This window comes from Novosphingobium sp. NBM11 (assembly GCF_015390225.1).
In the GTDB taxonomy this organism is placed as follows: Bacteria; Pseudomonadota; Alphaproteobacteria; order Sphingomonadales; family Sphingomonadaceae; genus Novosphingobium.
In genome coordinates this window covers 283,115-340,785 of sequence record NZ_VUOG01000003.1, presented here as the reverse complement: position 1 = coordinate 340,785, position 57,671 = coordinate 283,115, and the positions used below count along the sequence as shown (strand labels likewise).

General features: G+C 65.9%; 44 protein-coding genes (2 of these 44 running past the window's edge). 27 read left to right on the top strand and 17 right to left on the bottom strand.

All coding sequences use genetic code 11. The annotated features are described in order from the left end of the window. A protein-coding gene (locus F1640_RS21930; protein ID WP_124808890.1) for a cupin domain-containing protein crosses the window boundary here: on the top strand, positions 1-642 show its 3' portion. It extends 378 nt beyond the left edge of the window; only the last 642 of its 1,020 coding nucleotides appear in the window; its start codon lies off the left edge, out of view; its stop codon occupies positions 640-642. A 136-nt stretch (positions 643-778) separates the two neighbouring features. Here the strand turns inward: F1640_RS21930 and hisD (F1640_RS21925) are convergent, their stop codons facing one another. Next, positions 779-2,077: a histidinol dehydrogenase gene (gene hisD, locus F1640_RS21925; RefSeq protein WP_124808891.1), complete on the bottom strand. Its 1,299-nt coding sequence runs from the start codon at positions 2,075-2,077 to the stop codon at positions 779-781. 162 nt (positions 2,078-2,239) lie between these two features. Here hisD (F1640_RS21925) and F1640_RS21920 point away from each other — a divergent pair, with 162 nt between their 5' ends. Genes F1640_RS21920 through F1640_RS21910 form a run of 3 tightly spaced genes read left to right on the top strand, consistent with a single transcriptional unit; the run spans position 2,240 to position 5,850 of the window. Further along, on the top strand, positions 2,240-3,286 hold the full coding sequence (locus tag F1640_RS21920) for a LacI family DNA-binding transcriptional regulator (RefSeq protein ID WP_136957859.1): 1,047 nt from the start codon (positions 2,240-2,242) through the stop codon (positions 3,284-3,286). Next, positions 3,279-3,635 (top strand): hypothetical protein, encoded by a 357-nt coding sequence (locus tag F1640_RS21915; RefSeq protein WP_148092141.1) that lies wholly within the window; start codon positions 3,279-3,281, stop codon positions 3,633-3,635. Before F1640_RS21920 ends, F1640_RS21915 begins: the two co-directional genes overlap by 8 nt. Beyond that, positions 3,592-5,850, top strand: coding sequence for a TonB-dependent receptor (locus tag F1640_RS21910; protein WP_194921874.1), 2,259 nt, complete (start codon positions 3,592-3,594; stop codon positions 5,848-5,850). The genes F1640_RS21915 and F1640_RS21910 overlap by 44 nt, the downstream gene beginning before the upstream one ends. Before the next feature lie 172 nt (positions 5,851-6,022). Here the strand turns inward: F1640_RS21910 and F1640_RS21905 are convergent, their stop codons facing one another. From F1640_RS21905 to F1640_RS21880, 6 genes are all read right to left on the bottom strand, one after another. Next, a complete protein-coding gene (locus F1640_RS21905; protein WP_124808894.1) occupies positions 6,023-7,351 on the bottom strand; it encodes an amidase in 1,329 nt (442 codons plus the stop codon). Beyond that, complete coding sequence (locus F1640_RS21900) at positions 7,348-8,097, bottom strand: HpcH/HpaI aldolase/citrate lyase family protein (RefSeq protein WP_206694922.1); 750 nt, start codon at positions 8,095-8,097, stop codon at positions 7,348-7,350. Before F1640_RS21900 ends, F1640_RS21905 begins: the two co-directional genes overlap by 4 nt. Further along, complete coding sequence (locus F1640_RS21895; RefSeq protein WP_124808896.1) at positions 8,094-8,858, bottom strand: SDR family NAD(P)-dependent oxidoreductase; 765 nt, start codon at positions 8,856-8,858, stop codon at positions 8,094-8,096. The genes F1640_RS21900 and F1640_RS21895 overlap by 4 nt, the downstream gene beginning before the upstream one ends. Then, positions 8,855-10,186, bottom strand: a complete 1,332-nt coding sequence (gene hisD, locus F1640_RS21890) for a histidinol dehydrogenase (RefSeq protein ID WP_124808897.1) — start codon at positions 10,184-10,186, stop codon at positions 8,855-8,857. The genes F1640_RS21895 and hisD (F1640_RS21890) overlap by 4 nt, the downstream gene beginning before the upstream one ends. A gap of 132 nt (positions 10,187-10,318) precedes the next feature. After that, positions 10,319-11,080: a phosphatase PAP2 family protein gene (locus F1640_RS25910; protein WP_194921871.1), complete on the bottom strand. Its 762-nt coding sequence runs from the start codon at positions 11,078-11,080 to the stop codon at positions 10,319-10,321. Positions 11,081-11,084: 4 nt separating this feature from the next. Then, positions 11,085-13,274 (bottom strand): phosphocholine-specific phospholipase C, encoded by a 2,190-nt coding sequence (locus F1640_RS21880; RefSeq protein ID WP_124808899.1) that lies wholly within the window; start codon positions 13,272-13,274, stop codon positions 11,085-11,087. On the opposite strand from F1640_RS21880, the gene F1640_RS21875 reads away from it, so the two are divergent. From F1640_RS21875 to F1640_RS21855, 5 genes are all read left to right on the top strand, one after another. Then, positions 13,255-13,998, top strand: a complete 744-nt coding sequence (locus tag F1640_RS21875; RefSeq protein WP_223806558.1) for an HD domain-containing protein — start codon at positions 13,255-13,257, stop codon at positions 13,996-13,998. The two genes, F1640_RS21880 and F1640_RS21875, sit on opposite strands and share 20 nt — an antisense overlap. Positions 13,999-14,236: 238 nt before the next feature. After that, on the top strand, positions 14,237-17,044 hold the full coding sequence (locus F1640_RS21870; protein ID WP_124808900.1) for a TonB-dependent receptor: 2,808 nt from the start codon (positions 14,237-14,239) through the stop codon (positions 17,042-17,044). Between the two features lie 234 nt (positions 17,045-17,278). Then, the gene (locus tag F1640_RS21865; RefSeq protein WP_124808901.1) at positions 17,279-18,400 is read left to right on the top strand and encodes a CapA family protein; all 1,122 of its coding nucleotides are present in this window, start codon (positions 17,279-17,281) and stop codon (positions 18,398-18,400) included. Continuing rightward, entirely contained in the window at positions 18,397-19,416 is a 1,020-nt protein-coding gene (locus F1640_RS21860) for a hypothetical protein (RefSeq protein WP_124808902.1), read from the top strand. Before F1640_RS21865 ends, F1640_RS21860 begins: the two co-directional genes overlap by 4 nt. Beyond that, on the top strand, positions 19,413-20,798 hold the full coding sequence (locus tag F1640_RS21855) for an MmgE/PrpD family protein (protein ID WP_255530679.1): 1,386 nt from the start codon (positions 19,413-19,415) through the stop codon (positions 20,796-20,798). Before F1640_RS21860 ends, F1640_RS21855 begins: the two co-directional genes overlap by 4 nt. Positions 20,799-20,857: 59 nt before the next feature. Here F1640_RS21855 and F1640_RS21850 read toward each other — a convergent pair whose 3' ends face one another. The 5 genes from F1640_RS21850 to F1640_RS21830 form a co-directional block, all read right to left on the bottom strand. Then, positions 20,858-21,640 carry a hypothetical protein gene (locus F1640_RS21850; RefSeq protein WP_194921869.1) on the bottom strand — a complete coding sequence of 261 codons (783 nt, stop codon included), beginning with the start codon at positions 21,638-21,640 and terminating at the stop codon, positions 20,858-20,860. Continuing rightward, positions 21,640-23,154 (bottom strand): hypothetical protein, encoded by a 1,515-nt coding sequence (locus tag F1640_RS21845; protein ID WP_124808904.1) that lies wholly within the window; start codon positions 23,152-23,154, stop codon positions 21,640-21,642. Before F1640_RS21845 ends, F1640_RS21850 begins: the two co-directional genes overlap by 1 nt. An 18-nt stretch (positions 23,155-23,172) precedes the next feature. After that, positions 23,173-25,368: a TonB-dependent receptor gene (locus tag F1640_RS21840; RefSeq protein WP_194921866.1), complete on the bottom strand. Its 2,196-nt coding sequence runs from the start codon at positions 25,366-25,368 to the stop codon at positions 23,173-23,175. Positions 25,369-25,470: 102 nt separating this feature from the next. After that, complete coding sequence (locus F1640_RS21835) at positions 25,471-26,706, bottom strand: MFS transporter (protein WP_223806560.1); 1,236 nt, start codon at positions 26,704-26,706, stop codon at positions 25,471-25,473. Further along, positions 26,703-28,025 (bottom strand): MFS transporter, encoded by a 1,323-nt coding sequence (locus F1640_RS21830; protein ID WP_223806561.1) that lies wholly within the window; start codon positions 28,023-28,025, stop codon positions 26,703-26,705. The genes F1640_RS21835 and F1640_RS21830 overlap by 4 nt, the downstream gene beginning before the upstream one ends. Positions 28,026-28,116: 91 nt before the next feature. Here F1640_RS21830 and F1640_RS21825 point away from each other — a divergent pair, with 91 nt between their 5' ends. After that, complete coding sequence (locus tag F1640_RS21825) at positions 28,117-29,298, top strand: cytochrome P450 (protein WP_190287192.1); 1,182 nt, start codon at positions 28,117-28,119, stop codon at positions 29,296-29,298. Between the two features lie 41 nt (positions 29,299-29,339). Then, positions 29,340-30,341, top strand: a complete 1,002-nt coding sequence (locus F1640_RS21820) for a LacI family DNA-binding transcriptional regulator (protein WP_124808907.1) — start codon at positions 29,340-29,342, stop codon at positions 30,339-30,341. A 32-nt stretch (positions 30,342-30,373) separates the two neighbouring features. Here F1640_RS21820 and F1640_RS21815 read toward each other — a convergent pair whose 3' ends face one another. Then, positions 30,374-31,210, bottom strand: coding sequence for a GntR family transcriptional regulator (locus F1640_RS21815; protein ID WP_233497275.1), 837 nt, complete (start codon positions 31,208-31,210; stop codon positions 30,374-30,376). Here F1640_RS21815 and F1640_RS21810 point away from each other — a divergent pair. From F1640_RS21810 to F1640_RS21760, 11 genes are read left to right on the top strand one after another with little or no spacing between them, the layout of a single operon-like run. After that, positions 31,152-32,876 carry a CocE/NonD family hydrolase gene (locus F1640_RS21810; protein WP_194921864.1) on the top strand — a complete coding sequence of 575 codons (1,725 nt, stop codon included), beginning with the start codon at positions 31,152-31,154 and terminating at the stop codon, positions 32,874-32,876. The two genes, F1640_RS21815 and F1640_RS21810, sit on opposite strands and share 59 nt — an antisense overlap. 54 nt (positions 32,877-32,930) lie before the next feature. Further along, complete coding sequence (locus F1640_RS21805; protein WP_124808909.1) at positions 32,931-35,615, top strand: TonB-dependent receptor domain-containing protein; 2,685 nt, start codon at positions 32,931-32,933, stop codon at positions 35,613-35,615. Positions 35,616-35,641: 26 nt separating this feature from the next. Continuing rightward, a complete protein-coding gene (locus F1640_RS21800; RefSeq protein WP_223806563.1) occupies positions 35,642-36,757 on the top strand; it encodes a CapA family protein in 1,116 nt (371 codons plus the stop codon). Next, positions 36,754-37,203, top strand: a complete 450-nt coding sequence (locus F1640_RS21795) for a TRAP transporter small permease (protein WP_124808911.1) — start codon at positions 36,754-36,756, stop codon at positions 37,201-37,203. The genes F1640_RS21800 and F1640_RS21795 overlap by 4 nt, the downstream gene beginning before the upstream one ends. Continuing rightward, complete coding sequence (locus tag F1640_RS21790) at positions 37,203-38,510, top strand: TRAP transporter large permease (RefSeq protein WP_124808912.1); 1,308 nt, start codon at positions 37,203-37,205, stop codon at positions 38,508-38,510. The genes F1640_RS21795 and F1640_RS21790 overlap by 1 nt, the downstream gene beginning before the upstream one ends. A gap of 2 nt (positions 38,511-38,512) precedes the next feature. Next, complete coding sequence (locus F1640_RS21785) at positions 38,513-39,400, top strand: hypothetical protein (RefSeq protein ID WP_223806564.1); 888 nt, start codon at positions 38,513-38,515, stop codon at positions 39,398-39,400. Next, positions 39,397-41,481, top strand: a complete 2,085-nt coding sequence (locus F1640_RS21780; protein WP_124808914.1) for a CoA transferase — start codon at positions 39,397-39,399, stop codon at positions 41,479-41,481. Before F1640_RS21785 ends, F1640_RS21780 begins: the two co-directional genes overlap by 4 nt. Then, positions 41,478-42,764 carry a 2-hydroxyacyl-CoA dehydratase subunit D gene (locus F1640_RS21775; RefSeq protein WP_124808915.1) on the top strand — a complete coding sequence of 429 codons (1,287 nt, stop codon included), beginning with the start codon at positions 41,478-41,480 and terminating at the stop codon, positions 42,762-42,764. The genes F1640_RS21780 and F1640_RS21775 overlap by 4 nt, the downstream gene beginning before the upstream one ends. Next, a complete protein-coding gene (gene dctP, locus F1640_RS21770) occupies positions 42,761-43,792 on the top strand; it encodes a TRAP transporter substrate-binding protein DctP (protein ID WP_223806565.1) in 1,032 nt (343 codons plus the stop codon). The genes F1640_RS21775 and dctP overlap by 4 nt, the downstream gene beginning before the upstream one ends. Next, positions 43,789-44,718, top strand: coding sequence for a hypothetical protein (locus tag F1640_RS21765; RefSeq protein WP_223806566.1), 930 nt, complete (start codon positions 43,789-43,791; stop codon positions 44,716-44,718). The genes dctP and F1640_RS21765 overlap by 4 nt, the downstream gene beginning before the upstream one ends. Continuing rightward, positions 44,715-45,875: a CaiB/BaiF CoA-transferase family protein gene (locus tag F1640_RS21760; RefSeq protein WP_124808916.1), complete on the top strand. Its 1,161-nt coding sequence runs from the start codon at positions 44,715-44,717 to the stop codon at positions 45,873-45,875. Before F1640_RS21765 ends, F1640_RS21760 begins: the two co-directional genes overlap by 4 nt. Positions 45,876-46,047: 172 nt before the next feature. Here the strand turns inward: F1640_RS21760 and F1640_RS21755 are convergent, their stop codons facing one another. Continuing rightward, positions 46,048-46,983, bottom strand: a complete 936-nt coding sequence (locus F1640_RS21755) for a helix-turn-helix domain-containing protein (RefSeq protein ID WP_194921856.1) — start codon at positions 46,981-46,983, stop codon at positions 46,048-46,050. 193 nt (positions 46,984-47,176) lie between these two features. Between F1640_RS21755 and F1640_RS21750 the strand changes: the two genes are divergently transcribed. The 3 genes from F1640_RS21750 to F1640_RS21740 all read left to right on the top strand — a co-directional run bounded on the left by F1640_RS21750 (position 47,177) and on the right by F1640_RS21740 (position 51,721). Further along, on the top strand, positions 47,177-49,735 hold the full coding sequence (locus F1640_RS21750) for a TonB-dependent receptor (protein ID WP_194921853.1): 2,559 nt from the start codon (positions 47,177-47,179) through the stop codon (positions 49,733-49,735). Positions 49,736-49,856: 121 nt separating this feature from the next. Beyond that, positions 49,857-50,882 carry an aromatic ring-hydroxylating dioxygenase subunit alpha gene (locus F1640_RS21745; protein WP_124808919.1) on the top strand — a complete coding sequence of 342 codons (1,026 nt, stop codon included), beginning with the start codon at positions 49,857-49,859 and terminating at the stop codon, positions 50,880-50,882. Between the two features lie 77 nt (positions 50,883-50,959). Beyond that, positions 50,960-51,721 (top strand): UTRA domain-containing protein, encoded by a 762-nt coding sequence (locus F1640_RS21740; RefSeq protein WP_199558037.1) that lies wholly within the window; start codon positions 50,960-50,962, stop codon positions 51,719-51,721. 9 nt (positions 51,722-51,730) lie between these two features. On the opposite strand, the gene phnX is transcribed toward F1640_RS21740, so the two are convergent. From phnX to F1640_RS21725, 3 genes are read right to left on the bottom strand one after another with little or no spacing between them, the layout of a single operon-like run. Next, positions 51,731-52,519, bottom strand: a complete 789-nt coding sequence (gene phnX, locus F1640_RS21735; protein ID WP_223806567.1) for a phosphonoacetaldehyde hydrolase — start codon at positions 52,517-52,519, stop codon at positions 51,731-51,733. Continuing rightward, positions 52,516-53,634 (bottom strand): TIGR03364 family FAD-dependent oxidoreductase, encoded by a 1,119-nt coding sequence (locus F1640_RS21730; RefSeq protein WP_255530677.1) that lies wholly within the window; start codon positions 53,632-53,634, stop codon positions 52,516-52,518. The genes phnX and F1640_RS21730 overlap by 4 nt, the downstream gene beginning before the upstream one ends. Beyond that, positions 53,627-54,871 (bottom strand): DUF5690 family protein, encoded by a 1,245-nt coding sequence (locus tag F1640_RS21725; RefSeq protein WP_124808921.1) that lies wholly within the window; start codon positions 54,869-54,871, stop codon positions 53,627-53,629. Before F1640_RS21725 ends, F1640_RS21730 begins: the two co-directional genes overlap by 8 nt. 247 nt (positions 54,872-55,118) lie before the next feature. Between F1640_RS21725 and F1640_RS21720 the strand changes: the two genes are divergently transcribed. Together F1640_RS21720 and F1640_RS21715 are read left to right on the top strand one after the other, a co-directional pair. Next, on the top strand, positions 55,119-55,523 hold the full coding sequence (locus F1640_RS21720) for a hypothetical protein (protein ID WP_124808922.1): 405 nt from the start codon (positions 55,119-55,121) through the stop codon (positions 55,521-55,523). Between the two features lie 137 nt (positions 55,524-55,660). Further along, positions 55,661-57,671 carry the 5' portion of a TonB-dependent siderophore receptor gene (locus F1640_RS21715; RefSeq protein ID WP_124808923.1) on the top strand. 137 nt of this gene lie beyond the right edge of the window, so the window shows 2,011 of its 2,148 coding nt (coding positions 1-2,011); the start codon lies at positions 55,661-55,663; its stop codon lies off the right edge, out of view.

Below are 57,671 nucleotides of genomic sequence, written 5' to 3'. Positions count from 1 at the left end.
AAGATCGACGATGGCCTGGGCATGCTGTTCACCGTGCTGGGCGAAGACGATCCGGGCAAGGTCACCTGGGCGCCGGCGGTGTTCGAGGCGGCCGAAGGATTCGGACTGAAGCTCGTCAAGGGCGGGCAACTGATCGATACCAGCGAGGGTGAGCACACCCTGCGCCAGATGGAGCTTGAGGCCCCTCTCGACGAGAGCCAACTGCGCGAACTCGCCACCCCGCCGATCGAGAAGCTGATGCAGTGCATCGTCCGCTGGGGCGATGCCGTGGCGAACCCGGATTCGCCTCTCGCGCGCGAAGGCGTCGAGGAGGCCGGTCTGATCGCGGTGGGCGCCAGCGGAGACGGTTTCGCGGCTGGCCCGATTGCGGGCTGGTGGCCGCACGGGTTCCAGTTGCGCCTGCTGACGTTGCAGACCGGTGCCTATGTTCCGATGCACGCCCGCGCCGAAGCGGAAGTGCTGATCGTGCAGGAAGGGACGCTGGAGGTAAGCTGGGGCAGCGAAGCGCTTCTGCTGGGGGCGGGCGATACGCTCACCATCCCGACCGGCCTCGCCCATGCGTTCCGGAACACCGCTTCGGTGCCGGCCAAGGCGTTTGTGGTACGCGGAACCGACAGTCCGGCGGCGCCGATCTTCGGCTGAGCCCCTCGACTGCATGTGAAAAGGCCCGCGAACCTGGTGGTTCGCGGGCCTTTTTGCGTGTCCCGAAGGGCTGTCTGTCCGATTATATCCCGGCCGTCACCGCGAGGCGTCTCGCGGTGACGGCCTGCGGACGAAATCAGGCGTTGGCCTTCTGGCGTTCGAGGCGGATCGCGGCGGCCTTCTGGTGGCCTTCCAGCCCTTCGCTGCCGCTCTGCCGCATCGCCGGCGGGGCGACCGCGCGCACCGCGCTATCGTCAAGCCACTGGTGGGTGGCGATCTTCACGTAGCTGCCGACCCACAGGCCGCCGGTATAGCGGCCGGCGCCCATGGTGGGCAGCGTGTGGTTGGTGCCCACGTTCTTGTCGGAATAGACCACGCTGGCGTTTTCACCGATGAACAGCGACCCGTAGTTGCGCAGCTTGTGGGAGAAGGCGTGCGGATCGCGGGTGTGGACCTGCAGGTGTTCGGCAGCCACGTAGTCGGAATAGGCGATCATCGCTGCCTCGTCCGCGCAGATCACCACTTCGCCGTAATCGCGCCAGCTTTCGCTGGCGACGGCGGCGGTAGCGAGCGTCTTGAGCTGGCGTTCCACAGCGGCCACGGTTTCTTCGGCCAGCTTGCTGTCGGTGGTGATCAGGCCCACGCGCGTGCGGATGTCATGCTCCGCCTGGCCGAGCAGATCGGTGGCGATCAGTTCGGGATCGCCGGTCTCGTCGGCCACCACGAAGATTTCGGAAGGTCCGGCCAGCTGGTCGATGCCCACCGGCCCGAACACCTGGCGCTTGGCCTCGTTCACGAACGCGTTGCCGGGGCCCATGATCTTGTTGACCTGCGGCACGCTTTCGGTTCCGAACGCCATGGCCGCGATGGCCTGTGCGCCGCCGATGCGAAAAATGCGGTCGGCGCCGGAGAGGTGGCACCCGGCGATCATGGCGCGGTGCGCGTTGGGGGGAAGACAGGCCACCACTTCGCTGCAGCCGGCCACCTTGCCGGGGACGATCGTCATGATCGGGGCCGACAACAGCGGGAAACGGCCACCCGGAACATAAGCCCCGACGCGCTCGATGGGAATCACCCGATGCCCGAGGTGCAGGCCCGGCATAGGCTCGACTTCCAGCGGCAGGATGGTCCCCAGCTGGGCTTCGGCGAAGCGGCGGACGTTCTCGATCGCGAACTCGGTGTCCGCGCGGGTCTGCGGATCGAGTTCCGCCACCGCGGCGGCGCGATCGGCGGCGCTGACTTCGAACTGGTCGAGATCGGCCTTGTCGAACTCGCGGGAATACTGGTGCACGGCGGCGTCGCCGCGGGTGCGCACATCGCGCAGCACGCCGGCGACCAGATCCGAAACCGAACTGCTGTCGGCAATCTGGTCTCGCGCCGGGGCCTTGGCATAGCGCGTGCGATTCTCGAAGCCGCGCGGGGCTGGGACACTCATGGATACGCTCCTGTGGTGGAATCTGCGCGCCCGTATATTGCATTCGAATGCAATTGTCATGCCCCTTGTGCGCGACAGTGTCGCCGCCCTAATCCGACGCCGAACTTGCCTGTTGCGACCGACGGCCTAGAAGTGCCGCAAGTGCAAGCGCGACGGGATCTCATGGCGAAAACCAAGTCTGACACGGATGCTCAATCGTTTCTGGCGAAGGCCGGGCGGCGGCCGACCTCTTACGATGTCGCGCGCCTTGCCGGGGTTTCGCAGTCGGCGGTTTCGCGGTGTTTCGCGCCCAACGCCTCGATCGGGCAGGCGAAGCGCGAAAAAATCCTGAAGGTGGCGGCGGAGATCGGCTACAAGCCGAATGCCCTCGCGCAGGCGCTGATTTCCAAGCGTACCCACCTTGTGGCGGTGCTGATCTCGAGCAATACCAACCTTACCTATCCGGAAGTGCTGGCGGGTTTGTGCGCCAGCCTGACCGATCGCGACATGCGCGTTCTTCTGTTTAGCCTGCGCAGCGAAAGCGATGTCGACCAGATCATCCACCAGATCTGGCGCCATTCGGTGGACGGCGTGATCGCGGCGGTGCGTCTGTCGGACGACCAGTTGGCGGAATTTGCCCGTCACCGCATTCCGGTGGTGCTTTACAACCGCATGGCCAGCGGTGGCGGAGCCGGTTCGATCCGGTGCGATTCCGCCCAGGGCGAACGCGATCTGGTGACGCGCCTGCTGGACAGCGGGCATCGCCGTTTCGGAGTCATTGCCGGCCCCGAAGACAGCTATGTCGGCGAAGAACGGCGCCAGGCCACTCTGGCTACCCTGGCGGCGGCCGGCATGACCGATGTTCCGGTGGTGCGCGGAGACTACAGCTACGCTTCCGGACGAGCGGGGCTGATCTCACTCCTGCAGGAAAGACCCCAACTGGACGCGATCGTCTGTGGCAGTGACATGATGGCCATCGGCGCCATGGACGGCGCGCGCCAGGATTGCGCCCGGCGCATACCGCAGGACCTTTCGATCGTGGGTTTCGACGGGTCCGGCCCCGCCATGTGGGAAAGCTACCGGCTGACGACGATCCGCCAGCCGGTCAACCGGATGACCGAAGCATCGGTCGCGATGCTGATGGAGCGACTCGACGATCCTTCCGTTCCGGCGGAACAGCGTCTGTTCTCGGGCGAGTTGATCATCGGAGAATCGGCGCGTTTTGCCTGATGGCAACCAGATCGATGCATTCGGTATCAGATATGTTGTTAAAATGTCGCACGAGGGCGGCATTTCTGCGCGTCTTAACGAGGTTGTGCTGCCGCAATATGTGCGGCTGATGGAAATTAAAATACAGAGATATAAGGATTATTTTGAACAGGTCGATGCGCAATCACAAAATGTGACTTCGAATGCAAAAAGATATCGACGGGTTGGCGCGGGCTCGATAAGTTCCTGTCAAATTCCAATGAGGGAAAGGGGAGTAATCGATGCATCGCAAATTCTGCCTCGGGGCGTCCGCCATCGCGATGGCGATGACCGCTTCACCGGTTCTGGCGCAGGGCGCGCCGCAGTCTGACGCCGGCGCCGGTGCATCGGCCGATGTGGGTGGGGACATCATCGTGACCGCGCAGCGCCGCAGCGAACGCCTGCGCGACGTGCCGATCGCCGTCACCGCCCTGTCTGGCGAGGCGCTTGAGCGGCTGCACGCCAACAACATCTCGCGCGTCGAATTCGCCACGCCCGGCTTTACCTGGGGTTCGCAGGGTTCGGACTCGTTCCCGGCCATTCGCGGCGTCCGCACCAGCCTCGTTTCCGCCCAGACCGACCCCGTGATCGGCTTCTATGTCGACGGCATCTATCAGAGCCGCACGCAGCAGCAGAGCATTCCGCTGTTCGACGTGGCCCGCGTGGAAGTGCTGCGCGGTCCGCAGGGCACGCTGTACGGCCGTAACACCTTCGGCGGCAACGTCAGCGTCGTCACGTCCGATCCGATGAAGGATCTTGGCGCGGGTATCAATATCGACAAGGGCAATTTCAACTCGGCCCGGATCGACGGATACGTCAACATCCCCGTGTCCGATACGCTGCAGCTGCGCGTGTCCGGCGTGTTCCAGCGCCACGATGGCTATGTCCGTTCGACCACCTCGGACGTCGTGCTGAACGACCTCAACGAGAACGCGCAGCGCGTGGTGCTGAAGTGGAAGCCCGACAGCCGCCTGGAAGTGACGCTGCGGGCTGGCACCTGGCGCCGTGACGATGCGGGCGCGGGTTCCTATGGCTACAAGGTCGCGGGCACGCTGATCAACCCGGCCACGGGCTATCAGTCGATCAACGGCAGCCCCCTGGCGGTAAACCCCTCGGTGCCCAACGGTTCGCCCAACGTTGCCGGGCGCGATGTGGGCCTGCCGGTCACCGGCGGCGCGTGGACCAACGATTGGGACTATCAGCCTTTCGAACACATCAAGGAAGACTACGTTTCGGGCCAGATCGCCTATGATCTCGGGTTCGCGACGGTCAAGTCGATCACCGGCTACACCCACTTCCGCGCGCATCGCAGCGCCGACAACGACCAGTCGAGCAAGGTGTTCGAAGCCTATGGCTACGGCTCGGGCATCCAGGAACCCAACACCCGGTCCAACGCGTTTTCGCAGGAGATTCAACTCGCCTCGAACTCGCGCTCTCCGCTCGAATGGTTGATCGGCGGCTATTACCTGCATGACTCGATCTTCGAGACCTATCAGCAGAAGATCACCGCGCCGGGCGCGACCACCAATGGCTTCAAGGCGGATTCGGACATAACCACCAACGCCTATGCCGCGTTCGGTCAGGCCAGCTACGCCATCGTGCCGGACAAGCTGAAGCTGATCGGCGGTCTGCGCTACAGCCACGAAAAGAAGGCGTTCATCTTCTCCGACTACGCGGACGCGGCGCCGGGCACCTACAACTTCGTCACGCCCTATGTGACGACGAAGGGTTCGCCGGGCTTCAACAGCTGGACCTGGCGCGCGGGCATCCAGTTCACGCCTTCGCGTTCGACGATGATCTATGCCACCGCGTCCACCGGCTTCGCGTCCGGCGGCGTGAACGACACCGGCGGCAACCCGCTGATCCCGGCTTCCTATGCGCCTCAGAAGGTTTCGGCCTATGAAGGCGGCGTCAAGTCGCTGATCCTTGGCGGCAAGGGCCAGATCGAGGCTTCGGTGTTCTACAACCGCTTCTCGAACCTGCAGATCAACGTCTATACGCCGCTGGTGTCCTACTTCGGTTCGGCCGGCAAGGCACGCAGCTATGGCGGTGAAGTCGCGCTGCGCCTCAATCCGGTGGCTGGCCTGCACATCGACACGACCGCGGCGTTCATGAACGCCAAGTACACGAGCTATATCAGCGGCAACAACTTCTTTGGCCTGTCGAATGGCACGGACCCGGTCTCGCTGAACCTTGCCGGCAAGTCCATTCCGCAGTCGCCGAAGTTCAAGTCGACCGTTGCGGTGTCCTACGATCTCGATCTCGGCGATGCCGGCACGCTGTCGCCGATGGGCACCTGGCTGCATTCGAGCAGCTACTACGTCACCGACCGCAACACCCCGCTGGATTTCCAGAAGTCCTACGACAAGTTCGATGCCTCGCTGCGCTGGAGCGACAAGAACGACCGTACCTTCGTGGAAATCTATGGCGACAACCTCACCAACCGCGCGGTCCTGCTGAGCGGCGTGATCGGTCGCCGCCAGCGCATGCAAGTCTCCTATGGCGCGCCGCGTACCTACGGCGTCCGCGTCGGCACGAAGTTCTGATCTTCACGCGGGGCGGGACAGGTTCCCGCCCCGTCATTGTCTGTTCTCCCTCTGGCCGGGCCCTGATCGGGTCCGGTCATTTTTTGTGCGCGCGGCAAGCGCCGTTCGCCGGCCACGGGGCGAACCGAAGCCGGCAAAATTCGGAAGTGCGAGAGAGGCGGAAGCGCCGGGTTTAGACGGCCGTTGCCTCGATCAGCCGGGCAAGGGCGAACAGCGCGCCCTCGTTGACCGGCGGAGCGAGGAATTCGATGCCCACGGGCATGCCGTTCGCGGCGAACCCGGCGCAGACCGTCAGCGCCGGCCAGCCGCTGCGGGCCGCCAGCTCGGGAGCCCAGCCGCCCTTGGGGTTTTCCAGATCGTCCGGAATGGCCTGCGAGGTCGGATAGACGAGGGCATCGATAGCTAGCGCCGCGCAGGCCGCGCCGAGATGCCCTGCCAGGGCCTGGTGCCGTGCCAGGATGCTGGCGGTTTCGCGGTCCTTCGCCGCGATCCGCGCGGCGAGCGCCTTGGCATGATCGGGCAAAAACGCCTCTCCGGCAACGATCACATCGAGCGAGGCAGGGGCGGAGCCGGGCAGGAAGTTCGATGCGAGATAGGCATCGAAGGCCGTCGCGAACTCGGCATCCACGATATGCTCGCCATGCCCGGGGTTGAGGTCGGCGGGCAGCGCGGGCAGGTCAACCAGCGTGACGCCCGCTTCGGCCAGCCGGTCGAGCGCGGTGGCGCATACAGCATCCACGGCGGCGTTGGCGCCGAACACCTCGCGCACCACCCCGATCCGGCGTGGCAGCGCGGACACGGACACACCGTGGCCCATCGCCGCGAGCAGCAATTCGGCGTCCGCCACCGTTCGGGCGATCGGGCCGACCGTGTCGGTGGACGGGGCGAGGGGGGCGATGCCCTGCATCGGCAGCGCGCCGTGGGCGGGCCGGAATCCGACCAGCCCGTTGAAGGCTGCGGGGATTCGGATCGAACCGCCGGTGTCCGTGCCGATCCCGCCCAGCGCATAGCCCTGAGCCACGGCAACGGCCGTGCCGCCGCTCGATCCCCCGGCGCTGGCGTGCGGAGCCCGGGGATGGAGGACGTCGCCGCCCAGCGAACTGCGCGAGCGGATTTCGAACGAGAATTCGGACAGGTTGGTCTTGCCGACGATTACCGCACCCGCATCGCGCAGGCGTTCGACGATTATGGCCGATCGCCGGGGCATCGCGCCGGCAAGCGCGCGGCAGCCCGACGTGGTGGGCACACCGGCAAGATCGATGTTGTCCTTGAGCACCAGCGGAATGCCATGGAGCGGCCCCGCTGCGGTGCCCTGCGACCGGGCGCGGTCGGCGGCCTCCGCGTCCCGCGCCGCGTGCGGATTGAACGCCAGCATCGCGTGGAAGCGATCGCCGTCCCTATCCAGCTTCTCGAGCGCCTGATCCAGCAAGGCACGGGCGGTGGTTTCCCCACGCGCCAGCATCGTCGCCGCGGCCGTTATGCTGGCCGGCGGTCCGGTCACGCGCGCGTGCGGTCCAGAAGGGCGGCGGCGCCCTTGAGCAGGAAGGCGTGGTCCGATTCCAGCAGGAACAGCGTCGCGCCGTGCTGCCGCCACAGCGGGACGTCTTCGGCCCGCGCCACGAACATGCCCACCGGGCGGCCATGGCGACGCCCGGCAGCGCAGATCTTTTCGACGGCGGCGATCACCTGCGGGTCGTCCTGGCTGGACGCGCCATAGGCGACGGTCAGATCCGCACGTCCCACGAACAGCGCGTCGATGCCCGGCACGGCGGCGATCTCGTCGATGGCGTCCACCGCTTCGGGGTCTTCGATCTGGGCAATCACGGCGGTATTGGCCGCACTTGTGGCCAAGTGATCGGCCATGGTCCGCGTGGTATAGCCCGCCGCGCGCGATGATCCGGCATAGCCCCGGCCACCCGCGCCATAGTGCGCGTACCGCGCGAGCGCTTCCGCTTCCGCCCGGGAACGGACGTGCGGCGCGACCACGCCGGTTGCTCCGCAGTCCAGCGCGCCAAGGATCTGTTCGGGCGAGGTGACCGGCACCCGGACCAGAACCGGCTTGTCCGCCGCGCGGGCCAGTGCGACGCACAGGTCGATATCGCGCCGGTCGAACGGCGCGTGCTCGGCATCGAGGCACAGGCAGTCCAGCGCCGTCAACGACAGGACTTCCACCACGATGGGCGATGGGGTCTTGATGAACGTGCCGACCAGCAAATCGCCGGCGTTCAAGCGTGCCTTGAATGTCATTCCGCCGTCCATCCGCCATCGACGACCAGGCTGGTGCCCGTCACCATTGCGCTGGCATCGCCGGCGAGGAACAGCGCCGCGCCCATCAGGTCTTCCACGGTGCCGAGCCGGCCCAGCTTGATCTTCTGGAGCACGCTGGACCGGAATGCCTCGTCTTCGAAGAACGGTTTGGTCATTGGCGTCTCGATGAAGGTTGGCGCGATAGTGTTGCTGCGGATGCCGTGTGGCGCAAGGTCGAGCGCGAAGGCCTTGTTCATGCCTTCCAGCGCCCCCTTGCTGGCACAGTACAGGCTCCGGTTCGGCCCGCCGACATGGCCCATCTGGCTGCCGATATGGATCAGGCTGCCCTTCACGCCATCACGCAGCATGGCCTTTACGCAATGCTGCGCCACGAAGAACGCCGCTTTCACGTTGAGGTCCAGCACCGCGTCGTAATCGGCCTCGTCCACCTGCCACATCGGCATGGGGCGGTTGGTTCCGGCGTTGTTGACAAGGACGTGGAACGCGGGCCGGCCTTCGAAGAAGGCGGCAACCGCGCCCATGTCCGCCACGTCGAGCACGGCCGCCTCGGCCATGCCACCCGCCTGCCCGATGGCGGCGGCTGCTTGTTCGATTTCGCCTTGCGTCCGCGCGGCGAGCGTGACCGCCGCGCCCGCTTCGGCAAGGGCCGCCGCCATCGCCAGCCCGATGCCCCTGCCGGCGCCGGTCACCAGGGCCCGGCGCCCGTCCAGGCGGAAAGACGGCGTGGCGGGCAGCATCAGGCGCGCGTCAGTTCGCTCGGGGTTGCCTGCCCGGCATAGGGCACGTCACGCCCGCCATAGCGCCGCACGCGCAGGTTGGCCTGCTCGCCGTGCCCGGCGAAGCCTTCCAGCGCGCAGAGCCGGCTGCAATATTCGCCCACCAGCGCGCTCGCTTCGTCGGTGAGCACCTTCTGGTAGGTGCAGGTCTTGAGGAATTTGCCCACCCACAACCCGCCGGTATAGCGCGCCGCCTTCTTCGTCGGCAGCGTATGGTTCGTGCCGATCACCTTGTCGCCGAAGCTGACGTTGGTGCGCGCGCCCAGGAACAGGGCGCCGTAGTTGGTCATGTTCTGCAGGAAGTAATCCGGATCGGCCGTCATCACCTGCACGTGCTCGCTGGCGATCTCGTCAGCGATCCTGACCATTTCCTCGTAGCTTTCGGCCACGATGACCTCGCCATAGGTCTCCCACGCCTTGCGGGCATGATCGGCGGTGGGGAGGATCTGCAACAGGCGCTCGATCTCGGCCATCGTTTCGCGCGCGAACTTCTCGCTGTTGGTCAGCAGCACGCCGGGGCTGTCGGGGCCGTGTTCCACCTGCCCGAGAATGTCGGTGGCGGCCATTTCCGGGTCGCAACCGATCTCGTCGGCGATGATCAGGGTTTCGGTGGGGCCGGCGAACAAGTCGATGCCCACGCGGCCGAACAGCTGGCGCTTGGCTTCGGCCACGAAGGCATTGCCGGGGCCGACCAGAATGTCGATCGGGTCGATCGTCTGCGTGCCGATGGCCATGGCGCCGATCGCCTGGATGCCGCCCAGCGCATAGATCGCGTCCGCCCCGGCCAAGGCTTGCGCGGCCACGATGGCGCGGGCGGGCTTGCCCTGGAACGGTGGGGCGCAGGTGACGACGCGCTTCACGCCGGCCACCTTGGCGGTGATCACCGACATGTGCGCCGACGCCAGCAGCGGATACTTGCCGCCCGGAACGTAGCAGCCGGCGGCGTTGATCGGCACGTTCTTGTGGCCCAGCACCACGCCGGGCATCGTTTCGACTTCCACGTCCTTCATGGAATCGCGCTGGATCTGCGCAAAGTTGCGCACCTGCGTCTGCGCGAACTCGATGTCCTTGCGCTCCTGCGCGGTCAGGCTATCGACCGCGGCATCGATTTCGGCCTGGCTCAGGCGATAGTCTTCGCGGTCCCACCCGTCGAAACGTATGCTCATCTCGCGCACGGCCACGTCGCCCCGCGCCTCGATGTCGGCCAGCGCCGCTTCCACCGTATCGCGTACCTTCCGGTCGCCCTCGGCCTTCGCTTCCGCCGTCGCCCCACGCTTGAGATAGATTGCCACTCAACTCTCCGTCTTCGGATTTGCATTCGAATGCAAACGGTGTGGCAAGCTTGGTGCGGCAAGTCAAGGGCAAGGCGGATGCGAAGCCTCGGGGCGCGGTATGTATCGTCTGGACGATGCCGGCGCCGGCGGTTAGCGGCCGGGTCCTTGCCCGCCCAGTTCGGCTTCCCGTGCGCAGGCGGTCGGGTCCGGCACCGGGGCATGGGCGCGCAGCCTTGCCAGTTCGCGCGCGGCAGCGACAAGATCGCGGTGATAGGCAGGCGAGGCCTGCAGCATCGCGAACATCGCGCTGCCGGCAAGCCAGCCCGCTTGCACCGCGCTGTGCGAATGGACACCGCAGATCACGCGGCTTTCGCCATAAGCGCGGGCACGGGCGAGGAGCGGCGTGGCGCGATCGGGCAGCAACTGGACCAGCACCAGTGCTTCCAGCCAGCCGTTCGCGGCATGGCCCGAAGGATAATCGCCGTTGCGCGCGAGATGATCGGTGCGCGGCTCGCAAATGGGCGCATCCGTGCCGAGATAGGGCCGCGCCTTGCGATAGTGCTCCTTCACCGGTCCCACCATCTCGCCCGTGCCGATCCGGTCGAGCAGCGCGGCCAGCGCCGGCGCGCGGCGAGCATCTATCCGCATCCCCATGGCGCAGGCATAGCGATCGAGCGGCGCATTGGTCACGTCGTCGGTCGCCATCCGCCAGCGCGGGCTTCCCTCGAGCGCGCGGGTGGCCCGAAACAGGGCAAGATCGGCGTTGTCCTGCGGGCTGCCCGGCGCGGGGGGAAGGGGCAGCACGGCCACCCCGTCCGGCACGCGCGCCGGCGCCACGTAAGGCGCCTGCGCTGCGCCCGAGGTTGCCGTGAGCGCGAGCGCCACGCCCGCCGCCAGCCAACCGCGCCGCACGCGGTCAGGCCTCGATGCGCATCGGGCCGATGCCGGGATCGGTCCGCCCGGCGCGCCCGTTTTCCACCTTGCCGGCAAAGCGGCGCAGGAAGGCCGGTTCGCTGTCGGTGCGGATGGTGAGGTCGTACCAGTTGTCGCTCGGGCCAAGCCGCCACAGGTCGCTCACCCGCTTGCCCGGCGCCACGGACACCGAGCGGATCGGCGCGGTCTGCGCGCGGTAGGCGGGATCGAGCGCGATCGCGAACGTCACTGGCGCGGCTCCACGATTGACCAGCACGAGTTCCACTGCATCCATTTCCGGTCGGTCGATACACAGCGCCTCAACGTGCGCGCCAAGTGGCCCAGCGAAGCGCCGCCACAGCCCGTTGGGGCCGCGCAGGGTGAGGTCATAGGCGTCGGCGGTTGCGTCGGCAGCGGGGAGGGGGGCATCGTGCCACTGTTCGCTGGCGAAGCGGTCGCCCGCGCCGATGGTGTAGTGCCATGGCTCCTGCCGGTCGGTGTTGTCGTGGACGGTGAAAGCCGCGCCCTTGGTCCCTGTGTTCGCCAGCGACAGACGGAAGCGGCGTGCGGGCGTGACTTCGCCCGTCACCGCGAGGCGATAGGGCAGGGGGCGATGCGGGCGCTGGCCGGGCATCTGCGCGGCGGGCTCCTGCCGCGCGGGAATGGCGTTGGCGGTGCCCGCCGCCGAGCGGGCCACGCGGTCGCGGAAATCGGCGGTATCGGGCAGCGCGCGCGCCGGGCGCGAGGGATCGGCGCGCGTGAAATCGAACGCGGAAGTCAGATCGCCGCATACCGCGCGGCGCCACGCGCTGATGTTGGGTTCGCGCACGCCGAAGCGCCGCTCCAGAAAGCGCAGGACCGAGGTGTGGTCGAACAGTTCTGAGCAGACGAAACCGCCCCGGCTCCATGGCGAGACCAGCATCGTCGGCGTGCGGATGCCCAGCCCGATGGGGTGGCGCGCGCCATGTTCGGCGGCCCAGGCGCTTTCGGCCGACCAGTCCTTCATCTCGCCGTCGAGTGGCACGGTGCTGTGCCCGCGATAATCGCCCACCGGCGGCACCGGCGGCGGCATGTGGTCGAAGAAGCCCCCGGCCTCGTCGTAGTTGAGGATGAACACAGTCTTGGCGAAGACGTCCGGGTGATCGATCAGCGCCTCGATCAGCTTTGCGGTGACGTGTTCGCCCTTGGACGGTTCGGCCTTGGGGTGTTCGGACAGGTCCGCTGCCGTGACGATCCACGAGACCGCCGGAAGCTGGCCCGCCGCCACGTCGGCACGGAACGCGGCGACGAGCTGTTCGCCGTCCGAACGGGTGCGGTCCGGCCCCTGCCGATGTTCGCTGACCCAGGCCCGCCCCCGGCGGTATAGGTCGGAATCGGGCGGGCAGGGCCGGAACGGCGGGAATACCGAGAGCAGGTTGTCGCCGAAATTGTCGTATTCCTGATAGACCTTCCACGCGATGCCGGCCTGCTGCAGCCGTTCGGCATAAGTCGTCCAGCGATAGGCGTCGGCGCGCAGCGGCTGGTCGGTCGCCATGTCGGCGCTGGGCGTCTCGTCCTCGCCATAGTTGCTCATTTCCGGATCGCCGCCGACCGTGCCGCCACCGTTGCAGCCGGTGAACAGGTGCAACCGGTTGGGATAGGTCTGCGTCATGGTGGAGCAGTGATAGGCGTCGCAGACGGTGAAGGCGTCCGCCAGGGCATAGTAGAACGGCAGGTCGCCGGCGGTGTAGTGCAGCATCCGGTTGTGTAGTTCGCCGGTGTGGCCCCAGCGGTCGTAGCGGCCCCGGTGGAAGATGTGCATGTTCTCGCGGTGCGACTGGTCCGCGCCGTCGACGGTGAACGATCGGGTCGTGTGCGAATCGCCGTGATAGGGCAGGACATGCCCGTCGGGATGCTGGTCCGAAGGCTGTGCCCACACCGCGCGTCCACCCGGCAGGCGCAGCGGGCGGGGATCGCCCAGCCCGCGCACGCCGTTCAACATGCCGAGATAGTGATCGAACGAACGGTTTTCCTGCATGTGGATGACCACGTGCTCGACATCCATGATCGAGCCCGTGTGGCCCGCCGGCGCGATCGCCAGCGCCCGATCGATCAGGCCCGACCACAGTCCGCCTGCCGAAAGCGCGCCCGCCACGCTGCCCGCCTGCGCCGTCGCCTTGAGGAAATCGCGCCGGTTGCCGCCGCTTCTGCTCATGCCCGTGCCTTTCTCCGTTGCCGTCAGCCGGTCTGCAAATGTCGCCAGCCAGTCATATTTTTGGTATAGTCCAAAACTGCTACAGATTGACGACGCCCGGAGCGGTACCGGGCTGCATAAAACGATGTGCAGGCCTTGCATTGCCGCGGCAGGAATGACGGGAAACCGAATGACGACGACCAGAATTGACAGGATTTTCCGAATTATCAACGAATTCGGCGACCATCACTACGGCGAGGAGATCTCCCAGATCGAGCACGTTCTGCAATGCGGGCATCTGGCGCGGACGCAGGACTGCTCGCCTGCCATGGTGGCGGCATCGCTGTTGCACGATATCGGGCAATTCATTGACGATGCCGGAAATGCTGCGGAGCACAAAGGCATTGATGCGCGTCACGAGGTGACGGGGGCTGCGTTTCTTTCTCCGTTCTTCGCGCCTGACGTGACCGAGCCGGTCCGCCTGCATGTCGATGCCAAGCGTTATCTCTGCGCGGTCGAGCCGGGTTATGCGGAAGGCCTCAGCGGCGCTTCGCTGCTCAGCCTGCAACTGCAGGGCGGCGCGATGAACCCCGATGAAGTGGGCTCTTTCCGAAGCAACCGCTGGTTCGAGGACGCGATCCAGCTTCGCCGCTTCGACGATCTGGGCAAGCGCAAGGACTGGCAGGTTCCCGATCTGGAAACATATCGCCCGCTGCTTGCGGGTCTGCTGCTACCCGAAGGTTGAAAGCGGTGCGACGATGGGCTGCTTCGCGGCGGCCGTTCCATATTTTGATGCAGGCGCGAAAGCTGTCACGCCGATGTAATGGCTAACTGGTTTATACCAGTTGACTGAAAAATCGATTCGCAGACGCCCCGCCCGCCGGAAGCTCTCCGCCTCCGGCAACGGGTGCGCCTTGCCTTTTCGGATCGTCCCGCCGGTGCGGGGCGCAGTCGGGGTTCTTGCGTTCCTGGGGAGAAACGACATGGCAGGTTACAAGCGCGCGCGGCAGGGCCGCGCGCTGTTCCGGGCGTCTGTGGCGATCGCGTCGATCGTCGCGGGCACCGCCGCGCACGCCGATGAAGCGGCCGATGCGCCCGATTCCATCACGGTCACCGGCCAGCGCCTGAGCACGGTGGCCGCGATCGAGGAGAAGAAGAAGGCCGATAACGTCATCGACATCATTTCGGCGGACAACCTGGGCAAGCTGCCCGACGCCAACGTGGCCGATGCGCTGGCCCGCATTCCCGGCCTGTCGGTGATCGTGAACCAGGACACGGGCGAGGGCGAATACGTCGCCATTCGCGGCCTTTCGGGCACGTACAACGCGGTCTATATCAACGGCGTGCGCGTGGCGCAGACCGATCCGGGCAGCCGCGACGTTTCGCTCACCGTGCTGCCGCCGAACGGCCTTGCCTCGATCCGTGTGACCAAGACGCTGACCCCCGACCAGGATGGTGACGGCATCGGCGGCTCGATAGATTTCCGCACGCCCACCGCGTTCGATTTCCAGAACGACCTGACGCTGCGCGCCTATGGCGCGGCCGGCTTCAACCAGCAGGCGAAGGACGCGGGCGAAGCGGCGGGCACCTATCAGGGCCAGCTCGATTTCGGCAAGCGCTTCGCTGATGGCCGCTTCGGCGTGTTCATCTCCGCCAACTACGGGATGAACCACGGCAACGGGCAGGAAACCGAAAACGACGGCGAATGGGAACCCTATCGCTGGCGCAAGGACAGCCAGGAAGCGATCGACCAGAGCAACATGCATCTGCCGGGGATCGATCTCGATTACCGCCGCCTGCAGCAGAAGCGCTATGGCGGGAACGTCTCGTTCGACTATCACGGCGATCATACCCAGCTTTACCTGCGCGGCCAGTATTCGCACCAGGAACAGCGCGGCACCAACGACGTGACCGATTACCGCAGCCGCAAGACCGCGCGGCTGACGCAGGTGAACATTAATGACACCACGCTGGTCCAGCCCGACAAGGCGGTGATCGGCACCGGCGCCAAGGGCCGCATCTACAGCTATACCACCAGCCAGATCGTCGATGCCGACGGTGATGGCGTGATTACCGATGCCGACCGCAATTCCAGCCAGTATTGGTCGCTCAACGGCCGTTCCGGCGTGTGGAACCCGCAGGCGTTCCAGTTCGCGCGCAACTTCTCGACGATCGACCAGAACCAGACGCTCTACACGATCAACCTGGGCGGCCACACCGATGCCGGTCGGCTCCAACTCGATTACGACGCCAGCTATTCGGGCGGTTCGCGCGCCACGCCGGAAAGCTATTCGATCAGCTACAACTGCGACAAGTGCACTTATCCGCTCAACGCGCAGGGGTTGGACTGGGTCTCGGCCGACCCGCGCTTCCCGCATGTCGACCTGACCGGCCCCGCCGCCAATGTCGAACATGACTCGTCGCTGCTGCCGTTCGACGGGCTCAACGTATCGCGCGACCGCCAGAAGGACAGCCGCATCGCCTTCCGGTTCGATGCGCGCTATAATTTCGAAGGCAGCGTGCTCGATTACGTGAAGGTCGGGGCCAAGTTCCTCCAGTCGAAGCGCCAGTACGATTACTATCCCGGCTACGGCGGCGATCTTTCGGGCACGCCGCTCGATGGCCTCAACCTCAAGCAGTCGGGGCTCGTCCAGAAGGAAGTAATGAGCGTGCTGGGCGGCCAGTACTATTACGGCGACGTGTTCAACCGCGACAAGGTGGTCGCCGCGATCAATGCCGCGATGAAGGCCAACGGCTTCACCGACAGCGGATTGCCCGATCTGACGCAGCGCAAGCGCGGCACCGAGCGCGTCTATGCCGCCTATGCCCTTGCTCATTTCCACTTTGACGCGCTGCAGGTGATCGCCGGCACGCGCTTCGAACGCCGCGAGACGCACAACGTCGGCTGGTCCGACGACAGTGCCGGCAGCGGCTTCATCGCGACCGACCGGGGCTACAACGTGCTGCTGCCCAGCGTGACCGCGATCTGGCGCCCCGACGACAAGAATGTCGTCCGCGCCGCGATCTGGACCGGCTATTCCCCGCCCGAATACGGGTTCATCGCCGCCAGCCAGTCGGTTTCGCGCAATTCCAAGGGCGAAGTGGTCGGCATCTCGCGCGGCAACCCGGACCTCAAGGCGGCGCGGGCGCTCAACCTCGATCTCTCGCTGGAAACCTATCCCGATGCCACCAGCATCGTTTCGGCGGGCGTGTACTACAAGCGCATCTCGAACTTCATTTTCACCGGCGGGAACGAGGTCAACGCCAACACTTCGGTCGGCACCGTCGTGATCGACCAGCCGCAGAACGGGCAGAGGGCGACGATCTACGGCGTCGAGCTGAATATCATCAAGGGGCTGCAGGGCATCACGCCGCCGTTCGACGGCTTCGGCATCGAGGGCAACATCACCGTGCAGAAGTCCAGCGCGGAAACGGGCCTTGCCTATCGCGCCGGCAAGCCGATCCGCTTCGTCAACACGCCGCACCTGATCTATAACGCGGCGCTGACCTACCAGAAGTACGGCGTCGAGGCGAAGCTCTCGTACAACTATCGCGGCAAGTACATCGAATCGCTGCGCGACAACGCGGTCGACAAGTGGGTCCAGCCCAACCGCAGCCTCGATTTCCATTCGCGCTACAACTTCAACAAGCACTTCGCGCTGGACTTCGACGTGGGCAACATCCTGGGCGGGTGGAAATACTACACCACCAAGGGCGACAATCCGAGCTACCAGAAGGATTACATGGAGCCGGGCCGCACGTTCCTGTTCCGCGCCAGCTACGTGTACTGATCTACCCTTCCGGACCTGGCGCGGGGGTATCCCTCCGCACCATCCACGCCGCCCGGCCCCCTCACTGGCCGGGCGGCGTTTTGTTGGGTGTGATCGCCCGCGGTGATCTGCAACCGCGCGCCAAGCATCCGGGCGTCGATGATGTAAGCGCTTGCGCTCGTTCCGTTGGCGCGGTAGCCCGATGAAAAGAGGCCATCGCCGGTTCCGTTTCGCATGGCCTTGCGGGAGAAGATCGTGATCCACACCGTTCTCGCCACGGGCGACCTTGCGATGGATCGCGATGACTATGACGCCTGTTTTGCGGGCACGGCCGATCTCCTGCAAAGCGCCGACATCGTGTTTGGCCAGCTTGAAACCAGCTTCGCCGAGCGGGGCGTAAGGCTTCCGCAGGCGCGCCACGCCGTACTGGCCCGTCCCGAAGGCGCCGCAGCGCTTGGCCGGGCCGGGTTCGACGTGATCTCCATGGCCGGCAATCATGTGATGGACTGGGGCGCCGACGCCTTCTTCGAAACGCGCGGGCACCTGCAGGCGGCCGGCATCGGCGTAGTTGGCGCGGGGGCCAATATCGTCGAGGCGCGCCGCCCGGTGCTACGGCAGCTTCCTGACGGAACGCGCGTCGCCTTCCTCGCCTATTCCAGTATTCTGCCGCACAGCTATTGGGCGGACGAGCGCCGGCCGGGCTGTGCGCCGATGCGCGCCTTCACGGTTTATGAGCAGATCGAACACGATCAGCCAGGCACGCCGCCGCGCACCCACACCTATCCCCATCGTGCCGATCTTGCCGCGATGGAGGCGGATATCCGCGCGGCGAAGCGCGAAGCGGATGTCGTGCTTGTTTCGCATCATTGGGGCATTCATTTCGTGCGCGCGGTGATCGCGGACTATCAGCGCGACGTTGCCCGTGCGGCGATCGCCGCGGGGGCTGATGCCATTTTCGGTGGCCATGCCCATATCCTGAAGGGCTGCGAGGTGATCGACGGCAGACCGGTATTCTATTCGCTGTGCAACTTCGCGACCGACCTGCGAATGGACCCGGCGCATGCGGCATCGAAGAGCTTCAATGAAATCCGCGTTCTGGCGGAGGAATGGGAGCCCGATTTCGACAGCCTTTACAATTTCCCCAAAGCCGCGCGCCTGTCGATGATCGCGCGGCTGGATATCGCCAATGGCCGGGTGCGGCAGGCCGGCTTCCTGCCCCTGGTGATTGGCCGCGACGCGGTACCGCGCGTGCCTGCGCCGGGGACAGCGGATTTCGCGGCGGTGATCGATTACATGGCTGCGGTGACGGGCGAGGCGGGGCTCAACGCGCGCTATCGCGTAGAAAGCGACATGGTCATCGTGGAAGCGGCGCCATGAGCGCGCGCCACCGTCGGTTGTCGCTGGCCGCTTTTCCGATGGAAGCCACGGTCTTCCTCTATCTGCTGGCCTATCTGCCGAACGTCATCGTCACGCGTCTGGTCACCTCGGTAACGCATCCCGGCCTGGGACGGCCGCTGACCGGGCTGGAAACGCTGCCGGCCTCGCTGATCATCAGCATGGTCCTGACGTGGGCGTTCATCTGGCTTTCGGGATGGCACCGCGATGCCCACGCCGTGCGGGTGGCCGGCATGCGTTTGCCCGTGCCGACGCGCTATACGCTGCTTTCGGGGCTGGGGACCGCGCTCGTGCTGTTCACGGTGCCGCTGTCGTTCACGATCCGGGATGTGAGCATCCCGTTCATCCAGCTCATCATGCGCGGCGATGTCCTGGTTATCGCGCCGCTGGTGGACATGGTATTCGGACGCCGCGTACGCTGGTGGAGCTGGGCGGCGCTGGCCATGGTGCTGCTGGCCTTGCTCATCACCTTGACCGATCGGGGCGGCCTCAAGCTGCCGCCCATCGCGATCGTGACGGTCGTGCTCTACACCATCGGCTATTTCCTCCGGCTCGCGGTGATGACCAAGATTTCCAAGACCGGAGATGCCGCCTCAGTCCGACGCTACTTCGTCGAGGAAAAGATGATCGCGCTGCCCTTGTCGGTGGCAGCGCTCGCGCTGATGTCCGCGTCCGGCATCGGCGGCCAATCGGGCGAGCTTGCCTGGGGCTTCGTCAGTGTGTGGACGGACCCCGTGCTGTGGCCGCTGTTCTGGATCGGCTGCACGCTGACGTTGATTTCGGTGCTGGCGATCCTGATCCTGCTGGACCCGCGCGAAAATGCCTATTGCGTGCCGCTGGAACGCGCGGCGAGCCTGGTCGCCGGGGTTGGCGGATCGGTTCTGCTCGCCTTGTTCTGGGGATTGAAGATGCCGCGCCCGGCCGAACTCGTGGGCGCCGGCATTCTGATCGCGGCGATCGTGTTGCTGTCCCTCGCCCCCCGGCTGGCGGCGCGATGATGGCGTCGCCCGAAACCGGCATCAGTGACATGCTGACCCGGCACATCGCCGCGATGCGCTGGGAGGGCTTGCCCGACGATGCGCGCGCCGCCGCAGCCCGCGCATGTCTGGACGCAACCGGGGTGATCTACGCCGCCAGAGGCCTTGCGCACGAAGCGCAGCCGTTCGTGACGCTGGCCGCGCGCGGTGGAGAGGGGCCGTGCAGCATTCTTGGTACCGGCATACGCGCCATGCCGGTCGGCGCCGCCTTGGCGAATGGCGCCCTTGCCCATGCGGTTGATTACGAGGACGCGTTTGATCGCGCGCCGGCCCATCCCAACGCCTCGCTCGTCCCGGTGCTGCTGGCGCTGGCGCAGTCCGAAGGCCCGGTGGATGGCCGGCGCTTCCTGACGGCGCTGGCGGTCGGTGGCGACATCGCCTGCCGTATGGCGCTTTCGCTCAGGCAGCCCATGGAGGAGGGAGGATGGTATCCGCCCCCCATCGTCGCGGCCTACGGTGCCGCCGCCGGGGCGGCCAACCTGCTGGGGCTGAATGCCGCGCAGGTGAAGGACGCGCTGTCCATGGTCCTGTGTCAGGCAACCATGCCGGGCGAGATCAAACACAGCCGGACGACGGTGCTGCGGGCGGTGCGCGAGGCCTTTCCCGCCCAGGCCGCGCTTACGGCGGTGCTACTGGCAAGAGAGGGGGTTGCGGGGTTCGAAGCCCCGCTGGAGGGCAGGGCCGGGTTTTACGCGCTTTACGCCGGTGGCGCCTTTTCGGCCGACGATCTTGCCGATCGGCTGGGCACGCATTTCTGGGGCACGGAACTGACGTTCAAGCCCTGGCCGAGTTGCCGGGGAACGCATCCGTTTATCGAAATGGCGCTCGATCTGCGCGGCCGGCACGGTTTTGCCCCGGCCGCAGTCGCCGGCATCGATGTGGAGGTCGATGAGGTGCAGCACATGCTGGTCGATCCGCTGGAGCGCAAGCAGGCGCCGGCGGTCGCGATCGACGCGAAGTTTTCCATACCGTTTACGACGGCGCTGGCGCTGACAAAAGGTGGCGTCGGCCTCGACGATTTTGGCGCCGACACGCTGGCCGACCAGCAGGTGCTGGCCCTATCGGCGCTGGTGCGGCCGCGTATTGCGAAGGCGCCGGCCTGGCAGCGGGGCACCGGCGGGGCGATGGGCATCCGGCTCCACGATGGGACGTTCCTGGAGGCGATGGTGCCCGATGCGCTGGGCTGCCCGGCGCGCCCGCTGCCGCCTGCGGCGCAGCACGCGAAGTTTGTCGATTGCCTTGCCCATGCCGCGTTGCCGCGTGGCCGGGAACAGGCGGAACATCTGGTGGCCGCGATTCTCACGCTGGATCGTTGCGAAGACGTGGGCAGCCTGTTCGTGTAATCGTGCGCAAACCGCTTGCAGGCGGCGGTCCTGCTGGGCTGCCGCGCTATCGGCCGTGTTCAGAACACCGCACGGATCTCCGCGCGGCGTTGCGATTGTCCGGGTAGCCCGTCCGCTTCCGGCTCGTCCGTGGGCAGGGCGCCCGTTTGCGCGCGGGTCTCCACGATCATGCCCGGCAGAAGCCGCCGCAGCGTTTCGGCGATGCTGGCGGCACGCGCGGCGGCAAGGCCGGCCGGCTCCGCGATAGTGCGGCCGGACACGGGCGTCGGGTCGGTTGCGGCAAATCCGGTGATGACAAGCTTCCTGGGGTGAGCCGCGCGAATCCAGGTGACCGCGTTATCGATCAGCCAGTCGTCGTACTGATAGACGAGGAAGTCGTTGCCGAACTCGAAATAGAACGGGAACGTGCGCTCGGCGTAGGGACCGGGCGGCACTTTCCGGGGCACGGACAGCGGATCGATGTTGCGGCGGGGCAGCTTGTAGCGCCGGCCCGCGTATCCTTCCGCCGGCAGCATGTGGCGCGGGCAGGGCGTCTCCAGCCGCGAAGTCCGCACCGGGTCCAGCACCGTTGCCCCGCACGGTGTGGGCGGATCGGCGGAAACGCGGCCTTCCACCAGCACTTCCCGGTTCCAGTCGGGTTTGTAGGGGCTTTGGCTCACGTCGTAGCGGATCCCGCTTTCGCGGTCGTCCGCCAGCCAGCAACCCGATTTGCGGCCGGAATCGGTATCGCGATAGACGGGGCAGGCGATGAAGCGGACAAGTTCGCCCGCCTGTTGCGCCTGTGCCGACAGCGGCGCCGCCAGCACGATGATCCATCCGGCTGCAATCGCGATCCGTTTCATCACAGCACGCTCATCAGATTGACGAGATCCTGTTTCTCCTGCTCGGTATAGCCGATGGAGTAGCGACGCTCGTAATAGTCCACGATCCCTCGCAAGTCCTTTGCCAAGCCGTTGGAGAAGTACGGCGCGCGGGCGGACAGCCCGCGCATGGATTGCAGCGTGATCTTGCCGACATCGGCGCAGCGGCCACTGGTCAGCGCGAAGCCGGGATCATAGGTGAAGATGACCCGGCCATAATGCGGGTGCGGCGCTTTCAGGCAGGTGACCTTGAACAGCGGCAGATCGGCCCAGGGATCGGCGAAGGGCAGCGTCGTCGTGCCGAGGTCGACCTGCCCCGGCGCCACATCGTTCCCCATCTGGCTCATGTTGTGACAGAACACGCACGAATTGCGCACCGGATTGCCGAAGCCGATGCGGGAATTGATGCCGGCCGTGTCGGTGATGAGAAACATCTTTTCGCGAAACACGCGCGCCCCGCGGGCAACGGACTGGCGGAAGGCCAGTTGCTGTGGCGTCAGGGTGCGCGCATCTTCCGCGCTGATCTTTTCCCAGCCCGTGAATTCGCTCCACACCGGCTCCCCGATGCTGCCAAGCGCGCCGGGCTGCGAATCCCGCAAACGCGCCGGGCCTGCCCTGGCGCCGGTCGTATCGACAGCACCGCCGGCCTTGCTCGCTTGCTGCGCGGTGAAGATGCGCAGTTCGAAATCCTCGATCCGCCTGCGCTGCTCGGGCGTCAGCCTGCGCAGCATCTGCAGGTGGCTGGCCGCGGCGTCTTCCATCTGGATGCGCAGGTTGCCGGCGCGGTTGTCCGCCATGAGATTGCCGGATTCGGGCTTGCCCGTATCCGGATCGAGCGGCAGCGCGTAGCCCTGCTTGGGATCATAGGGGAAGCCGACCGCCAGCAGGTATTTCATGTTGGCGACCGGGCGCGGCCGGCGATAGACTGAGATCCTGCCCGCCGCCGGGCCATAGTGCGGACCGCTGTTGCAGCCGTTCGGATCGCGCACCACGTCGATCGAGAAGTCCGGCGTCACCGGCTGGCCATTGAACTGCCGCACCGGCCACGGGCGTTCGATGCGGATCAGCCCCCGTTCCAGCAGCAGCGAATGCGATGCGCGTTCCGCCTGCGGCAACGTGGGGCAGTTCGAGCCGTCGTAGGCCGCGAACAAGGGGTCCTTGCCGCCGGTGCGATCCCATTGCCGCCGCGCGCTTTCGGCAGACAGGCTCATGGCATCAGCCGGCTGGTGGCAGGTCACGCAGGCGCGGCCGTTAGGGCCGAGGGGCTCGAAGAACGGGTGGTCCTTCGTCGGCATCGGACCGCCGACAAGCAGCGCGCGCAACGTGCCGTTGGCGTTGTCGTAGTCCAGCTCGGCCGGAAACACCCGGCCTTCGCCCGGTGCCCACCAGCGGTCCGGCGCATCGCCGCCCCGCGCGCCCGCCGAAAGGGCAAGCGTGAGGACGGCGATCGCGGGCAGGACGTGGTGGAACCGGATGGACTTGAACACGGTGCGCATCACGTCCTTCCGTTGCCGTCAGTTGCCGATCTCGACCTTGATGCGCAGGCCGTAGGTGCGCGGGGCGCCATAGATGATGCCGCCGTCCGCGCTCGAGCTGTTCTGGATCTGCGTGGCGATGTAGGTCTTGTTGGTCAGGTTGTTGACGAAGGCTTCCAGCTTGTACTTCTTGCCCAGGTCGAACGTCAGGCGCGCGTCGAAGATGTCGCGTCCGGGAACCAGGGTGTTCACGCTGGGGAAGGGCGTGGCATTCTGCCGCGACAGATGCGACCACTGGATGCGCGGCGTCACGTCCACGCCCGCCAGCGCGAGCGTGTATTGCGCGCCGGCATTGACCGTCCATTTCGGAGAGAAGGGCAGCACCCGTCCCTTGGGCACGAAGCGCAGGTTGGTGGGGCAGCCGGGATCGGTGCCGGCCGCGTTGGTATCGGAGATGCAGGCCGAATTGTTGAACTTGGCATCGAGATAGCCGACGCCGGCGTTGGCGGCGAAGCCGCCGAACTGGGCGGTCAGTTCGAGTTCACCGCCCTTGGAGCGCCCCGCCAGCGCGTTCTGCGTGGTGGGCAGGCCGCCGACAAGGCTCGACAGCTGGATGTCCTTGTAGTCCGAATAGAAAACGTCGCCGTTCACGCGCAGGTGGCGGTCGAGGACTTCCGTCTTGAAACCGAGCTCGTAGACGAAATTGCGCTCGGGCTTGAAGTTGGGCGTGTTGGGCGTGAGGTTGACGCCGCCCGCCTTGTAGCCCTTCGACGCGGTCAGGTAGATCAGCCCGTTGCCGTTGAAGTGATAGTTGACGCCAACCTTGCCGGTCAGCTGGCTCGAGGCCTGTTGGCTGACGAAGGGCAGGGTAAAGCCGGCGCCCGGAACGGCAAAGCGGGTGTAGACCTGCTTGTCCCAGCTGTAGCGCGCGCCTGCGAGCAGTTCGATCTGCGGCGTCACGTAATAGTTGATCTGCCCGAAGATCGATTGCGAGGTGTTCTTGGCGGTGGTGATGATGCTGCTGTTCGATTGCAGCAGCTGCGTGGTGTTGCGGTTATCGCGCAGCAGCGTCACCGGAACGGTCTCGTCCATCACGAACGCGCCCAGCACCCACTGGAACGGACCCTTGCCGGTCGAAAGCAGGTTCACTTCGCCGATCAGCGTCTTGAAGCGCGTATCGCCGTTGCTGACCCGGCCCGGGAAGCGCGCGGTGTTGGCGCCGGTTGTCGGCAGGTTGGCCGGAACCGGCAGCGAGGTTGCGGTGCGGTCGCCGTCGGTCTGGTCGTGCGTGAAGCCGTCCTGCCACGAAACGAGCCCGCGCGCCTGCACGGTGTCGGCCACGTCGTAGCGCGCCTCGGCCGAAATCCGGTAGCCGGCCTGGTTCTGGAACGAGGGGGCGTCCTCCTCGATCACGAACGGGTTGGAGGAGACGGCATCGTTCCGGTTCTTCACCGCGTTGTTGTCGGTCCGCACGTCGAAATATTCGCCGCGCACGTTGACGTTCAGCTTTCCATCCATGCCGCGCAGGCGCAGGTTGGCGCGGATCGCGTCCATGTTGAGGTTGCCGGGCTGGCTCAGCGCGTTGGCGGCGATGTTCCGCGTGTAGCTGTCACGCTGTTCGTGGACGTAGGCGACGCGCAGGGCAACGTCCTCTCCGCCGATATTGGCGGCCACGACGGCGCGATAGCGATCATAATTGCCCGCGGTGAAATCGCCCACCGCGAAATTGCTGCCGAACTCGGGCTCGGGCGTGCGGACGTAGACCGCGCCACCGGTTGAATTCTGGCCGGTCAGCGTGCCCTGCGGCCCGCGCAGCACCTCGATCGAACCGATGTCGAAGAAGCTCTGGCCGATGAACTGTTCGTGCGGGATCAACTGGCCGTCGATGTAATAGGCGACGCCCGGGTTGGATGTTGGGGCGGACTGCGCGATGCCGACGCCGCGGATATTGATGAACGTCGATCGGTTGAAGGTGTTGATCGCCACCGATGGCGCCACCTGCTGCATGTCGTTGAGGTTCGACACGCCCTTCCTCTGCAGATCCTCGCCCGACAGGACCGTTGCCGAGATGGGCACATCCTGCAGGCTCTGCGTGCGGCGTTCGGCGGTCACGACGATGGTCTGCAGTGCGCCGTCGTCCTGCGGGCTGTCGGCCGTCTGGGCCAGCGCGGGGAGCGAAACGCTGCAAAGAAGGATGGACAACGCAGGGCGCGCCGCACGTGCGATGGTGGTCATGGTTTCCTCACCCTCATGAGAATTGTTTGTGGCGTTGGCCGATAACGCATATGTAAGCCCTTGCATAGATGCTTTGTCACGCCGTTGACCCGATAGCGTCCGTCAGTGCGCGCGATTGCGTTGTTCGTGTGCCGACGGGAGGCGTGAAAGCGCGCAGCAGAACGCAAAGGCGGTTGTCAGCAGCAGCGCCAACGCCAGCCGTAACGGGGTGACCGGGGCGAACAGGCCGAGGATTGCCATGGCGCAGCCGCTGGCAAGCATCTGCGTCGCCCCGGCGAGGCTGGCCGCGGTTGCCGCGAGCCCTTCCTCCGCAAAGATCGCGGCATGGATCGCGGCCGGTCCGATCATGCCGGAGGCCACGCCCAGCAACATCATCGGGGCGACGAGTGGTACCGGGCCGATGATCCCGCGGTAGGCCAGCCATGTGGCAAGCAATGTTCCACCCAAAGCGATCGCTGTGCCTGCCAGCAGCGCATCGCCGCGGCGCTCGGTCAGGCCGACCAGGCGCGTTCCGGCGATGCCGGCGCCCGCGATGGCAAGCAGCGCCGTGCCCGTTTGCGCCGGTGTCAGTCCGAACTGGCGGATCAGCAGGAAAGGAGCGCTTCCCAGAAACATGTAGAGGCTGCTGCTGGCGCAGGCGAGACTTCCCGTCGCCAGCAGAAAACCCGGGTTCGACAGGAGTCGGGCATACCCTTTGAGAAGCCTCGCCGAACTGGCCCGCGGATGGGCGGTGGAGGAGCCGCTGGCAGGCGCACCGGTCCTGTCCCGCGTTTCCGGAAGCAGAAGCCACGATGACGCGAACGAGGCGCCGCCCACCAGCGCCAGCATTCCCAGGATCATGCGCCACCCGCTGCGAGTCACAATGAGCCCCCCGATAACGGGCGAGATTGCCGGGGATAGCAGGACGATCGTCATCAGCGTGGCCTGCCTGCTTGCGGCTTCCACGCGATCGAACAGATCGCCCACCATGACGCGCGATGCCACGACTCCGGCCGCTCCACCCATCGCCTGCAGCAGCCGCGCGCCAAGCAGCAGCGGGAAGTTCGCGGCAAGCGCGCCGCCGGCCGCGCCCAGCATGTAGCAGGCCAGGCCCAGCAGGAGAACGGGGCGGCGGCCCCAGCGATCGGCAACCGGCCCCGCGATCAATTGGCCGCAGGCAAGGCCGCCGAGATAGACGCTCACCACTTGCTGGGCGCGTGCGGGATTCAGGCCCAGCTCGCCGGCCAGCACTGGCAGGGCCGGCACCAGCATGTGGATCGCCATCGATCCGAGTGCGGCCACGCTCGCCAGGATGGCGATCGTGCGCAGGCCGTGGCGGCGCCCGGCCTGACCGTTCACGCAGCGGCCTGTGCGCGCGCGGCGACCGTCCGGGCGATGAGCGTCAGGCTGGCGCACAATGCCGCGATGCCGACCAGCAGGAGCGTCGGCGGCGTGAACGAGCCGGTTGTTTCCTTCAGGTATCCCATCATGGGGGGCACGGTGGCTCCGGCGAGGCTGCCGGCCATGTTGATGACGACGATGCCCATCGGCAGGCTTGCGGGCTTCAGCATCCGCGTCGGTATTGCCCAGAATGCCGCGACCGTGCAGCCGGTGCATGCGCCCCCGATGATCAGCGCGATCAGTCCGGGCAGGCTGGCGCCGGCCCAATCGGCAACCAGCAGGCCGAGTCCGCCGAAAAGTGAGGGCACGGCGACGTGGAGATAGCGTTCTCCCGTTTTGTCCGAATGGCGCGCATTGAGGACCAGGCCGATGCCGCTGGCCGCCCACGGCAGCGCGACGACCAGCCCCGTGGCGCCGGCGCTCAGGCCTGAAAGGCCTTTCACGATCTGCGGCAGCCAGAACATGATCCCGTAGTTGGAAGCCAGGATGCAGAACCAGATGGCGCAGCACAGCCAGCCGACCGGATCGCGCAGCACCGCCCAGCGCGCCCCGGTGGCGTGCGCGTCCGGCATGGCGCCAGGCTTCGACGCGCCTTTGATGTTGCCGCGGATCCACGCGCGTTCCTCGGGCGTAAGCCAGCGGGCATCGTCCGGCGAATCCGGGAAATGCAGCCATGCGAATGCCGCAAGCGCGAGGGCCGGGAGCGCTTCGGCCAGGAACATCAGGCGCCAGCTTTCCATCCCCAGTGGGTGATCCAGATCGAGAAGCAACCCGGAAACCGGCGCGCCGATGACTTGGGCCACCGAGATGGATGTGATGGGGATGGCGAGGATCGATGCACGGTACCGCTCGGGTGCCCACTGGCTCAGATAGAGCATCGTGCCCGACGAAAGGCCGCCTTCGGCGAAACCGATCAGCACGCGCAGGCCATACAGTTGCCATTCGGTGGAGATCATCGCCATCGCGCAGGACGCCAGCCCCCACGCGGCGGTTATCGCCGTGAGCCAGCGGCGCATCCCGATGGCTTCGTACAGCAGCACGCTGGGATATTTCGCCAGCATGTAGCCCACGAACAGGACGCCGGCGCCGAAGCCGTACTGGGTGCCCGACAGGCCGAGGGCGCGGTTCATATCGAGGGCGGCAAACCCCACGTTCGTGCGGTCTATCGCGCCCATCAGCACATAGAACGCCGCCGGGACGACCAGATGCAGCAGCACCTTGCGACCCACCGATTGTTCAACGGCGGGCACGCCCTGCGCTTCGTGGTGCTGTTTCACGCATTCTCCCCATTTTATCGGCGGCATCGGTGTCCGTGAGGGAAGATGATAGCGCTTGCATATGCATTCGTCGATACTTATGCATCGCGCCATGAAAACCACCGTTCCGCAGGATTTCGATCCAGAAAAGCCCGAGGACTTCGACAGCGCGCATCGCGAATATGCGCGTTTGCGACGGGAATGTCCGGTGGCGCACACCGATGGCCTGGGTGGTTTCTGGGCGTTGACGCGTTATGACGATGTCAAGCGTGCGGCCTCGGATTCTTCCACGTTCATCACGTCGGTGCAGAACGTGGTGCCCAAGGTGGCGTACACGGGCCGCCGGCCGCCGCTTCACCTCGACCCGCCCGAGCACACGCCCTATCGCAAGGCTCTTAATCCGCTGCTTTCGCTGGAAAAATCGGAAGCCTACGCGGACAAGGCGCGGGCGCTGGCACAGCGGCTGTTGACCCCCATGGTCGCGAAGGGTGGCGGCGACATCTGCGTCGAATTTTCCAGCTATCTGCCGGTCCATATCTTTGGCGAATGGATGCGCATGCCCGATGCCTGGCTCGATACCCTGCATGACGCGGGCCGGGCCTTCATCCTGGCGGTTCATTCCAACACGCCGGAGCGGATGAAGGAAACCAGCTTGCGCCTGTATGAAATGGCGCGCGGGCTGATCGCCATCCGGCGCGAGCAGCCGCAGGACCCCGAAATCGACCCGACGAGCGCGTTGCTGGCCGCGCGGCACGAGGGTGAGCCTTTCCCCGAGGAACTGCTGGTCGGCACGGTGCGTCAGGTTCTGGTGGTCGGCATGGTCGCGCCGATGGTGATGATCGGCAATATCTGCGTCCATCTTTCGCGGGACACGGCGCTGCAGCAGCAATTGCGGGCGGACCCTTCGCTGATTCCGGCCGCGATCGAGGAATTCCTGCGCCTTTACACGCCCTATCGCGGCTTTGCGCGCACCGCCGTGTGCGACGTGGAAATGGGCGGACGGACGATTCCGGCAAACGAGGCCATCGCGCTCGTCTATGCTTCCGCCAACCGGGACGAGGAGGTGTTCCCCCAAGGCGATACGTTCATCCTCGACAGGCCCAACATCGCCCAGCACCTCGCCTTCGGGCGGGGGCCGCACAATTGCCCCGGCGTGCACCTGGGCCGGATGCAACTGCGCGTGGCGCTGGAGGAGATCCTCGGTGCGACAAACAGCTTTTCGCTCGATGGTCCGGTAACCGTGAGCCGATGGCCGGAAATCGGTGCGCTTTCCGTTCCCTTGCGCTTCGCGTAACGCGATTGCGCACCGGGGGCGGGGCGGGCTAGGCAAGGCGGATGAACGACGTTCCCGGCCGATCACCCACGCTAGACGATGTCGCCGCGCATGCCGGGGTTTCGACGGCGACTGTCAGCCGCTTCGTGAACAATCCGTCGGTGGTTGCGCCCGCGACCGCCGACCGCATCCGCGCGGCGATTGCCGCCACCGGCTATATTCCCAACCTGCTCGCCGGGGGGCTTGCGTCCAGCAAGTCGAAAATGGTCGCGGTGCTGATCCCTTACCTGACGGACTCGATTTTCAACGACACGATCCAATCGATGGTGGAAGAACTGTCGGGGGCGAGCACTACCGTCATGCTCGGGCTTACGGGCGTGTCGGCCCGGCGCACCGAGGATCTCATTCGCGCGGCGTTGAGCCGCAGGGTGGATGCGATCATCTTTACCGGCCCGGTCACGCCCGAAGTCGAAGCGATGGTCCGCCGGTCGCCTGCGTTGTTCATCGAAGTGTGGGATCTGCCCAAAGAGCCCATCGGCCTTGCGGTCGGATTCTCGCACGAGGCGGCGGGGCGCGATGTGGCGCGCTTCCTGATGTCGCGCGGTTACCGCCGGCCGCATCTGGTGACGGCCAGCGGCACGCGCGCGCAGATGCGGCGCGATGGCTTTTTCGCCGAATGGCCGGCCGCCGAGGGCATCGCTCTCACGGAATCGAGTGTGGAGGTTCCTTCGCGGTTTGGTCATGCGCGCCGCATCTTCGCCGAAATCCGGCGCTTGCCGGACATGCCCGATGTAGTGGTTTGCGGTTCGGACTATCTGGCGCAGGGAATCATCGTCGAGGCAATGGCGGCCGGATTGCGCGTGCCCGAGGATATTGCCGTGGTGGGTTTCGGCAACAGTTCGATCGCGGGGGAAATGCGGCCGACGATTACGTCGGTCGAAGTCGATGGCGCGCGGATCGCGCGCGAAGCCATTGCCGCGATCCGCAAGCATGGCAACGGCGAGCCATTGCGGGAACGCTGGATCGACGTGGGATTTCGCCTGATCGCCCGCGAAAGCGCCTGAAGGCGGAGGGGGGCGGGGCCGCGTCGCCGCGCCTACCGGTAAAATTCGCTTTCGATCTTGGAAAGCGTGACGAAGCCGTCCTCGATATGCCTGCGCATGGCCTGTTCGCTGGCATCCGCATCCCCGGCAAGCAGCAGTTTCACCATGTTCTGGTGGTCCGCATTCGCGGTGCGCAGACGTTCGTCGTCGTAAAAGCTTTCGAACAGCAGGCGATGGATGGGCACGTTCAATCGCTGGAGAAGGTCGGCAATCACCGAATTGCCGGAACCTTCGACGATCAGCCGGTGCCATTCCACGTTCAGCCGTCCGAAGCGTTCGGGCGCCCGATCTTCCACGCAGCGGTCGAGGGCATCCTGAACGGCACACAGCCGCTCTTTCTGTTCCGGCGTCGCCTGTCGCGCGAAATCGCCGGCGCAAATGCCTTCCAGCGCGACGCGCGCGCGATAGATCTGACGTACTTCTTCCAGACTGGCATTCTTGACCGAAGCTCCGCGAAATTCCTCGATCTGGACCAGGCCTTCGCCTTCCAGCCGCTGCAAGGCCTCGCGCACTTTCGATCGGCTGGCGCCGGTCTGCCGGATGATGTCGACTTCCACCAGCCGCTGGCCGGGGACGAAACGGCCAGCCCGGATGCGATCGCGCACCCAGTCGGCGATTTCGGACCCGGTGGGGGCCCGGAGAGACGGATTTTCAACCATATCCGTCGTTTTCCAACCCCGGACAATATTGTCAACAATATTGTGATCGATTTTTCCGTTGCCTGCGGCGTCGGGATCGCCGATCAAATTGTCAACAATTTGGAGAGGCGCCATGCAGGCGATTCGGTGGGTAGCGGTGGCGGCAGCAGCCGCAATTGCGGTGCCCGGCAACGCTGCCGACTATCCTGACGTACAGCGCAGCTCGCTTTATGTGCCCGTTCGCGATGGCACGCGCCTTGCCGTGAACATCTATCGTCCGGCGGGCAGCGGCGGGGTGGAAAGTGCGCCGCTGCCGGTGATTTTCGTGTTCACGCCATACCGTGCCCGCTTCGTCGGACAGGACGGCAAGGTCAACGAGGTGGCGTTGAATGATCGGATGGCGCTCCGGTCGCTCATCGCGGCGGGCTATGTCGTCGCCGTGGCCGACATCCGCGGCAAGGGCGCGTCTTTCGGCAGCCGCCATGGTTTCCAGGACCGGACGGAAGCCCGGGACGGGTACGATCTGGTGGAATGGCTGGCGCACCAGCCGTTCTCCACGGGCAAGGTCGGCATGATCGGCTGTTCGTATCTGGGCGGGGCTACGTTTCACACCGCCACCACGGCGCCGCCATCGCTCAAGGCGGTTTTCATCGGCGCCTCGGATCTCGACAAGTATGCGTTCGTCAAGCGAGGCGGCATAACCGCGCAGTTCAACACGAGGCCGGACGAACCGCTGAGCGAGGATCTGGCAAGCGTCCCGGTCGATGCCGACGCCAACGGCATGCAATTGAAGGCCGCCGTCGCCCAGCATGCGGCCAACACGCCGATGGCGGCCCTGTGGTATGGCATGCCCTATCGCGACAGTGTTTCGCCGCTGACCGGCAATGCCTTCTGGAACGAAGCCAGCGTCTACAACTATATGGGCGCAATCCGCCGGGCCGGTATCGCCACCTACTTCTGGAGCAACTGGCAGGACGAACCGACCGCGCAATCGATTCTGAGCGCGGCCAACCTCCCCGGCGCGAAGTTCCTGGCTGGTCCGGGCAGTCATTGCGTGCCGCCGCCGGGGTTCGATTTCACCGGCGAAGTCCGCCGCTACTTCGACCATTACCTCAAGGGCGTCGACAACGGCATCGAGCGCGAGCCGCGCGCGACCTACTGGGTGGAAGGCCTGGAGGGGAAGGGCGGGTATGTCCGTTCCCGGTCCTTGCCGGGCGAGGGCGTGAAGCCCGTCTCATGGTTCCTGGACGGAGGCAGAAGCGGCTCTGCCCGGTCGGTCAACGATGGCGTGCTGGCTTCCACGCCGGCCAATCGCGGCACCGATCGCTTCACGGTGCGCTATGACCTGCCCGACCCGGACTACTTCGCTTTCTGGGCCAGGCCCATGGATGACAAGGGACTGAGCTACACCAGCGCACCTTTGGCCCGTGCGATGAAGCTGGTCGGCTATCCCGTGGTGCGCCTGAAGGTTTCGGCCGACAAGCCGGATGCCAACGTGTTCGTCTATCTGGATGAAGTGGCCGCTGACGGCAAGGTCGAGGTCGTCTCGTTCGGCCGGCTGGCGCTGTCGCACCGAAAGCTGGTCGCCGCCCCTTACAACACGCTGGGCCTGCCGTGGCATTCCGGCCTGCAGCGCGACGTGGCGCCGCTGCCGGTGGGGCAGCAGGCCGATCTGGCGATCGACCTTACACCGGTTTCACGGATCGTGCCGGCCGGCGCGCGGTTGCGCGTGACGATCGCCGGCGCGGATCCGCGCCAGCGCAATCTCAAGCAGATCATGCAGACGCCAGCGCCCGTCATCGCCGTCGAACGCGGCGGGCGCGGGACGTCGTGGATCGACCTGCCAGTCGCCGATTGAGCATCATTGGAAGGAAAGGCCGCGCAGCCGGCCGCGGGGAAGGAGTAAGTCAACATGAAGGGCAATAAGATCACGCGTTTACGGACAGCGTTCTGTATCGGCAGCTGTGGCCTGGCGATCGCGGCAGTGCCCGCGATGGCCCAGGACGCCGCGCAGGACGAACCGAGCAGCGCCGAAATCATCGTCACCGGTAGCCGCGTGCGCGGCGAGGCGCCGGTGGGCTCCACCGTCACCACCCTGGGGCGGAAGGAAATCGAGGCGTCCAGCGCGGTAACAGTCGATCGCATGGTCAAGGAAATACCGCAGGTATTCGATCTGGGCGTTTCGGAGAATTCGCGCGGCCAGTCCGGCGGTAGTGGCAACATCACTTACGGCAACTCGGTCAACCTGCGCGGCATCGGCCCCTATGCGACGCTGGTGATGATCGATGGCCACCGGGTGACCAACAACAGCCGATCGATCGATCCTTCCGTCCTGCCTTCGCTGGGCGTCGAACGGGTCGAGGTCGTGGCGGACGGCGCATCGGCGATCTACGGTTCCGATGCGGTTGCCGGCGTGGTGAACCTCATTCCGCGTCGGTCGCTGGATGGAGGCGAGGTGTTCGCGCGTGCGGGCATCGGCGGTCGCGGCGATTTTCATGAATATTCGCTGGGTGCGGCGCTGGGCAAGGTGTTCGAGCGCGGCCAGATCATGGTGGCTTACGAACATGTCGAACGCTCCAACCTGAGCGGTGACAACCGTTCGTTCTTCACCAACAACCAGACTCCGTTCGGAGGCGCGGATTACCGCATCGCGCGCTGCGCGCCGGGCAATATCAACGCGAACGGCACAACTTACGCGATACCGGCGGCGGGCGTGACGCAGGCGACCGCGGGTGCGCTTGTCGCGGGGACGCTTAACAAGTGCGACGAACTGACCAACCAGGACTTGGCGCCGCGGCAGAAGTATGATTCGGTGAACAGCACCGGGCGGTACGACCTTACCGACTGGCTGAGCGTCTTTTACGACGGGTTCTATTCCAAGCGCGATTTCTACCGGAAGTCCGGGTTCACCAACGCCCGCATAACGGTTCCGCAGACCAACGCGTTCTTTGTGCGCCCGGCTGGCTTCACCGGCACCAGCTACACACTGGACTACAACTTCCGCAACGACCTGCCGACCAACGATTCGTTCGGCTATGCCGAAAGCTGGCAGATCACGCCCGGCATCAAGGCAAAGTTGCCGCACAACTGGGAAGTCGAGGCACTGTTCGGCTATGGCAAGACGCACGATTTCTCCGGCTCCTACTTCGGGCTGAACAATGGCGCGCTGACGGCCGCGCTGGCCAGCAGCGATCCGGCCACCGCGTTCGATCCCTATGGCCTGGGGCGCACGAGCGCCGCGGTCCGCGCTGTCCTTGCCAACCAGATCTTCCTCGCGCCGACCAACGGGCGGTTGAAGACGTATGAAGGGCGCATCAACGGGCCGCTGTTCGCGCTGCCCGGTGGTGAAGTGAAGTTGGCAGGCGGTTACGAAAGGCAGGATTTCACCGTGGGGCTGGGATCGGCGCGCGGCGCTCCGACCACGCCGATCGTGTTCCGCAATTTTGGACGCAAGGTCGATTCGGTCTATGGCGAACTGTTCGTGCCGGTCTTCGGTGCGGCCAACGCGATGCCCGGGTTTGAACGGCTCGAACTCAACGCCGCGGTGCGTTACGACAAGTATAGCGATGTCGGCGGCACCACCAATCCCAAGTTCGGGATCAATTGGGAGCCGGTGCGGGGCCTGAAACTGCGCGGCAGCTATGGCACGTCGTTCCGTGCGCCGACGATCCCCGAAATCTACGGCAACTCCAACAACCTGTTCGGCCAGAGCTATCAGAACCCGGCCGGCGGAGCGCCGTTGCAGGGCTATGCGCTGTCCGGCCCCAACCTTAACCTGAAGCCTGAAACGGCAACCACCTGGTCCATCGGCGCCGACTTCGACCCCACCCCGACGCTGCACTTCGGCATCACGTACTGGGATGTGAACTATCGCAACCAGGTGCTCGCCAACCTGTCGAACCTGACCATTCTGGGTAACGAGGCGCAGTATGCCGGCACGAACATCATCCTTCGCGATGCAGCCGCCGCCGCCCGGGTTCAGCAGTTGCTGGCGCAAGGCGTGGCGCTGGCCAGCGGATCGTTTCCCGGCGGCAACCCTGCGAACGTCACCCTGTACGTGGACGGGCGCAGCCAGAACCTTGGCGTTTCGATTACCCGCGGCATCGATTTTACCGGCACCTGGACCAAGGACGTTTCCGACAGGGATACGCTGACGTTCAACGTGTCGGGAACCTATCTCACCAAATATCGCGTCGCCGTCACGCCCACGGCGCCGCTGGTCGATCGCCTGAACGTGATTTTCAATCCGCTCAAGTTCAAGGCGCGCGCCAGCATCCTGTGGGATCATGGCCCGGTCAGCGCGCGCGTGCTGATCACGCACGTCGGGGGGTACAAGAACAACCTCGCGGTGCCCGTGCAGTCGGTGGGGAGCTTCACGCCGGTCGATTTTTCGATCAGCTGGCGCATCGGCGATCAGAAGGCGACGGGGTTCTTTGACAAGGGCATGACTCTGGGCTTTGAAATGCGCAACGCGTTCGACCAGAAGCCGCCCTATGTGAACCTGGCGCCCAGCGGCAACGGCAGCGGCGGGTATGACGCCACGGCCGCCGATCCGATCGGCCGGCTGTTCGCGATCAGCGTCCGCAAGGCGTTCTGACGATCGCGATGAGGGGGGAAGGCGGCGTGAACCGGGAGGCGATCTCCATTGTGCTGGCGGGCGATCTCGTTCTTGATGAACCGGACGCACCCTACTGGCTCGACGGAATCGCGCCTGCGGTTCGCGCCGCCGATCTCGCCATCGGTCATCTGGAAGTGCCACACACCGCGCGCGGAGCCGAGATGAAGGGGGACGTCCCGGCGCCCGGCGCGCCGCCCGAAAATATCGCGGCGATCGCCGGGGCGGGGTTCTCCATGGTCAGCCTTGCCGGCAATCATATCGCCGACTGCGGTGCCGAAGGCATAGCCGATACCATTGCCGGGCTTGATGCGCACGGCATCGCCCATGCCGGGGCGGGGCTGACACTGGCCGAAGCGCGCGAGCCGGCCGTGGTGGGCCGTAACGGCCGGCGCATCGCGTTGCTCAGCTACAATTGCGTCGGTCCCGAAAGCGCCTGGGCCGGCCCGGACCGCGCTGGCTGCGCGTGGTTGCCGATCGAAACGGCGGACGGAAGCCCGGTCGCGCCCGCGGCGAACCTCGTCGCGTTGACCGACGCGGCGGTGGCGATCCTGCGCGAGGACATTGCCCGCGCGCGCACCGTGGCCGATCTGGTGCTGGTGGCGCTGCACAAGGGCATCGTCCATACGCCCGCGCGGCTGGCCCCCTACGAACGCGCCGTGTCGCATGCGGCGATCGACGCCGGGGCGGATGTCGTGATCGGTCACCATGCGCATATCGTGCGTGGCATCGAATTCTATCGCGGGAAGCCGATCTTTCACGGCCTTGGCAACGGGTGTGTCGTCACCCGCGCGCTTAGCCCGGCGCAGGATCATCCGGCCCGCCGCGAATGGGCGCAGCGGCGCAAGGCGCTGTTCGGTTTCGAACCCGATCCGGCCTATACGCTGGCGCCGTTTCACCCGCAGGCGGTGAACGCGTTCCTGGGACGGATAGATTGGGGCGCGGATGGCGCCATCGTGCCGGCGATCATCCCGGTCGATGTCGAAGCGCCGGGGCGGCCGGTTCTGGCGCCGCCGGACCGGGCCGCAGAAATACGCGCCTACGTCGACGGCATAACGCGCGATGCGGGGATGCCCGGTATCCGGATCGATGCCGATGGGCGCGTGCAAGAGGTAGCGGCATGAATGTTCTTGCGCGCATCATGATCTGGACCGGCGGCACCGCGCTGATCGCGGCGGCCGGGCTCAATCTGTTGTCGGTGATCGGACGCCACACCGGCCTGCCGCTGAAAGGCGCGATCGAGCTTGTGCAGGTGGGCGTGCTGGTAGCCGGGACGCTGGCGCTCGTTGCCGCAACGCTGGCGCGCAATCACGCGCGCGTTCACCTTGTGCTGGGCCGGCTGAAGCCCGGTGGCGCGCATCTCGTCGAACGCCTTTCGATATTGCTGACGATGGCGTTCTATGCCGCTCTTCTTTGGGGGTCCGCGTGGCTCGCCAGCGATTTGTGGGGCAGCCAGGAAGTGAGCGAACTGCTCGGCGTGCCGTGGCGCTGGCTGAGGATGTTCCTCAACGCGGGCCTTGTCGCCGTGCTTGTCCTGCTTGCGCGTCAACTGGTGGAGCGCAAGCGCTGATGTTCGCCACGCCTGAAACCGGCCTGATCGGCCTTGTCCTGCTGTTCGCGTTGCTGATTTCGGGTGTGCCGATCGGCGTGTCGCTGGGGCTTGTCGGCGCCGGCGGGTTGATCGTTGCGCTGGGCTTCGAACCCGCGCTGATCAAGGCCGGCGTGATCGTGGTGGAAACGTTGACACGCTACGAACTGGGCACGCTGCCGCTGTTCATGCTGATGGCGCATCTGTTCTTTTCGGCCAATGCCAGCCGCGACCTGTTCGATGCCGCGGCCAAGCTGGTCGGGCACAGACGTGGCGGGCTTGCCTATGCCTCGATCGGCGGGTGCGCGGGGTTTGGTGCGATCAACGGATCGAGCCTTGCCACCGCCGCCACGATCGGGCTGGTGGCCCTGCCGGAAATGCGCCAGCGCGGCTATTCGGACGCGCTCGCCACGGGAACGGTCGCGGCAGGGGGCACGCTGGGTCAGATGCTTCCGCCGTCCGGCGCGCTGATTGTCTATGGCATCATCGCGGAACAGTCCGTGGGGAAGCTGTTCACGGCAACGCTGATTCCCGGTATCTCGCAGATGCTGTTCTATTGCCTTGTCGTCTGGTTGCTTGTCCGCTGGCGGCCTTCGATCGCCCCTGCCAGCGAGCGGGCGACCTGGCGTGAACGCGGGCAGGCCATGCTGCGCATCGCGGACATGCTCGGGTTGTTGTGCCTTGTGCTGGGCGGGATCGTGCTGGGGTGGTTCAGCCCGTCCGAAGCCTCGTCGATCGGCACGGTTGGCGCCCTGGCAATCACGGCTTGGCGGGGGCGCCTGACGCGGGAAGTGCTGTTCCGCGCCTTTTCCGAAACGCTGCGGACCAGCGGTCTGATCTTTCTGGTCATCATCGGTGCGCTCGTCTTCTCGACGTTCATCAGCGTGACAGGCCTTACCGATGCCGTCGGCCATTGGGTAACCGGCCTTGCCCTGGGAACGATTCCGACGCTGATCGTCGTGGCGGGGCTTCTGCTTTTGCTCGGCTCCGTGCTCGATGGCCTGGCGCTGATGCTGTTGACCACGCCGATCCTTTTGCCCGTGGTGGAAAGCGTGGGCATGTCGCCGATCTGGTTTGGCATCTTCATCACCCGCGCGATGGAAATCGGCTTCGTTCATCCGCCGCTCGGCATGAATCTCTACGTGATCCAGGGCGTCGCCAAGGACGTGAGCATCAACCGCATCTTCAAGGGGGTGATGCCGTTTCTCGCCAGCGACCTGGTCCATCTTCTTCTTCTGATCCTGTTTCCCGCGATGGCCCTGTGGCTGCCGGGCCTTTTCGGACAATGACCATGATTGCATCACTCGGCCCGGATTTGCCGCAAGACCTGCTTGCCGCCACAGGCGTGCATGCCGGTTTGCTTCCCTGGGACATCGACCGCGAAACGCCCGCCGCAGACCGCTGGCTGGAGAGCAAGTTTCCGCGCTGGACCTATTCCGTCCTGCAAGACTGGCTGGATGGCCGGCTCGACCACCTGGATGCCGTGGTGTTTTCCCGTGCCGACGATGGCGCGCAGCGCCTTTACTACTACATCAGCGAGCTGCGCCGGCTCGGCGAGGTCGGCGGCCCCGAACCGTTGATCTTCGATGTCGCCAAGATCGGACGTGCCAGCAGCGCACAGCACATGGTTGCCAGCGTGCGGAAGCTGGCCGATCGTCTTGGCGTCGGTGAGATCGCGCTTGAGCGGGGCATCGCGGAAACCAACGTGCGCCGGGCGAATGCAACTGCCGCGGCGGATGCGCAGCCCGGGCGGGTCTGCCTGATCGCGGGTACGCCGCCCCCGGATCGCCGGCTGCATGGCATGGTCGAACGCGCCGGCTGGATCGCGGCCGGTGAAACGCTGGGCGATGCGTGGGCGGACCCGGGGCCGCCGGTCGAGGAAGGCACTGGCGATCCGTTCGCCGCACTTGCTCGTCAGCTTCACGCGAGGCGCGCGGATGTGCGGGCGTTTTTCGATCGCGCGCAGGCGCTGGAAGCGCAGGCGGACGAATGCGGCGCATTGGCGGCGGTGCTGTGGTTCGCCGAAGAGGACGATGCCCGCGTCTGGCATCTGCCCGCGCAGCGCGATGTCCTGGCAAGGATCGATATTCCCGCGCTGATCCTGACGCGGCGCGATTGGCGCGCGAACGATGGCGTGGAGGCCGAGATCGCTGCTTTCCTGCAGGGAGGCGCCGCATGATACCGCTTGCTGGCCATCGTGTCGCCGTGCTCGGCGGCATGGCGGAACGCCCTCTCGCACGGTTCCTGGTCTCTCTGGGGGCCGAGCTTGGCGGCGCGGTCGAAGGCGCCTCGTTCGTGATCGATGACATCGGGCTGGAAGGGCTGGCTGGCGTTGCCGTGCCGGACGCGGCCATTCACGTGTCGGTCACGCCTTTTGGGTCCGGCGGCCCGCGCTCCGGCTGGAAGGGTGGGGAACTGGTTGCCTCGGCAATGGGCGGCGCTTTGCGCGTTACAGGAGAGCCGGGACTGCCGCCGGTGAAAGAGGCGGGCGACGCCTGCACCTTCCACGCCGACATGGTTGCGGCGTCCGGCGCGATGGCCGCGCATTATGCGCGCGGCACGCACGGCAAGGGGCAGCATGTCGATGTCTCGATCCAGCAGGTCGCGTTCAGCCGCAATTTCAACGGCGTGCTGTGCTGGCAATTCGACCGGCGCAAGCTTGCGCGCGTTGGTGGAGCGCTGGCCTATGGCCAGGCCACTGTCCGCGCGATCTGGCGGCTGGCGGACGGCTGGTGCTTCCATTCGCTGATGACGGGGCGGCTGGGCGCGCCCGCCAACCAGGCGCTGTCCGACTGGATCGACGATGCCGGTATGCCAAACCCGCTGCGCGGCACGGACTGGCTGGCGTACAACCGTTCGACGCTGCCAGCGGAAACGCGGGCGATCTGGGAAGCCGCCATCGACGCGTTCTTCCGTTCGCGCACGAAGCGGGAAATCGCCATCGAGGGGCTGCGGCGCGGCATCAACGCGTGCGTGGCGAACGAGCCGTCGGATGTGCTGGCCGATCCCCATCTTGCCGCGCGCTCCTTCTTTGACACGCCATCGGGATTGCCCGACCGCTTTGCGACGTTCCGTCCGGGGACCACGCCAGCGGCGCCCGCCGTCCATGCCGGCGCTCGCCCCGGTCCGCTTGCGGGCGTGCGCGTGCTGGATTTCGCCTGGGCGCTGGTGGGTTCGATCACGACCAAGACGCTGGGCGATCTCGGCGCCGAGGTGGTGAAGATCGAAAGCCGCACGCGGCCCGATCTGGCGCGGCTGGACGTGCAGGTTTCGGCATCGCAGGCTGGCAACTGGGACGATAAGCCCTGGTTCGCGCATCTCAATTCGTCCAAGCGCAGTGTTTCCTTGAACATGAAAAAGCCGGAGGCGCGCGAACTGATCGATCCGCTGATCGATTGGGCCGACGTCGTCGTCGAAAACTTCTCGCCCGGCACGATGAAGAAGCTGGGCCTCGACTACGATGCGCTGGCGGCGCGCAACCCCGGTATCGTCATGGTATCGGGCAGCGTCTTCGGCCAGACCGGCCCGCTGGCGCAGGAATGGGGCGTGGACGGCACCGGCGGCGCGCTTTCCGGGCGCACCTTCCTGACGGGTTATCCCGATCGCGATCCGGTGATCCCGGGGGCCGTCCCCTATGGCGACGTGATCGTGCCCTTCGTGATGGCGGGCTCGGTCGCGGCGGCGCTCCAGCACCGGCGGGAAACCGGCCTCGGTTGCCATATCGATGCCTCCATGTACGAAATCTGCGTGCAGCAGATGCGGGACTATCTCGCGGCAGCCAAGCGTGGCGAACGCCCCCAACGGGCGGGCAATGCCGATCCGCGCGTGCTGTTCCAGGATGTGTTCCCGGCGCTGGGCGATGACCGGTGGGTGGCGATCACCGTTTTTGGGGAACAGGACCGGGCGCGGCTGGCGGCGATCGCCGGCACCGACATTGCGGCATGGACGTCCGTTCGGGAAGATCGGGCGATCGCGGCGGAATTGCAGGCGGCCGGCATTGCGTGCGGCGTGGTGCAGGATTGCCAGGACATGATCGATGCCGATCCGCAGCTGGCGCGGCGGGGTGCGCTGGTGACGCTGGATCATCCGCTGCTGGGGCCATTTGGCCATATCGCCACGCCGATCCTGTTCTCCCGGGATCGGCCCGCGCCCTTCCGCGCACCGCGCATGGGCGAACACGTACACGCCATCGCCCGTGACCTTTGCGGCCTGTCCGAAGCCCGCATCGCCGAACTCGAAGCGGCAGGAGTATTCCAATGAGTCAAGCCACCGGACAGCGCAGCCGCAAGGACCTGGCCTGCACCGCCGCCGCCAACGCCTACCAGAAGCAGTTCGGCATCGATCTGAAGCGCCGGGTGGTGGATGAAGGCGAACCTTTCGCAATCGTCCAGGCCGATACGCCGCACGAGATCTTTCACGTGATGGACATCCCGATCATCACCAACCAGTGGTGGTCGGCCTACATTTCGGCCAAGCAGCTTTCGAACCAGTACTTCGAAGTGATGGCGCGCCATGGCTTTCCGGAGAACAGCTGCAAGTATTGTTCGCTGGGCCTTGCCTGCACGCTGGCCAACGATCCCAAGTCCGCGCCGTGGGGCGGGTTGCCCAAGCCGACCGTGCTGGTCGCGCGGATGACCTGCGATTGCATCCAGCACGTCTTCGGCCAGTGGGCCGAGGCGCTGGGTAGCGAGTTCTTCCCGATGGAGGCGCCCGCGTGGGAGCACAAGGACCCGCGCTGGTTCGCGCATTCCCGCAACGACTGGCAGGAAATCTACGATGCCGACCGCATCGCGCTGATGGTTTCCGAGATGCGCGACCTTATCGCGCTGCTGGAAAATCGCACCGGCCGCAAGTTCGACGAAGCCAGGCTCCATCACCTGATGGAGCGGATCAACGAGCAGGAAGGGTATATCTGGGAGGCCGCGCAGGCGATCGGCCGCGCGCGTCCGTGCCCGGTATCCATCGCCGAACAGATGCCCAACACCATGATCCCGCAATGGCACCGGGGATCGGACTGGGCGGTGGATCATGCTCGTCGCTTCCGCGATGAAGTGATGGAGCGCATCGCCAGCGGGGCGGGCACCGCCGCGCATGAGAAGATCCGGTTGATGTGGATCGGTGCCGGGGTGTGGCACGACCCGGGCTTCTACCAAGCGCTGGAAGAGCGGCTCGGCGCCGTGTTCGTCTGGTCCATGTACATGCCGTTCGCCGGGCCGCAGTATATCCGCGAGTTGCACGGACGCCCGATGGATGCCCTGGCCAGCCGTATCTGCTCGATGAACGAGGTGTTGCACCTTCCACCGTGGATGAACGGCTGGATGACCAGCGAGGCGGAGCGCTGCGGGATCGATGCCTGCGTCGTGCTGTTGCCGCCGGACAACCGGCTTTCGCAATCGGGCACGAAGATCACCGCGCAATCACTGGAAGCGGCGGGCGTCCCCGTCCTTTCGATCGACGCGGACATGGTCGATGCCAAGAACTGGAATCACGACCGCATGGTGACGCTGGTTGCCGATTTCCTGGTCGCGCGGGGGCTTGCGTGAAACGTCTGGTGCTGGCCCTGGCAATGCTGATCAGCGCGTGCGCGCGGCCAGCTTCGCCGGGTGTGACCGAGCTGACCTATGCAACGCCGTACAGCCCGAACCATCCGTTCAGCAAGGCGGATCAGGCGTGGATGGCGTTCGTGGAGCAGCGCTCGCACGGCCGTATCCGGATTCGTCCCAGCTGGTCGGGCGCGCTGCTTTCATCGGATATGTCGATGGAGGAACTCCGTCACGGTGTGGCGGACGTGGGGTTGATAACGCCGATCTACGCGCGCGGCGGCACCCATCTGCTGCGCATCCAGACCGGCTTCTACAGCGGCGCGGATAGCGTGGAATCGCAGGTTGCGCTCTATCGCTGCATCGCCGCTGCGGAGCCTGAAATCGGCCGCGAGCTTCAGGGCCTCAAGGTTCTGGCGGTTCAGGGCGGATCGCTGGCTGGCATCGTTACGACAAACCGGCAGGTGCGCAGCCTTGCCGATCTGCGCGGCCTGCGTTTGCGGGCGCCGACGGAATTGCTGACGGTGCTGGAATCGCTTGGAGCCGATCCCGTCAACATGCCGATGGCGGATGTCTATTCGTCCATGGCCAAGGGCGTGATCGATGGCGTGATCGCGCCAGGCGATACCTTCAAGGCTTTGCATTTTGCGGAAGTGGCCAGGTATTACAACACGCTGGCTGTCCCGCGCGGTGCCTATCCCGCAAGGGCAATGGGGGCTGCACGCTGGAACAGCCTGACGGATGAGGAACGCGCCATCCTGACCGAAGCTCAACCCGTATGGGAAGCGGCGCTGGCGCGGGAAATCCGTGTCGCGCTGGACAAGGGCATGGAGGAGGCGCGCGCGCGGCATGTCGTGATCAGCGGCGTTTCTGCGTCCGAGCAGGCGCGTTTCGATGCGCTTTATCTGCGGGATTCCGAAGCCAATGCCCGGGCGCTCGCGCGTTTTGGCCTTGATGGAATGAGAGCGTTTCGCACCGCGCGCGCCGCGGTGCGTGGCCGCGACCGGATCGAATGTGGGGGCAAATCATGAAACGATTGATCGTCCTGGCGGGGCTGGTCGCGACGATGGCGTCCGCGCAAGCGGCGGGCGCTCCACACGGGCCGGGGGTTATCGGCGCGCCTGCGGGCGCCGGTGCCTGGCCGGCGGTCGCTGAAAGCCGCGCCGATGCGCCGGGCTATACGATCTACCGCCCGGCCCGCCTGCCGCGCCAGCGTTTGCCGCTGGTGCTGTGGGGGAACGGCGGGTGCAAGAACAATGGGCTTTCCGCCAGCCATTTCCTGCGCGAGATCGCAAGCCATGGCTATTTCGTGATCGCCAACGGAGCGCCGGGTGTGGAAAGTCCCGCACTGGATCGGCTGCCCGATGGCCCACCGGTCGCGTTCCCGCCGCCGCGTCCGACGCCGGACGAAACGACCGCCGGGCAGCTGGTCGCGGCGATCGACTGGGCCGTGCGCGCGGACCGGGCGGGATCGTTCAAGGGGCGGATCGATACGACCCGCATCGCGGTGATGGGGCACAGTTGCGGCGGATTGCAGGCGATTGTCGCAGGCGCGGATCCGCGCGTGAAGACCGTCATGGTGATGAACAGCGGTGTCTATAACCGCGGGAACACCGGCATCAGCGGCGTTCCCGTGACCAAGGATGATCTGCGCAAGCTGCATACGCCCGTTGCCTATATCCTGGGCGGACCGACCGATATCGCCTATCCCAACGGCACGGACGACGTGAATCGCATCGATCACGTTCCCGTGTTCTACGGCAACCTGCCGACCGGGCATGGCGGCACGTACCAGATGGTCAACGGGGGCGAATATGCGCGCGTCGGGGTGGCCTGGCTTGATTGGCAGTTGAAGGGCAGCAAGCGCGCCGGCGCGATGTTCGCGGGCGATCCCTGCGGTCTTTGCGCGGGAACGGGCTGGACCGTCGTTCGCAAGCAATTTCCGGAGAAACCATGACCAAGCCGCTTGCGGGCATCCGCATCGCCGATTTCAGCCACGTCATGGCAGGGCCTTACGCATCCCACTTGCTGCGGCAGATGGGGGCAGAGGTGATAAAGATCGAGCCCAAACGCGGCGACGGGTTCCGTTCCTACGGCTCGGATCGCCGTTTCGACGGCATGGCGCCCGCCTTCATCGCCGCCAACGCGGGCAAGAAATCGATCGCGCTCGATCTCAAGGACGCAGCCGATCTGGCCATTGCCCGCGCCATCGTTTCGCGCAGCGATGTGCTGCTGGAGAACTTCCGCCCGGGGGTGATCGCGCGGCTGGGACTCGGTTATGATGCGGTGCGCGAACTGCGCCCCGATATCGTCTATTGCTCCGTATCCGGCTATGGACAGGACAGCCCTCAGCGCGATTGGCCGGCGATCGACAACATCGTCCAGGCGACCAGCGGGATGATGATGCTGAGCGGCGAGGAAGGCGATCCGCCCGTTCGCGTGGGGTTCCCGATCGTGGATACACTGACCGGTCAGACGGCCGCGCTGGCGATCCTGTCCGGCCTGATGCAGCGCGAACGCGGCGGCGGTGGCAGCTATATCGATGTGTCGATGTTCGACGCCAGCCTCGCATTCATGACATCTGCGCTGACGCCCTATCTCGTCACCGGTCAGCCAATGTCGCGCATGGGCAACACCGGTTACAGCGGATTGCCCACGGCGTCTCTGTTTGTCGCGCGCGATGGCCGACAGATTTCCCTGGGCGTGGTGCAGCCGAACCAGTTCGAAGCCCTGGCCCGCTTCGTGGGTAAGGAAGAATGGCTGCGCGATGCGCGCTTTGCGACGGACGACGCGCGGCGTGCAAACTTCGATGCCATGAAGGCGGAAGTGGCCGGCGTGATCGCGACGCGGGATGCGGCGGATTGGGAAGCCGGCATGAACGCTGCCGGCATACCGTGCGGCGTGGTGCGACGGGTGGACGAGGCTTCGGCGCTGGCCGGGCCGGGCGCCCTGGCGTCGCTCGCCGTCCCGGGGTTGCCGCTGGATGGCGATGTGCGCCTGCCGGGCGTCGGGTTCCGCATGGTGCCGGGCGAACCCTCTGTCGATGCCCCGCCGCCCAGGCTCGACGAGAACCGCGACGAGATACTCGCCTGGCTGGAAAGCACCTCCCAATAAGGCGAATGGATACCTTCGTGAGCCGACGGATTTCCCGGTCATGGAGGATGCATGCTTTCGGCCGCGCGCCTTTCATCGATGCGGAAGCGGTCGCCCGGTGGCGGGCCACCGGCACGATCAATGGCGGTTCCACCTTAGGGGGTGGCGTTCGATATTCAGGAGCGGACGAACCCTAAACCCTGGATTTGCGATAGTCGCGCGGGGTAAGGCCAAGGTGCAGGCGGAAGTGGCGGGTCAGCGTTGCGGAATCGGCGAAACCCACGGCGTGAGCGATCTCGGATATCGAAACCTTGGCGAGCCGTCTGTCCGCAAGCATCTGTTCGGCGCGGTGCAGCCTGAGCGCCAGAAGCTGCTGGCCGAATGACGTGTTTTGCGTGGCGAACAGCTGGTGAAGATAGCGCAGGGAAATGCGGTTTGCGGCGGCCACATCGCGGGCGGTGAGCGAATTTTCCGTGAAGCGCTCGCTCATGACCTGACGAAGAGAGCGCAGGAGCGCGGTCTTGTGCCGGCCGATTACCATGTCCGATCGTGGGCCGAGTGCCAGCGACAGGAGATTGGCCAGTTGTTCCGCAACCATGCCGTCCTCGACGGCGTTGTAGCGGATCTCGCGCGTGCCGACCGCGAGCAGGCCGTGCGACAGGGCGGTCTTCCAGTGATTTTCACACGTGCTGCTGGCGATCAGGGGTTTGCCGGGATCGGGGATGATGCGCTTCGCCCACGGCACCGGCATTTGCATCACGATGCAGGAACAGCGTTCCGATGTGGTGAAATCGTAGCTCTCGCGCTCATCGATCAGGCACCAATCGCCTGCCGAAAGCTCGATCCTTTCGCCAAAACGATGCAGCACCATGCCGCCTTCATGGACAAGGTTGAGGTGGAAGCGGTTCTCGTTGCCGTCTGCGCGATGCGAAATGGCCTGGAAATCGGCATCGACCAGCGCGATCCGCGCAGGGCCGAGCGAGCGGATGGAAATGCTGGCGTTGAAATCGAGCTTGCGCCCGACATCAATGCGCATGTTCGAAAGGTGCGCGGCGACCTGCCCTGTCCAGAAGCTGCAGCGCTGTCCGATGGGCGCATCCGCCGTGTTGACGTGCAGTAATTCTTGCACCGGGTATTCTCGCTTTTCCCGATTTCTCCCGGAAAAGGAATAACACGAAGGCGCCATCGGTCGAAACCGGCCACGAGTGCACGTTTCACCCCGTATTTTGTGCACAGCAGGCCCTGTTTGTTGCCAATCGTCTCGACCTAAACTCCCTCCATAAGCCGGCGCCCCCGAAATGCGTCTGGCAGGGGAGGAACGCATGCGCTTCACGTCAGCAGTCAGTATAATCGCCATGGCCGTGCCGGGCCTTGTCCATGCCCAGGAAGCCGGCGGGCGATCCGCGGGCGGAAACGATGCCGGCGGCATTCAGGAGATCGTGGTGACCGCGCAGAAGCGTGCGGAAAGCGTGCAGGACGTGCCGATCGCGATTTCCGCATTCGGCGGAGCGGCGCTGCGCGAACGGGCCGTGGGCGATGTGGCGCAGCTTTCCAATGCGGCACCCAACGTCACGCTGGACGCGGGCACGCCGTTCTCCGGCTCCTCGTCCGTGCTGTCGGCGTTCATCCGGGGCATCGGCGCGAACGACTTTGCAATGAATATCGATCCGGGTGTCGGCATCTATCTCGACGGGGTCTATCTGGCACGGACGGTCGGCGCCAACCTCGATCTGCCGGATGTCGAGCGGATCGAAGTGCTCAAGGGGCCGCAGGGCACGTTGTTCGGCCGGAACACCATCGGCGGCGCGATCAGCGTGGTCACGCGCACGCCGGGCGACAAGCCCGCGTTCCAGGGCGATGTCACCACCGGGCGCTACAACCGGATCGACGTGCGCGGCTATGCCGATCTGCCGTTGAGCGATACGCTGAAGAGCTCGGTCACGTTTTCCGTCAAGAACCGTGATGGATACCAGAAGCGCATCCCCTACAGTTCGGCGACGCCCTACGTCACCGACCGGGCGGGCTCGCTGCCGCAGAGCGGCTACCGGACATCCGATCGCGAGGGCGGCCAGCACGAATGGACGATCCGCGCCAAGCTGCTGTGGGAAGCGAGTGACCGCTTCAAGGTGACGCTGGGCGGCGACTACATGAAGATCGACCAGTCCTCGATGGCCAATTCGGTGCTGGCGGTGACGTCGGGCGTGCCCGGTCCGTTCGCCGGCCTTGCCGCGAACAACATCCCCGGCACCGCGCTGGACGTGGCGACCGGCACCTCGGGCTTCCTGTTTGCCGGCCTTTACAACTTCTGCATCGGCGCCACCTCCGCCGAGATAGCCGCGCGCAACGCCGGCGCCTTGTGCGGGGTGCGGGGAACGCCGCTCAACCCGGGCGCGAACCTGCCCCCGCTCGCCAGCGTGAACGTCGACGGCAATCCGAACAACAACCGGTTGCCGTATGACAACCGCTGGGTCTCGACCGACAAGGATACCAGCTACGCCACGGGCAACAGCTTCTCCAACATGAAGGTCTATGGCTTCACCGGCGTGATGGACTACGACCTGTCCGACACGATCGCGCTCAAATCCATCACCGGCTATCGCAACATCAAGTGGGCGTCGGGCCTCGATCTCGACAATTCCCCGATGGCGATCCTGGAGCCTTCGTTCTCGCTGACGCAGAACCAGTTCAGCCAGGAAGTGCAGGTGATCGGCAGCGCGCTCGACAAGAAGCTGAACTTCGTGCTGGGTGGCTACTACTTCCGCGAGGAAGGCAAGATGCGGGACTTCGTCACGTTTTCGGAAGGCCTGCTCCAGATCATCGGGCCGAACGATCTCAAGACGAAGAACTATGCGGTGTTCGGCCAGGTCGACTGGCGCATCAGCGATCTTGTCGGCATCACCCTGGGCGGGCGCTACACGCACGAGGACAAGGACTTCATCGGCCGCCAAACCGACGCCAACGGGTTCAACTACAAGCTGTTCAATTGCCCGGTCTATGGCGATCCCTGCCAGAGCGCGCTGGGCTTCCCCGTGCAGGGCGAACCGCTGCGCTATTATGTGGGCGGAACGCAAAAGAAGAAGTTCAACAACTTCGCGCCCAAGGTCGGCATCCAGTTGCATCCCACCGATGATGTGATGGTCTATGGCTCGTGGTCGCGCGGCTACAAGACCGGCGGCTGGACCACGCGCCTTTCCAACCCGCTGCCCTATGCGCCCGATTTCAACGAGGAAAAGGCGGAGAGCTTTGAGATCGGCGTGAAGTCGACCTGGCTGGATCGCCGGCTGCAACTGAACCTCGCCGCCTTCACCACGCGGTACGATGGCATCCAGCTCAATTTCCAGCAGGGCGTGAGCCCGACCGTCCAGAACGCCGGCACCGCGCGGATCAAGGGTTTCGAGGCCGAAGCCACGATCGCGCCCGCGGGCGGGCTCACGATCAACGCGTCGGTCGGTTACACCGGTGCCTATTACACCAGCCTTCTGCCGCAGGCGATCGTCACGCCGAACCCGTTCCAGGCGGGGACGGTGGTGAACGGGGCTCTTCCCAAGACGCCCAAGTGGAAGTTCAACGTGACGCCGCGTTACAAGCTTGAGCTTGGCAGCGGCGGTGCTGTCGTGCTGCTGGCCGATTACACCCGCACCTCGTCGCTGTGGAACGATACCGAGCGCACCTACCTGCTGCGCCGGCCGGGGCTGGATATCGTCAACGCCAGTGTGACCTATCAATCGCCGTCGGGCGTATGGGACCTGGCCGTGGGCGGCACCAACATCACCAACACGCGCTACATCGTGACCGGGCAGGCGCAGATTTCCGGCGGGCAGATCTACGGCACCTGGAGCCGCCCGGCGGAATGGTACGCGAAAGTGGGCGTGAAGTTCTGAGGTCTTGCGGTTCGGCCGCGCGGGTCGGTGCGAGACTTTGCGCGGCCGGGTCCGGGAGCCTGCCCGGCAAGGTTCCCGGACCGCCCCGCACGCGGGCCGCTTCGTTGAATGGGGATGGAAAATGCTGATCCGCAATTGCTGGTACGTCGCGGGGTGGAGCCACCAGTTCGAGGCGGGCAAGCCCACCCAGCGCATGCTGCTGGGCGAACCCGTCGTCATCTGGCGCACGCAGGAGGGGGACGTGGTGGCGATGGAGGATCGCTGCGTCCACCGCCTGGCGCCGCTTTCGCTGGGCCGCATCGAAGGGAACGCGATCCGCTGCCTGTATCACGGCCTGCTGTTCGACGCGGACGGGCGCTGCCGCGAGATTCCGGGGCAGGATGCCATTCCCGGTTCCGCCTGCGTGCGGACGTACCCCGCAGTTGAGCGGAACAACTGGATCTGGGTGTGGATGGGCGATCCCGATCGTGCCGATCCTTCGCGGATCGCGCCGTCGAAAGCGCTGGACGATCCGGCATGGGTGCTGAAGACCGGTGAACTGCATTATCGGGCGCACTATTCGCTGATCAACGACAACCTGCTCGATCTCACCCACCTCGCCTATGTCCATGCGGCCAGCTTTGGCGCGGACGAGGCATGGTCGCGCAACCGCCCCAGGGTCGAACCGATCGCGGAAGGGGTGCGTTCGTCGCGCTGGATCGTCGGCACGCCGCCAACGCCGCCGCTGGGGAAGGCGGCGGAGCATGAGCGGGTCGATATCTGGACATCCTACGATTTCGTGCTGCCTGGCGTGTTCCTGCTGTACAGCGCGCTGTTCCCGACTGGCAGCGCGGAGGCGTTCGGGTACGAAGCACCCCCGGCGCACGCGCCTTCGCTGTTCGCCAATTTCACCAGCCAGGCGGTGACTCCCACCAGCGAAAGCACGACGAGCTATTACTTTTCCTGGGGGCCGGCGGCCGAGCATGGCGATGAAGCCATGGCGCAGGCGATGATCGACGTGGCAATCATGGCGTTCAACGAGGACAAGACGATGATCGAGGCGCAGCAGCGCATCATCGATACCGATCCGGGCCGCCGCGTCATGCCCACATCGGCCGACAAGGCGATCACGCTGTTCACAAGGCTGATGCAATCGCAGGACGGGTGAGACGGGACGGCGCCATTTCTGACCACGCCGCATTCCGCGTTGACCGCGCGAGGCCGGTGCTGCCATGGCTGTAGCCAATGCGCCCCAAGACGGACCTCATGGACATCACCCGCGCGCCGGATGCTTCGGACGGGCCGCAGTATATCGCGCTGCGCGACCAGATCGCGCTCAACATCGAGATGGGGCGGCTGAAGCCCGGCACGCGGCTGCCGTCCGAGCGCCAGTTCCAGACCGGTACAGGCACCGCGCGCGGCACGATCCGCGAGGCGCTGTTCCTGCTGGAAGCCGAGGGTCTGATCTACCGGCGCGACCGCAGCGGATGGTACGTCTCTCCGCCCGCCGTCACCTATGACCCGACACGCTGGGCGGGGTTCATGACCTACGTCCGCGAACAGGGCCGGACGCCCGGCACCGAGACGTTGAGCAAGCAGAGCGTGCCAGCCTCGTCAGGGCTGGCCGACATCTTCCGCGTGGCGCCCGGCGCGCCGCTGCACGTGATCGACCGTCGCCGCACTATCGACGGGCGCCCGGTGCTGGTCGAGCGCATCACCGTGGACCCGGCGCTGGCGCCGGACCTGCTTGCGCATTCGCTGGACGGGTCGCTGACGCATATCCTCACTACGGTCTATGGCGTCACCGTCACCCGCAACCGCGTGGACATGCGCCCCTGCGCGCTGGTGCGCGACGCGGCGGACGGGCTGGGCGTGAAATCGGGAACGCCCGGCCTGCTCGTGGTCCGCACCAGCTTCGACGCGCAGGGCCGCGTGGTGGAATACGATCAGGAATACTGGCGGCACGATGCGATCCGGGTCCATGTGGACCTGACCGTTCGGCCCTAGCGGGTTCCCCTAGCCGAAGCGGAATTGCGCCAGCGCTGCCGGCAGATCGGCCACGGTATCGATCACCACGTGCGCGCCCGCCGCTTCCAGCCCGGCGCGTGCCCGGGCGATCCGCTCCGCGCGGTCCGCGGGATCGAGCGCGGCCAGTTCTGCCGCCGAAAGGCCGACACCGTTGCCGCTGGCAGCCACGCCCACGGTCCAGGTTCCGGCGGCCAGCCCCTCGGCAATGCCCACTTCCGCATCGTCCACCTTGACGCAGGCGCTGGCGGGCCAGACCCCGAGTTCGACGAGATTGCGCCACAGCATCAGCGGGGAAGGGCGGCCTACCGCCGTTTCGCCCGCGCAGACCAGCATATCGGGAGCATAGCCCTGTTCGGCGGTGCGCGGCAGGATGTCGGCCATCATTTCACGCGTATAGCCGGTGCAGGAACCGATCTTGACGCCCGCCGCGCGCAAGGCGCCGGCCACATCGGCCGCGCCGGGGATCAGTTCGGCGCATTCGGCGGCCGCCGTGCGCATCATCGGGCCGACGGCGGCGAACAGTTCCTCGACCGCCGCTTCGCCGGGCGCCTGGCCGTGGCGATCGGTCCAGGCCTGGCGGACGCGCGGCGCGGCGAGGATCGAGGCGATGTGGTCGCTCTTGGCCTTGCCCATGTCGGCGCGCGCTTCCGCCTCGCTCACCGGGACGCCGGCATTCTCGAACACCTTGCACAGCGCCACCACCGGCGCGCGGCAGCCGAAATCGATCATCGTGCCCGCCCAGTCGAACACCACCGCTTTAAGGCCCGGAACCATCATGCTTTCCCCTGACTGTCGAAAAGATCGCCGACCACGTCCTCGGCCAGCGCGAAGGCGGTGGAGGCGCCGGTGCCGCTGGTAACCACGGTCAGCCGCACGCCCTCGGCCGGCGCGCGCACGATCGAATGGCCGGCGGCGGAGGCATAGGTCCCCGTCCAGCGTTCGAGAACGGCGGGCGGCGCGCCCAGCACCGCCGCGTACTGGCGCAGCATGGCCGCATCGATCGCTTCCACGGAAAAGGGATCGGGCGTGGGCGCGTAATCATGGCTGTCCCCCACGACGAGGCTGCCATCGGCGCTCTGCACCGCGATCAGGTGGATGCCCCAGCCCAGCGCCTTCGCTTCCTCGCGTTCCAGCCGGGCGCGCAAGGCCCCCGCTTCGGGCAGCGCGGCATAGCCAAGATAGCGCACCATGCTGAGATCGCTCATCACCGGCGAGGGCAGGCGCCATTCGGGGGCGGCAAGGCGCAGCATCTGCAGCTTGCAGCGGCGGATGCCTTCCTCGGCATAGATCGCTGGATAGAGCGTCGCCCAATCGTCACCCGGGCACACGAACACCGCCTCGGCTTCCAGCACGGTGCCATCGGCGCAGATCACCCGGCCACTTTCGACCTGCGCGACCGCGACGCCATAGCGGAAGGTGACCCCGTGCGCGGCTACCAGCCACGCTGCGAGCCGGGGGATCGCCTCGCGCGATTCCACGCGCAAGTCGATCGTGCTGTGCAAGGCGCCGGCCGGGGCGCTCGCCTGCGGGCACAGCTCGCCCACTTCCACTGCCGTCAGTCGCCGGCAGCCTTCGGCCATTTCGGTTTCCATGAACGCATCGAGCACGCGGCCCGCCTCGGCCCGCTGCGCCACCACGAGCAGGCCTTCCTGCTCCACGCGGATGCCCACCGGCCCGGCGACCTCGCGCCAGATCCCGGCGCTGCGCCGGGCAAGGCCCCACACCCGGCCGCGTTCCTGACCGGTCACCGTGACGAAGCCGAAATTGCGGATCGACGCGCCATTGGCCCGCGCATCGCGATCGACCACCAGCACGCGCCGTCCGCGCCGCGCGGCCGCCAGCGCGTGCGCGAGGCCGACGATCCCCGCACCTACCACGATCACATCATGCATAGCTCGCCTCATGCCTCCTGCGTGCCCGTTGCACGAAGGTCATGGCCGAACAGCATGTCAGAACCGCGACCGCCAGCGACGCGGCATAGGCGCAATCGGTGGTAAAGCGCAGCCAGTCCATGTGCGGGGCGGCCAGGTTGCGCCACACCAGCAGCGCCACGCTGCCGACGTAGCCCGAGGCGTCCGCCACGTAGATCAGGAAACCGGCGTTGCCGGCGCGGCCCAGCGCGGCGATCATCCGGTCGAACAGCATGGCGTTGAACGGGGTATAGGCCAGATAGACGCCGGCCCCGGTCACGATCATCCAGGCCAGCGGCCCGATCAGCCCCACCTGGAACGCCAGCGTGCCCAGCCCCAGCGCCGCCGCACCCAGCAGGATCAGGCCGTGCATGGCGATCAGCGCGCGCAGGTTGTCGCGCACCAGCATCAGCGCGCCCAGCCCGGCGAGCGCGATCACCGCCACCGGCATTTCGCTTTGCGAGAAGATCGCCGCCGATCCCGAATAGCCGAGCGCATTCCACAGTTCCGCGGCGAAATTGTCCCGGAAGTCACGGAACGCGGTAAGCAGGATATAGCCGCTGACCAGCAGCGCCATGGTCACGCCGTGATCGCGCATGAACGCCGCGCGGTCGGCCTTGCTCATCGGCACGCGGGCGGTGCGCTCGGCCTCGTCCTCGGGCGAAGGGGGCGGCAGCCGCTCCAGCATAAACAGCGCCACCAGCAGCACGGGCACGAACAGCACGCCCGTCGCCGCTGGCATCCAGCGTTCGGTCACGCCTTGCTGCATCAGCAGCGTCGCAACCGACTTGACCATGCCCGAGGACAGGATGAAGCTGGCGCAGAGCATCGCGCCCAGCAGTTCGGACACGCGGCGCCCTTCGACATAGCTGAACACCAGCCCCCAGATCATGCCCAGCGGCAACCCGTTGAGGAACAGGCAGGGCAGGCCCCAGACCGGGGGCAGCACCGCGAAGCCCACCAGCGCCAGCCACGACGCGCCGACCAGCGCGGCGATGGCGCGGGCGCGGCCGGTGCGGCCGAATTCGGCGATCACCTTGATACCGATCAGCTTGGACACGGCGTAACCCAGAACTTGCGCGATCAGCAGCGCCGACTTGTAGTCCAGCCCCAGCGGATGCAGCCCGACATCGCCGAACGTCGCCGCCGCGATCGGCTTGCGGAAGGCGTACATTGCGAAATAGGCGCTGAACGCGGCCAGTCCGCCCAACAGCAGCATGGGCCAATCCGTGGAACCGTGGCCGGATGAACTCTGACCGGTCGTTTGATGGGAGGGGGATGGATTCGCGGGGATCATGCATCTGGTATGGACCAGATGTGAGGCAGTAAGGTGACACCTCGCCGTCAGCGATGGCCGTGCGGTTTCGTTCCGATGCTGGAGGTCCACGGGTGTCGGCGAGCGCTGGAAGTGGGTTTTTGATATGCATTAATGACAGGGGGGCGTCGCAAGGTTATGCGCGCCGGCGATGACCCTCGTGCGTTCCTTCCTGATGCGGCACCGCGCCTTCGCCATTGCGCTGGTCGCGGCAGCGCTGTGCCTGAAGGCACTGGTGCCGGCGGGGTACATGCTTGGGCAAAGCGCAACCGTGCTCACCATACTGGTGTGCGAAGACGGCACGGGCAGCCATGCCGCGAAGGACGTGGTCGTGCCGCTGAAGCGCGACGGGCCCGGTCCGTCCTCGCAGCAGCACAAGGGCGAATGCCCGTTTTCGTCGCTGTCCATGGCGTCGATGGCCGCGCCGGGGCCGGTGCTTCTGGCACTGGCGCTGGCCTTCATCCTGGCGCTGGGCTTCGCGCCGGTCCGACAGCCGGCACGCAGGCGCGCGGATCGCATTCGGCCACCCTTGCGCGGTCCGCCCGCGCGCGCCTGATTTCCTCCGCGTTCGTCTCATAGGCTGCCGGCGTCTGCCGCCGTCAGCGAAAATTTTGCGCGCCGCTCTTCGGAGCGTGTGACCGCGCGCTTTGCGGGATGCCGGCCGCAATCGGGCCGCCCCCTGAAAGGAATATCATGTCGTTTTGCGTTCGCCCGCTGCGGGCCTTTCTTGGCGCCACGTCGGCGCTCCTGCCCCTTGCCGTCCACGCGCAGGAGGCCAGCCAGCTTCCCCAGGTCGATGTCGAGGCGGGCACCCCGGCCGATGCCGTCGCCTCAGCACCAGTTACCGGCCGGACCTTGTCCGAGGCGGACATTCGCCGTCTCCAGCTTTCCACCAGCGACACGGCCGCGCTGCTACGCTGGATTCCCGGCGTCAGCGCCAACAGCGGTGGCGGCTTTTCGTCGATGCCGGTCATCCGCGGGCTGAACGAACAGCGCCTGCGGATCACGGTGGATGGCAGTCCGATCGATTTCGCCTGCCCCAACGACATGAATTCTCCGCTGTCCTACACCGATCCCCAGTCGATCCACGCGATCAGGGTCGTGCCCGGCGTCGCGCCGGTCAGCATGGGTGGGGACAACATCGGCGGGATCATCGCCGTGGAAAGCGCCGCGCCGCGCTTCGCCACCGGCGGCGGAACGCTGCTGACCGGCACGATGTCGGCCTTTTATCGCTCGAACGGCGATGGCTTCGGCGGCGCGGCGCAACTGACCGTTGCGGGCGAGCGGCTGAGCGCCACCTACACCGGCTCCTACACCCAGTCGGACCGTTACAAGGGCGGGGGCGATCTGGGCCTTGTCCGCTCTACCGAATTCGCCAAGACGGATCAGGCGCTCGCGCTGGCCTATCGGAGCGACATCGGCCTGTTCCGTCTCAAGGGCGGCTACCACTTCTCGCCTTACGAGGGCTTCGCCAACCAGGCGATGGACATGGTCTCCAACACGTCATGGTTCCTCAACTTCGGATACGAGGGCGAGTTCGACTGGGGCTCGGCGAAGTTCACCGCGGACTACCGGGATACCGACCACGAGATGAACTTCCTCAAGGACAAGATGCCGGCCAACATGCCGATGAACACCGAAGTGCACACCTTCAGCACCGCGCTGAGGCTGGAATTCCCCGTCTCCCGCCATGAAACGCTGCGCCTTGGCGGCGAGTATCATCACCAGTGGCTCAACGATTACTGGCCGCCGGTCGCCGGCAGCATGATGATGGGGCCGAACACCTATCTCAACGTCAATGCCGCGCATCGCAACCGGCTGGGGGCATTCGCCGAGTGGGAGCGGCACTGGAGCGATCGTCTTTCCAGCGTCGTGGGCGTTCGTCTCGATCACGTCACCATGAACACGGGCAATGTTCAGCCCTATTCCACCAGCATGATGAACATGGACGATGCGATGGCGGCCATGGCGTTCAATGCGGTGTCCCATGCGCGCAAGAACGACAACTGGAGCGCTTCCGCGCTGCTGAGCTACGCACCCGCCAGTGGTGTGGCGATCGAACTGGGCTATGCCCACAAGGCGCGCTCGCCCAACATCTACGAGCGCTACACCTGGGGCCGGGGCGCGATGTCCAGCCGGATGATCGGCTGGTACGGCGACGGCAACGGTTATTTCGGCGATCTCGACCTCCGGCCGGAACGCGCGGACACGGTAAGCGCGGCGATCGAGTTCCAGGGAGCGGCGCAGGGCTGGTCGCTGCGGATTGCGCCGTACTACACCCACGTCGACGACTACATCGATGCGGTGTTCGTCAAAAAGCTGACGGGCAGCATGATGACGGCCTCCCCATGGGTGCAGTTGCAGTTCGCCAACCAGCGGGCGGAGTTCTTCGGCGTGGACGTGTCCGGCCATGCCACGCTGCGCAAGGGCGCGGACCGCGACGCCACCACGCTGACCGCCTCGCTGGCCTACGTGCATGGCCAGAATCTAAGCGATGGCGGGCCGCTCTACCACCAGATGCCGCTCGACATCAAAGTGGGGCTGGAACACCGGCAGGGCGCTTTGGAAGCCGGCGTCGATCTTGAATGGGTCGCCGCCAAGAACCGCGTCGATGCCACGCGCAACGAACCACGCACGGCCGCCTATGCGCTGGTCAACCTGCGCGTGGCCTACACGCTGGGATCGGTGCGGCTGAGCGTCGAGG

Coding starts and splice junctions, on each gene's coding strand:
- F1640_RS21730 (WP_255530677.1), bottom strand. CDS start 53,634: ATGCATGATGTGATCGTGGTAGGTGCGGGGATCGTCGGCCTCGCGCAC.
- F1640_RS21745 (WP_124808919.1), top strand. CDS start 49,857: ATGCTGATCCGCAATTGCTGGTACGTCGCGGGGTGGAGCCACCAGTTC.
- F1640_RS21740 (WP_199558037.1), top strand. CDS start 50,960: ATGCGCCCCAAGACGGACCTCATGGACATCACCCGCGCGCCGGATGCT.
- F1640_RS21810 (WP_194921864.1), top strand. CDS start 31,152: ATGCAGGCGATTCGGTGGGTAGCGGTGGCGGCAGCAGCCGCAATTGCG.
- F1640_RS21850 (WP_194921869.1), bottom strand. CDS start 21,640: ATGAAACGGATCGCGATTGCAGCCGGATGGATCATCGTGCTGGCGGCG.
- F1640_RS21780 (WP_124808914.1), top strand. CDS start 39,397: ATGATACCGCTTGCTGGCCATCGTGTCGCCGTGCTCGGCGGCATGGCG.
- F1640_RS21760 (WP_124808916.1), top strand. CDS start 44,715: ATGACCAAGCCGCTTGCGGGCATCCGCATCGCCGATTTCAGCCACGTC.
- F1640_RS21795 (WP_124808911.1), top strand. CDS start 36,754: ATGAATGTTCTTGCGCGCATCATGATCTGGACCGGCGGCACCGCGCTG.
- F1640_RS21880 (WP_124808899.1), bottom strand. CDS start 13,274: ATGAGCAGAAGCGGCGGCAACCGGCGCGATTTCCTCAAGGCGACGGCG.
- phnX (WP_223806567.1), bottom strand. CDS start 52,519: ATGATGGTTCCGGGCCTTAAAGCGGTGGTGTTCGACTGGGCGGGCACG.
- F1640_RS21870 (WP_124808900.1), top strand. CDS start 14,237: ATGGCAGGTTACAAGCGCGCGCGGCAGGGCCGCGCGCTGTTCCGGGCG.
- F1640_RS21720 (WP_124808922.1), top strand. CDS start 55,119: ATGACCCTCGTGCGTTCCTTCCTGATGCGGCACCGCGCCTTCGCCATT.
- hisD (WP_124808891.1), bottom strand. CDS start 2,077: ATGAGTGTCCCAGCCCCGCGCGGCTTCGAGAATCGCACGCGCTATGCC.
- F1640_RS21805 (WP_124808909.1), top strand. CDS start 32,931: ATGAAGGGCAATAAGATCACGCGTTTACGGACAGCGTTCTGTATCGGC.
- F1640_RS21790 (WP_124808912.1), top strand. CDS start 37,203: ATGTTCGCCACGCCTGAAACCGGCCTGATCGGCCTTGTCCTGCTGTTC.
- F1640_RS21750 (WP_194921853.1), top strand. CDS start 47,177: ATGCGCTTCACGTCAGCAGTCAGTATAATCGCCATGGCCGTGCCGGGC.
- F1640_RS21920 (WP_136957859.1), top strand. CDS start 2,240: ATGGCGAAAACCAAGTCTGACACGGATGCTCAATCGTTTCTGGCGAAG.
- F1640_RS21860 (WP_124808902.1), top strand. CDS start 18,397: ATGAGCGCGCGCCACCGTCGGTTGTCGCTGGCCGCTTTTCCGATGGAA.
- F1640_RS21725 (WP_124808921.1), bottom strand. CDS start 54,871: ATGCTGCTGTTGGGCGGACTGGCCGCGTTCAGCGCCTATTTCGCAATG.
- F1640_RS21775 (WP_124808915.1), top strand. CDS start 41,478: ATGAGTCAAGCCACCGGACAGCGCAGCCGCAAGGACCTGGCCTGCACC.
- F1640_RS21765 (WP_223806566.1), top strand. CDS start 43,789: ATGAAACGATTGATCGTCCTGGCGGGGCTGGTCGCGACGATGGCGTCC.
- F1640_RS21910 (WP_194921874.1), top strand. CDS start 3,592: ATGACCGCTTCACCGGTTCTGGCGCAGGGCGCGCCGCAGTCTGACGCC.
- F1640_RS21825 (WP_190287192.1), top strand. CDS start 28,117: ATGAAAACCACCGTTCCGCAGGATTTCGATCCAGAAAAGCCCGAGGAC.
- F1640_RS21840 (WP_194921866.1), bottom strand. CDS start 25,368: ATGACCACCATCGCACGTGCGGCGCGCCCTGCGTTGTCCATCCTTCTT.
- F1640_RS21855 (WP_255530679.1), top strand. CDS start 19,413: ATGATGGCGTCGCCCGAAACCGGCATCAGTGACATGCTGACCCGGCAC.
- F1640_RS21900 (WP_206694922.1), bottom strand. CDS start 8,097: ATGACATTCAAGGCACGCTTGAACGCCGGCGATTTGCTGGTCGGCACG.
- F1640_RS21820 (WP_124808907.1), top strand. CDS start 29,340: ATGAACGACGTTCCCGGCCGATCACCCACGCTAGACGATGTCGCCGCG.
- F1640_RS21845 (WP_124808904.1), bottom strand. CDS start 23,154: ATGCGCACCGTGTTCAAGTCCATCCGGTTCCACCACGTCCTGCCCGCG.
- F1640_RS21785 (WP_223806564.1), top strand. CDS start 38,513: ATGATTGCATCACTCGGCCCGGATTTGCCGCAAGACCTGCTTGCCGCC.